A 56,887-nucleotide genomic window follows, 5' to 3' on the forward strand; every position below is an offset into this window, starting at 1 on the left:
GAAGTGCTCGGCGCGCTGGAGGCCGCGCACGCGGCGGGCATCCTGCACCGGGACGTGAAGCCGGACAACGTCCTGCTCGGACGGCACGACCGGGTCGTGCTCACCGACTTCGGCATCGCCCAGATCGAGGGCGAGACCAACCTCACCGACACCGGCGGCTTCGTCGGCTCGCCCGAGTACATCGCCCCCGAGCGGGTGCTGGGGCAGCGGCCCGGACCGGCCTCCGACCTGTGGTCGCTCGGTGTCGTCCTGTACGCGGCGACGGAGGGCGTCTCGCCGTTCCGCCGCAGCAACACCCCGGCCACGCTGCAGTCCGTCCTCAACGCCACCCCGGCCGCCCCCGCCTCCGCGCAGGGCCCCCTCGCCGAGGTCATCACCGGCCTCCTCCAGAAGGACCCGGCCCACCGCCCGAACGCCGCCCAGACGCGTGCGCTGCTGGAGAAGGCGGCGAACCCGCCGGCGCCGGCGCCGACACAGGTGGTGCAGCTCGGCGGCACCGGCGGCGGCGACCAGGGCTGGGGGATCCGCCTCGGGGTCAAGGCGCTCACCGCGATCGGCGCCTGCGTCGTCGCGGCGGCCGTGGCGGCGTACCTCGTGCTCGCCGACCCCTTCGCCGGGTCCTCGCCCGACGGCTGGAAGGCGCAGGACCTCGGCACGAAGGTCGGCAGCACCCTCAGCATGCCGCCGGGCTTCAAGAAGCTCCCGGACGAGAGCGGTTCGGACGGGACCATCGTGCGGTACGCCGACCCCAGCGGGGCCGTGCGGATCACCGTCGACCGGGACATCAAGAAGGACGACAAGGGCGGCGAGATCCCGGGCAGCGCGAGCGAGAAGGCGTTCGCCGACTGGGAGACGCTCAAGGACGGCGAGTACACCTGGGACATGGCGAGCGACCCGGCGCCCTCCGGGAAGCCGAAGGAGACCCGCTGGAAGGAGCGGGAGGCCGCCGAGAACACCATCAAGTACACGTCCACGGGCACCGTCCCGCTCAAGCGCGAGGCAAGGGTGCTGTACTACCGCGCGGACAACGGCGACATGCACCGGCTGTGGATCGACTATCCGGGCGAGGGCTACTTCACCGAGGACAGCCGCGACATCGCGCAGACGGCGATCGACAACTGGAAGATCCACAACCCCTGATCCCCGCCGCCGGAACCGCCGTCCGGCCCCCGCGTCGACAAGCGCCCGCCGCGCGCGATAGGCATGGGGCATGAGTGACGGCGGCGAACACCAGCGCGGCGGACGCCTGGTCGGCGGGCGCTACCGGCTGATCGAGCGGATCGGCTCCGGTGGCATGGGTACCGTCTGGCGGGCCCACGACGAACTCGTCGACCGCGAAGTCGCCGTGAAGGAGCCCCGGCTGCCCGGCGAACCGGAGGACGAGGCCCATCAGCGGGCCGCGCACCGGCTCTCCCGGGAGGCACGGGCCGCCGCCCGGGTGGACCACCCCTGCGCCGTCTCCATCCACGACGTCGTCGTGGAGGAGGACGGGCTGCCGTGGATCGTCATGGAGCTGGTGCGCGGCGAGTCGCTGCACGAGGTGCTCAAGCGGGGCCCGATGGACCCCGCCGACGCCGCCCGCACCGGCCGCGCCGTGCTCGGCGCCCTGCGCGCCGCGCACTCCGTCGGCATCGTGCACCGGGACGTGAAGCCCGCCAACGTCCTGCTCGGACCGCACGGCCGGGTCGTGCTCACCGACTTCGGCATCGCCCACATCCAGGGCGAGGAATCCCTCACCGCCACCGGGGAGTTCGTCGGCTCGCTGGAGTTCGTCGCCCCCGAGCGCATGTCGGGCCGTACCGCGGGCCCCGCCTCCGACCTGTGGTCCCTCGGCGTGCTGCTCTACGCCGCCGTGGAGGGCTGGTCCCCGTTCCGCCGTACGTCGGTGGAGTCCACGCTCGCCGCGATCCTCTCCGTGGACCCGCCCGAGCCCCGGCGCGCCGGCGCCCTCGGCCCGCTCCTGATCCGCCTGCTGGCCAAGGACCCCGCCGACCGCCCCGACGCCGCCGAGACCGCGGCGGCGCTTCAGGCCGCGGCCCCCGAGAAGCCGTACGAACCCGAGTCGCCGTACGAACCCGAGTCGCCGGACGCCCACGAGCCGCCGGACGCCCCCGGGCAGCAGGACGCCTCCCAGCTGCCCGAGTTCGGCGAGGACATCCGCACGATGCGGCTGGCGCCGGACCCGCAGACCGCCGCCGGGCCGGCACCCCTACCCGACACACCGTCACCCCCGGCCCCGCGCCGCCCCCTGCACCGCCGCCCCCTCCCGCTGGCCCTCCTCGGTGCTCTGCTGGTCGGCGCCTGCTGGCTCGCGGTCGCCTTCCTCACCGGACCGGACAGTGGCGCGGCCACCCGGGACGACGCGACGAAACCGAGCCGTAGCGCCGAACCCGGCCCCACCCCCTCGGACGACCACTGGGTCACCCGTACCGAGAAGCCCATGAGCGCCACCCTCGGCCTCCCCGCCGAGTACCAGGAGTTCGCGCGCTCCGGCACCGCCGGGATACAGCCCCGCACGGTCGAGTACGCCGACCCGGACGGGCCCGTCCAGCTCCGCCTCACCCAGTGGGACCGGGCGCCCGGCACCCCCCTGAGCCAGGCGAAGCAGCACGCGGAGACCTGGAAGTTCTTCGGGAACGCGAGGACGCGGTACACCGAGACCACCTTCCACGGTTGGGAGGCCGTCCAGGCGGACAGCACCTACGGCGACCCGGAGCTGCGCAAGCGGGTCATGGAGCTGTTCGTCCGCACCGACGACAACCGCCTGTACGAGCTGCTCGTGGAGATGCCCGAGGGCGGCGCGGAGGAGAAGCTGGGCACGGAGGTTTTCCAGACCGCCCAGGACCGGCTCACCATTGCCACAACGCCCTGATCAGCGCGTTTGCTGCCAGTGGTCGCTGGCAGCATGTGAGCACTCGGTGAATGCCCGTTACCGACGGGTACACAAAGCTTCCCCCGCGGCATACCCTGCGCGTCATGACGGACTCGCAGGCTCCGGCACAGACCGGTACGAATCCCCTCGCCCCCGCCCCGGAGGGCGCCCGCACCGCCGCCGACGTGGTCACCCCCGAACTGGTCGCCCAGCTGACCCGGGGCGTGGTCGGTTCGGGCCGGACCGCCAACCACACGCCGTTCACCGGTGAGAAGCTGGCGGACCTGCCGGAGTCCACGCCCGAGGACGTGGAGAAGGCGTTCGCCGCCGCCCGCGCCGCCCAGGCCGTCTGGGCGCAGACGTCGGTGCGCGAGCGCGCCGCCGTCCTGCTGCGCTTCCACGACCTGGTGCTGGCCCGCCAGGCCGAGGTGCTGGACCTCATCCAGCTGGAGACCGGCAAGGCCCGCCTGCACGCGCACGAGGAGGTGCAGGCCGTCGCCGTCGCCGCCCGGCACTACGGCCGCCGCGCCGCCGCCTACCTCAGGCCGAAGCGGCACTCCGGCGCCATGCCCACCCTCACCAAGGTGACCGAACTGCGCCACCCGCGCGGAGTCGTCGGCCAGATCGCCCCCTGGAACTACCCGCTGGAACTGTCCGTCGGCGACGCCCTGCCCGCCTTCGTCGCGGGCAACGCCGTGGTGATGAAGCCGGACACCGAGACCTGCCTGACCGCCCTGTGGGCCCGTGACCTGCTGATCGAGGCCGGCCTTCCCGCCGACGTCTTCCAGGTCGTGCTCGGCGAGGGACCCGTCATAGGCCCCGAGGTCGTCCGCCACGCCGACTACGTCTCCTTCACCGGCTCCACCCGCACCGGCCGCGAGGTCGCGCAGAGCGCCGCCGCCCGTCTGGTCGGCGTCTCCCTCGAACTCGGCGGCAAGAACGCCATGCTGGTCCTCGCCGACGCCGACATCGAGAAGGCCGCCGCCGGAGCGGTCCGCGCCTGCTTCTCCTCCGCGGGCCAGCTGTGCATCTCCATCGAGCGGCTCTACGTCCACGAGTCCATCGCCGACGCCTTCGTCGAGCGCTTCGCCGCCCGCACCAAGGCCATGCGGCTCGGCCGCTCCCTCGCCTACGGCGCGGACATGGGCTCCCTGGTCGGCGAGCGCCAGCTGGAGACCGTCAAGCGGCATGTGGAGGAGGCCGTCGCCAAGGGCGCCAAGCTAGTCGCCGGCGGCGTCGCCCGCCCCGACATCGGCCCGTACTTCTTCGAACCGACCATCCTGGACGGCGTCGAGGCCCCCATGGCGGTCTGCACCGAGGAGACCTTCGGCCCCGTCGTCTCCATCTACCGCTTCAGCAGCGAGGACGAGGCGATCGAGCACGCCAACGCCACTCCCTACGGCCTCAACTCCTCGGTCTGGACGAAGGACGGCCGCCGCGGCCGCGCCGTCGCCGCCCGGCTGCGCACCGGCACCGTCAACGTCAACGAGGGCTACGCGCCCGCCTACGGCAGCGTCCAGTCCCCGATGGGCGGCATGAAGGACTCCGGCCTCGGCCGCCGCCACGGCTCCGAGGGCATCCTCAAGTACACCGAGGCGCAGACCGTCGCCCACCAGCGCCTGCTGCCGATGGCCCCCTCGCTCGGCATGGACGACGAGAAGTACGCCCAGTTCATGAGCCGCAGCCTGCGGCTGATGAAGGCCTTCCGGTTCCGTTAGACCGCCGCCCGGGAACCACGCCCGCCGCACGGCTTGCGCAAAGGAGACAACGCACGTGCCCAAGGACGCTTACGACTACGACGTCATCGTCGTCGGCTCCGGCTTCGGCGGCTCGGTGACCGCCCTGCGCCTGACCGAGAAGGGCTACACCGTGGGCGTCCTGGAGGCAGGCCGCCGCTTCACCCGCGACACCCTTCCGAAGAGCTCCTGGGACCTGAGGAACTACCTCTGGGCGCCGAAGCTCGGCCTGTTCGGCATCCAGCGCATCCATCTGCTGGGCAACGTCATGGTGCTGGCCGGCGCGGGCGTGGGCGGCGGCTCCCTCAACTACGCCAACACCCTCTACGTACCGCCGAAGCCGTTCTTCGAGGACCCGCAGTGGAAGGACATCACCGACTGGCAGGAGGAGTTGAAGCCGTACTACGACCAGGCCCAGCGGATGCTCGGCGTACGGCTCAACCCGACCATGACCCCCTCCGACGTCCATCTGAAGGACGCCGCCCAGAAGATGGGCGTCGGGGACACCTTCCACATGGCGCCGGTCGGGGTCTTCTTCGGCGACGGCGAGGACGCCGACGGCTCCCGGCGCGCGACCCCCGGCGAGCAGGTCGAGGACCCGTACTTCGGCGGCGCGGGCCCCGCCCGCCGGGCCTGCACCGAGTGCGGCGAGTGCATGACGGGCTGCCGCCACGGCGCGAAGAACACCCTCAACGAGAACTACCTCTACCTCGCCGAGAAGGCGGGCGCGGTCGTGCACCCCATGACCACGGTGGTGGCGGTCACGGAGGACTCGCAGGGCGGGTACGCCGTCACCACCCTGCCCACGGACCGGAAGAAGAAGGGCAAGGGCCGCGTCTTCAAGGCCCGCCGGGTCGTCCTCGCCGCGGGCACCTACGGCACCCAGACCCTGCTGCACCGCATGAAGGCCACCGGCAACCTGCCCCACCTCTCGCCGAAGCTGGGCGAGCTGACCCGCACCAACTCCGAGGCCCTGGTGGGCGCCCAGACCGACAACCGGCGCTACCGCAAGGCGACCGGCGAGAAGAAGGTCGACTTCACCCGCGGCGTCGCCATCACCTCCTCCGTCCATCCGGACGCCAACACCCATATCGAACCGGTCCGTTACGGCAAGGGCTCCAACTCCATGGGCAGCCTGACCATCCTCCAGGTGCCCTACACCGACGGCGGCCCGCGGCTCGGTGCCTGGCTCGGCAACGCCGTCCGGCACCCGCTGCTGGTGCTGCGCTCCCTGTCCAACCGCCGCTGGTCGGAACGGACCATCATCGGCCTGGTGATGCAGTCGCTGGACAACTCCCTGACGACGCACCTGAAGCAGGGCGGCATCGGCAAGGGCATGCTCACCGCGCGCCAGGGCCACGGCGCCCCCAACCCGACCCAGATCAAGGCCGCCACCGAGGGCGCGAAGGCCCTGGCCGCGTCCATCAACGGGTTCGCGGGCTCCAACATCGGCGAACTGATGGGCACCCCGCTCACCGCGCACTTCCTCGGCGGCTGCCCGATCGGCGCCTCCCCGCAGACCGGCGTGATCGACCCGTACCACCGGCTCTACGGCCACCCGGGCATCTCGGTGGTCGACGGCGCCGCGGTCTCGGCGAACCTGGGCGTGAACCCGTCGCTGACCATCACGGCGCAGGCCGAGCGGGCGATGTCGTACTGGCCCAACAAGGGCGAGGAGGACCCGCGTCCCGCGCAGAACCGGCCGTACGAGCGGCTGCAGCCGGTGGAGCCGAAGTCGCCCGCGGTCCCGGCGGAGGCGTTCGGCGCGCTGCGGCTGCCGTTCCTGGGGATGCCGGCGGTGCCGCCGAAGAAGTAGACCCCTGTTCGACACAGAGAGAAGGACCTGCGCCCCCCTCCGAGCGCAGGTCCTTCTCTTGTCCGGAGTGCCCCGCGGCCTTACGCCGCGGCGCCCGCCTTGCGGCGCCTCATCGCGAACAGCACGCCGGTGCCCGCGAGGATCGCGACGCCGCCGACGGTCGCGAGGACCGGCAGGCCGGAGTCCGCGCCGGTCTCGGCGAGTTCACCGTCGACGTCGACCTCGTCGACCTCGGTGATCTCGTCCTTGCCGCCGGTCTGCGGCTTGGAGTCGTTCGGCTTGCCCGGCTTCGAACCGGCGGGCAGCACCTCGAAGAAGTAGATGCCGAAGTTCTCGTCCTCGGAGGTCCAGCAGCCGTCCTCGGTGAAGTACTCGGCCAGGCCGACGGCGATGCCGACCGCGCTCGGGACCTCACGGTCGACCTTCACCCGCAGGTCGTAGGAGATCGCCTGGCCGCCTTCGAGGGCGAAGGCGTTGAGCGAGCTGCCCTCACCGAACTCGGTGGCGAGGTCGACCCAGGTGCCGCCGCTGCGGACCTGCACGGTGACCAGGTCGCTGTAGTCCTCCTCCAGCTCCCAGTCCAGTGCGGCGACGCCGACGACGGGCACGATGTTCTCGATCGTCTCGTCACCGGAGTTGCTGACGTTGAACGTGAAGTCCGTCCAGCCGCTGCCCGCGACGATGCTCTCGGGCAGACCGGTGAGCGAGCTGTGCAGCACGTCGCTGATGTCCCAGATCGGCGCGCCGTCCTCGTCGATGAGGCACCCCTCGCCCTCCTCCTCGTCCTCGGCCGGGGTGCTCTCGCTCGGCGCCGGGGAGGACTCGGTGGCGGCGGGGCTGGACTCGGCAGGCGCCGGAGCGGTCTCCTCGGTGGACGGAGCCGTCGTGGTCGGCGCCGCCTCGGTCTCCTCGGGGGCCGGACCGGTCGTCTCGGTCGCCTCCGGGGTGGTCTCCTCGGTCTCGGGGGAGCTCTCCTCCGAGGCGGGCGTGCTCTCCACCGCGCTCGGCGCCGCCGAGGTCCCGTCCGTGGCGAACGCGGCCGGGGCGGACATCAGCGCGACCGGCGCGAGGGCGGCTGTCGCGGCGGCGACGGCCAGGGCACGGCGAAGCTTCATGCAGACCTCGGAAAGTCGAAGGTGAGACCTCCGCGTTGGGGGCGCGGGTGTGGCCCTTGGTACGCACGGTTTGATCCACGACCTGGGGGAATGGTTGCGTCCGTACTCACGGAATCTTTATGTGAGCCGTCTCACCTGCGGCGGAGCGCCGGAAAGTGAATGGGCGGACACGGCGAAGGGCCCCGCGGGACGGAGCCGCGGGGCCCTTCTTTCGTCAGCACCGACGTCAGGGCAGCGCCGGTGCCTGGGAGCGGCGCCGGGGGGTTGCGCCGCATGTGGTCGAAGAGGTTCGGACCCCCGGGACACGGGGTCTTCCTCGCATCGTGCTGGAACGCCGGGGCCTTCGCAACCTTTCGGTCCAGCCTTGGAGTTGTCCTGTCGGGAGCGGCCTGATCGCTTCCCGCCGGCCGGCCCCGGGCGTCCCCGGAGCCGACTCTTGGGTGACCGGGCTGCTGTCCCCTGCCGTCCGGTCACAGGACTGGAACGAGGTCCCACGACGCACGCACGTACGTCTCATCGCTCCAGTGAGCCACGCGTGGTTCTTTCGGGCCCGCCCCTGGCTGGCGCGGACAACAGCACCAACGAGGCGTCCGCCGTCACGGTCACGCGCCGTACGGGTGAGGGCGGCCTCGAACTCAGATGCGACCGCGGCACAGTTCGAGCAGCGTCATGGCGAGCGCGGTGCCGGGCTTGCCCAGCGCCTGCCGGTAGTGGTCGAGGATCTCCATCTCGCGGGAGAGGTTCACCCGGCGGCCTCCGGAGGAGATCCGGGCCTCCTGGATCACCGCGGAGACGGCCATCCGTTCCTGGATCAGACCGATGATCCGGTCGTCGAGGGAGTCGATGCGCTCACGGGCGCCGGTGATCACACCGGCGGCCTCGTCGGTACGGGCACCGGTCCTCTCGGTGGCGGTCTGCTCCGTCTTCTCCGTGGCGGTGGCGGTCAGCTCGGCCTTCTCCGTGGCGGTGGCGGTCATGAGGGGCTCCTCGGGGTCGGTGGTGGCGGGGCCCCGGATCGACACGGCCCGGAAACGGCAGGCGCCCCGGGCCTTGTCGGCCCGGGGCGCCTGGGAAGTCGCTTGTCAGTTGCTCAAGCAGCACGACCATGGCAGCCGGCGGGCCGGATGCCATAGGTAAACAGGAAGGTCGTCTGCGTGAGCATGCGGTCAGTATGCCGCGCCCCGCCACGGGCGCCCAACCGGGTTCGCATCCTGAGACGCGAGGGGCCGTTCGCCGCCCCGTTAGAATCGGTGCCACAGCCCTTGTCAAGCCGCCGGAAGGCAACCCGTGTCACCAGCGACCCACGCCGCCCCCGACACCGTCCTGGTCGTCGACTTCGGCGCGCAGTACGCCCAGCTCATCGCCCGTCGCGTCCGCGAGGCACGGGTCTACAGCGAGATCGTGCCGAGCACCATGCCGGTCGAGGAGATGCTCGCCAAGAACCCGGCGGCGATCATCCTCTCCGGCGGCCCCTCGTCCGTGTACGAGGAGGGCGCCCCGCGGATCGACCGCGCGCTCTTCGAGGCCGGCGTCCCCGTCTTCGGCATGTGCTACGGCTTCCAGCTGATGGCGCAGAGCCTCGGCGGCACCGTCGACAACACCGGCGCCCGCGAGTACGGCCGCACCGACCTGCACGTCTCCAAGTCGTCCTCCACCCTCTTCGAGGGCACCCCGGACGAGCAGCACGTGTGGATGTCGCACGGTGACGCCTGCTCCGCCGCCCCCGAGGGCTTCACCGTCACCGCGTCCACGGACGTCGTCCCGGTCGCCGCCTTCGAGAACGACGAGAAGAAGCTCTACGGCGTCCAGTACCACCCGGAGGTCATGCACTCCACGCACGGCCAGCAGGTGCTGGAGCACTTCCTGTACCGCGGCGCCGGGCTCACCCCGTCGTGGACCACGGGCAATGTCATCGACGAGCAGGTCGCGGCCATCCGCGAGCAGGTCGGCGACAAGCGCGCCATCTGCGGTCTGTCCGGCGGCGTCGACTCCGCGGTGGCCGCCGCGCTCGTCCAGAAGGCCATCGGCTCCCAGCTCACCTGCGTCTACGTCGACCACGGCTTGATGCGCAAGGGCGAGACCGAGCAGGTCGAGAAGGACTTCGTGGCCGCGACCGGCGTGCAGCTGAAGGTCGTGGACGCCGAGGAGCGCTTCCTCACCGCCCTGAAGGGGGTCTCCGACCCCGAGGAGAAGCGGAAGATCATCGGCCGCGAGTTCATCCGGGTCTTCGAGCAGGCACAGGCCGAGATCATCGCGGACGAGGGTCCGGCGGTGGAGTTCCTGGTGCAGGGCACGCTCTACCCGGACGTCGTGGAGTCCGGCGGCGGTACCGGCACCGCCAACATCAAGTCCCACCACAACGTGGGCGGCCTCCCCGAGGACCTTGAGTTCAAGCTCATCGAGCCGCTGCGCAAGCTGTTCAAGGACGAGGTCCGGATGGTCGGCCAGGAACTGGGCCTGCCCGAGGAGATCGTCCAGCGCCAGCCCTTCCCGGGCCCGGGCCTCGGTATCCGGATCGTCGGCGAGGTCACCAAGGAGCGCCTGGACCTGCTGCGCGAGGCCGACGCCATCGCCCGCGAGGAGCTGACCGCGGCCGGCCTGGACCGCGACATCTGGCAGTGCCCGGTGGTCCTGCTCGCCGACGTCCGCTCGGTGGGCGTCCAGGGCGACGGCCGCACCTACGGCCACCCGATCGTGCTGCGCCCGGTCTCCTCCGAGGACGCCATGACGGCCGACTGGTCGCGTCTGCCGTACGAGGTCCTCGCGAAGATCTCCACCCGGATCACCAACGAGGTGCGGGACGTCAACCGCGTCGTCCTGGACGTCACCTCGAAGCCGCCGGGGACCATCGAGTGGGAGTAGGGGCTCCTACGGCCCTCAGGTGCGCTTGATGACGCGCACCGACTCGCCGGGCTTCCAGATCTGCAGGACGAGGTACTTCTCGTCCTCGACGTAGGTCCGTACGACCTCCGTCAGCTCGGCACGGAAGAGGTGGAACGGCTCCGGCTGTTCCGCCTCTTCCGCTTTTTGCGGTTCCTCTGCACCGTACGCGGCCTTCACGGCCGGGTCCTCGACCTCGATCGCCCGGCCGCTGATCCGTACGTCGCCGCCGCCCATGCCGGTGCCTTCCCCCGGGTTCGCCATGAGCGAGAAACGGGGGTCGCGGCGCAGGTCGAGCGCCTTCAGGGAGTCCGCCATCATCCCGAGCCACAGCTCACCGTTCTTGAAGGTGGCCTCCAGGCCGGTGGTGCGCGGCGAGCCGTCCTTGCGGAGCGTGGCGAGGACATGGTGGGTGTAGGCGCCGAACCGCTCCTCCACGGTGCGCGCGAACCCCGGTTCCGCCGCGGCGAAAGCCGCCCAGTTCAGTGTCATACGGCCAGTCTGGCGCCGATACCCGACATCTTCTGTCCGGATTGCTCCGGGGCGGTGGGCCGGGTGTCCGCCGGTGCTCAGACCTCGTGCGGGACGGGCCGTACGAACCGGTCCAGGCCCTCCTGGTCCCGCACCAGGTAGACGTGCAGTGCCTTTTCCTTGCCCTCGACCCGGGCGTCGGCGTACCGGAAGCCGTACGCCTCCGCGAGGTACGCCAGCGACGCCACCGTCCGCACCTTCCCGAACGGAAGATGCAGCTCGACGACGTCCTGGGACGAGACCTGCCGCATGACCGCGGTGATGTGCTGCTCGGCGAGGCTCATGAGAGCTCCTGAGGTGCGGATGGCCGGAAAACGGCGCTGAACTTCCCATTCCGGCTGTCAGACCGGCAAGCCGTGGTGAAGGTGGTGCACCCTGTTTCTGTTGCGTACGTCATGTTTGCGCAATGCCCTGTTGCGGTAGAGCCGACCGACGGTAGCTTCCGCCCGTACGATCACCGAGTGCCGGAGGACTCGATGCACGGGACGACCGGGCCCACCCCGCCCCCCGCCCTCCCGACGGACCGGTTGCGGTTCGCCATGCCTCCCAGGCACGACTCCGTCGAGGACGAACGCCGGCACCGCAAGGAACGGCTCGCGGGCGCCCTGCGCGTCTTCGCCCGCCTCGGCTTCGAGGACGGCGTCTCGGGACACATCACCGCGCGCGACCCCGAGTACAGCGACTGCTTCTGGGTGAACCCCTTCGGCATGCCCTTCCGGCACGTCACCGTCAGCGACCTGGTGCTGGCCAACTCCGAGGGGCAGGTCGTCGAGGGCCGCTACCACGTCAACCAGGCCGCCTTCACCGTCCACGCCCAGGTCCACGCCGCCCGTCCCGACGTCGTCGCCGTCGCCCACTGCCACTCCGTGCACGGCCGCGCCCTCGCCGCCCTCGGCGAACTGCTCGACCCGATCACCCAGGAGAGCTGCGCCTTCTACGAGGACCTCGCCCTCTACAACGCCTACAGCGGTGTCGCCGTCGACGCCGAGGAGGGCCGCCGGATCGCCGCCGCCCTCGGCTCCTGCAAGGCGCTGGTGCTGCGCAACCACGGGCTGCTGACCGTGGGGGACTCGGTGGACGCGGCGGCCTGGTGGTTCCTGTCCCTGGAACGCTCCTGCCAGGTCCAGCTCGCCGCGAAGGCGGCGGGCCGTCCCGTCCTCATCGACCACAAGGCCGCGGTCGCCACCCGCGAGCAGCTCGGCGGGGACCTGGTGGCGTGGATCAACTACCAGCCGATGTGGCAGGACATCAGCCGCAGCGAGCCTGACCTGCTCAGCTAGGTTCACCGAGGCCGAGGCTTCAGAAGCCGCGCAGCACCGCCGCCTTCGTCATCGCGAACTCCTCGTCCGTGAGCACCCCGTCGCGGTGCAGCTCGCCCAACTCCCGCAGCCTGCGCAGCAGCACGTCATGGTGGTCGGACGGCGGCGGCACGGGCGCGGTGAGCCGGCCGGCCGGTTCGGTGTATCCCACGCCGGTACGGGTGGAGGGGTGCGGCAACCTGGCGGTCACCGCGGTCGCGACCAGCGCGGTGAGCAGATCCCGGCGCGCGCTGCCCCACAGGTCCAGGGCGTACGGGTCCTTCTCCGGCGGGAGCTTGGACAGCGCCGTCTCCCGGGTCACGAACCGCAGGAAGCCGTCCTCGTAACCCGAGTTGGGCAGCCACTCCACCTGTACGACATCCGCGATGCTGATGATCCGCGGCCCGGTCGCCCGCTTGACCCGGTCGGAGGTGTCGGCCCAGTCGATACGGATCTGGATGCCGTCGAAGGAGACCGTGCCGTCGGAGGAGCGCACCGACACCGGCACCGGGGGACCGGGCAGCAGATAGGCCTTGGTGGGTTCGGCGGGGATCTGGTCCAGCAGCAGCGAGCGGCGGATCTCCTCAGCCACGTACTCGGCGACCCCGGCCCGGTCGACGTCCACCGTCAGCCGGTACGGGTCCGCGGGCTCGGGCAGCCGTCCGCCGGTCGCCTGGAGCAGCGGGTCGGCGCCCTCGCGCAGCCGCATCCGCAACCGCCCCCGCTTGCGCTCGGGTTCGAAGACGACCCCGGCCACGGCCTCCAGAGGGACGGCGATCTCCCCGTACGTCTGCCGGAACAGCGGCACCGAGCGGTGCAGGCCCGGTGTGATCCTGATCGTGGTGCCGTCGAAGGCCCAGGTCCCGTCGCGCTGGATGATCTCGGCCATGGACCGATTCTCCCAGCCGGGTCAACACGGCGGTTCGGACATCACTCCTCGCGGCCCTCCCACGAAGCGGACCTGCCGGGCGGGGGCGGGGTGGCGTAGGGCACAATTCGCTCGCGTCGCAGTGGAGTTGTGGCGTGACGGAGCATGGGGAGAGGCGGGCGTCGGTCGTGGCGGTGCAGGACGCGAGACAGCGCGCGGAGGTGGGTGCGCACGACGGCGGCTGCACCTGCGGGGACTGTCCGCACGGGGTGCGGGAGGGACATCGGCGGGCGGTCGCCGAATTCCTGTCGAAGCGGGACGAGTTCGCCGCCGGTCAGGGACTGCCCGCCGCCGTGGCCCACTCGGCCTCCGCCTCCCGCCAGTGGGTGTCGGAGGAACTGACCCAGTCCGCGGTCCTCGTCGCCGAACGCCGCCGCGCCGAGGGCGAGGCCTGGCTGGCCCGCCTCTGGCGCCGCAGCGTGTACACCCTGTGGGGCCTGGTCGTCCTGCTCCTGCTGGTGCAGGCGCTGACCGCGATCGGCCCGGGCTGGACCACCGCCCGCACGGCCGGACTGCTCGCCGCCGTGGTGACCGCGGGCGCGCTGACCGCCGCGTCCTACCTCCACCGCGCCCGCGGCGGCGCGCTGGCGCCGGTCATCGGCGAGGACAACCGGCTGTCCACCTCGCGCGCGGTGGCCGCGGCCTGGGTGCTCTTCGTGGCCTACGCCGTGCTGTTCCTGGCCGGCCGCCTCGCCGCCGCCTCCGACCCCGGCGAACGCGACGACCTGATCGCCGGCCTCGAACTGGCCCGCGGCGCCGGGGTGGTGACCGTCCTGGCCGTGGTGTGCGCGGTCGCGGTCCTCGTCCGCCGGGTGGTGGGCGTGCGGGTGCTGGGCCAGCGCCTGCAGAAGGTACGGGCCGACCGCCCCCGCGCCGCCGACCTCCTCACCGACGACGCGGGCCGGGGCACCTTCGCGGACATCCAGTACGTCGTGATCGGCGCGGTGGCCCTGCTGTTCGCCGCGGTACGCCTGGGCCGCCGCCCCGACCAGCTCCCGGACCTGCCCTGGGGCCTGGCCCTGGTCGTCCTGATCTCCGCCGCGACCTACGTGGCCGGGAAGTACGCCGAGGGCGGGCGCCCGGTGATCCTCTCCGTGGTCCGCTCCCGGGAGGCCGGCGACCTCGACGGCCCGATCCGTACCGGCGACGACATCGAGATCCGCGGCGCCGGTTTCGTGCCCCCGGGTGCCGGCACCGCCGACCGTCTCGCCCGCATGGTCGTCCGCATCGGCCCGGTCAACGTCCACGTCCCCCTCGTCCCGGTCCGGGGCGGCTTCAGCAACCCCACCGACACGGTCCTGACGGTCCCCGTCCCCGCGGACGTGGAACCTGGCCGGGTAGAGGTCCAGGTGGTCACGGCCGCGGGCGTCGAGACGGGGCGGTACGCCATCGACGTGACGGACTGACCCGGCGCCGGTCGGGAACGACGCGGAACGGAGCCGCGGGGGCGTGATGCGGGACGGAGCCGCGGGGGCGTGATGCGGGACGGACCCGCGGGGGCGTGATGCGGACGGGGCGGGCGTCGTGCCGCGGGTGCCGCGGCGCCGCAGCGGAGGCGCTCTCCGGAAAGCCCCTCCGGCAGGGGCGAAAAACCGTCATCACGGAGAAAATGGTCTGGTCAGGATTGAGCGGTCCCCAGCCGGTATACGTATCCCTCTTCGAGGGGCACGTCCCGACGGGCGAGAGGCGGCACCGATGACCCACGGCTTCCGTACGGACACGCACGACCCCTATCTCGACGGCGGCGGCCGGAACTGGCGCGACCTCGCCACCCAGTACGCCCTCCTTCCCCTCCGGATCTTCCTGGGCGTCACCTTCATCTACGCCTCCCTCGACAAACTCACCGACAGTGCCTTCCTGAAGGACTCCGGCTCCGGCTCCATCGGCGACATGATGCGCGCGGTGCGGGACTCCTCCGCCATCCCCTCCATGGTCGACATGGCCCTCGACAACCCCGTGGCCTTCGGCTACGCCATCGCCTTCGGCGAGCTGGCCGTCGGTATCGGCACCCTCCTCGGCGTCTTCGCCCGCCTCGCCGCCCTCGGCGGCGCCCTGATCTCCCTCAGCCTCTGGCTCACGGTGAGCTGGGCAGCGGAGCCGTACTACTACGGCAACGACCTCGCCTACCTGATGGCGTGGCTGCCCCTGGTCCTGGCCGGTGCCCCCTATCTCTCCGTGGACGCGATGCTCCGGGAGCGCAAGAGGGAACGGTCGGTGTTCCAACGGTCGGGGTACGAGACGTAACAGCGGACCAGGGGGACCGGGGAGGGCGGACCCACCCCGGCTCGGAGCGGCGCGCCCCGGCGGGCAGGGTCGCCCCGGCCCGAACGGGGGCCCGCGCCCGTCCCACCTCAGCGCGGAGCGCCCCGGACGGGGCCGGTGTCTCCGGGCCCGCCCTCCCTCAGAGCGGTGCCCTCCGGCCGGCCCCCGCCTCGGGGCGGGAGCCGTTCCGTCTGCGTATCCCGCGGAACAGCAGCCCCGTCGCCCCCGCCAGGAACAGGCCGCCCACCACCACAGGGACGGCCACGAACCACGGTGTCTCCCACGCCCCGCCCGCGTCACCGGCGAACAGCACGCCCGCGAGGGTCAGGAAGGTGCCCGCGACCAGCCGACCGGGCTGGAACTCATGACGCAGCACGGCTCACCTCCGCCTGTCCCAGGCCCACATTGAGGTCGAGTTCGATGGTGCCCGCGGCCTTGGAACCCTTGACCGGCTTCAGGGTGACCTCCTTGTTCTGGCCCGGTGCCACATCCACGTCCTCCTTGTCCTCCCCGGGCAGCTGGATGTCCCCGATGCCCACGTTGATGTTCGCCTCGACGGTCACCTCCGGCGGCACGATCACCTTCAGCTGCCCGACGCCCACGTCGGCCCTGGTGGTCACCGTCTTGCCCTTGGCCACATCCAGCCCGCTCAGGTCCAGGGTGCCGACGCCGGTGCCCAGGTCGTAGCGCGGCTCGACCTCCGCCACGGTGGCCGGCTCCCAGGCGGTGCGTATCCACTTCGTGCCGATGTCCTTGGGCAGTGCCGCCGACGCGGCCAGCATCCCCGCCGTGAGCACCGCCAGGAAGACCGACCCGGCGCCGGTACGCCCGAGGAACGAGCTGGCCGCGATCCCGACGCCGAACACGATCAGCGCCGCGGCCAGGCCCGTCTGGAGGCTGGTGCCGAGCGGTTCGTGCTCCCAGGTCAGGCCGGTGCCCAGGCCACCGGCGAGCAGAGCCAGCAGGAATATCCACCCGCCGATCCAGCGCGGGCCGCGCGGTCGGGGCGGGCCGGGGCGGCGGAACGCCGGGTCCGCCGGCCGGTGCCCGTACCCCGGGCCCAGGCTGACGTCGACCGCCGCCGCTATCTCCCGGTCCCGGGAGTCGTGGGGCCCCCACAGATAGCCGGTGCCGCCGTCGTGCGTGCCGTCCTTGACGATGGGGTCGCGCCACCAGGAGGGGTAGGCCGCGGGCACCGGCGGCGCCTTGGCCTCCGGCGGGGCGTCGGCGACGGCCTGCGCGGCGAGCGGATCGGGGTCGGCGCCGCCGCGCTGCCGCGACCAGTACCCGGCGCCCGCCAGGAGCAGGGAGAGTATGACGGCGAAGGACAGCACCCCGCCGTTCGTCATCATGGTCAGGAACACCCCGCAGCCGACCAGCGCGAACAGCACCGCCGCCAGCGCCTGGCCGTCCACCCGGCCGGTCAGCAGCTTGCGGACCTCGTTCTCCTCCTCGTCCTCGTAGGGCACGAGGAGCCAGGCGAAGCCGTAGAAGATCAGACCGAGGCCGCCGGTCGCGGAGAGGACCGCGAGGGTGATCCGGAAGATCACCGGGTCCATGTCGCACTGGCGTCCCAGCCCCGAGCACACCCCGGCGAGCATCTTGTGCCGCCGGTCCCGGTGCCACCGGTCGGGGAGCTGGATGCCCCCTCCCTCTTCCTGCGCGGGCCCGTGCGCGCGCGAGCCCCCGTCCGCACCGGGAGCCGGGTCCGCGGCGGGTGCGGCGTCCCGCGGCCCGGTGCCCCCGCTGGGGCGCGGGCCGGAGCCGGGTCCCGGACCCGTCGCGGCGTGCTCGTGATCAGTCATGCGTCCATGGTGACGGCCGGGGCGCCCCGGCGGCAGTGGGAACGACCCTGGCCGGACCCTGATATCGCCCCTGACCCGACGCCCGGGAGGGCTCCGCGCCGGCGGCGGTTCGAAGATCGGGGGAGTCTCGGGGGTGAACCCTGATGCTCCGCTGCGCCGACCGTGTGACCATCGAAGGCATGTCGGAAGCCGCAGCAGCGCCCCTCGCAGAACCGCGGCCGCCGCGCAAGCTCTACCGCAGCAGCGACGGACGCTGGCTCGGGGGCGTGGCGCGGGGGCTGGCCGGACACCTCGGGCTGCCCGTGGTCTGGGTGCGGCTGGTCTTCGTCGGACTGTTCATGGCGGACGGCCTGGGCGCCCTGCTGTACGCGGCGTTCTGGTTCTTCGTACCGCTCGGCGTGGGTGGCGTCGGCGGGCAGAAGCCGCCCTCCCTCGTCACCACCGAGACCTCGGCGGACGGCCGCCGCAGACTCGTCGCCCGCAGACCGGACCGCGGCCAGATCGTCGCCCTGCTCCTCATGGTCGTGGTGGCCATGATCTTCGTGGGCAGCGTCGACTTCGGCAGCGGCGCCCAGGCCTACCTCTGGCCCGCCGTGCTCGTGGCCGCCGGTGTCGCCCTGGTCTGGCGGCAGGCGGACAACGCCCGCCGGGCCCGCTGGATGGAGGTCGGCCGCAGACGGCGCACGCTCAATCTGCTGCGCGCGGCCGGCGGTGTGCTGCTGGTGACCGCGGGCGTCACCGGCATCTTCGTGCTCCAGGGCTCCGCCGCCCACCTCGGCTCCGTCCTCCAGGCCGCCCTGGCCGTCCTCGTGGGGATAACACTCCTCGCCGGGCCGTACCTCGTCCGTATGACCCAGGACCTCTCCGAGGAGCGCCTGATGCGCATCCGCGCCCAGGAGCGGGCCGAGGTCGCCGCCCATGTCCACGACTCCGTGCTGCACACCCTGACCCTGATCCAGCGCAACGCGGAGAACGCGAGCGAGGTGCGTCGCCTCGCCCGCGCCCAGGAGCGCGATCTGCGCACCTGGCTGTACAAGCCCGAGGGCACCGGCAAGGACGAGGAGGACGAGCCGGCCACGCTCGCCGACGCGGTCCGGCGCAACGCCGCCGAGGTGGAGGACAAGCACGGCGTCCCCATCGAGGTCGTCGTGGTCGGCGACTGCCCGCTCGACGAGAGGACCGGCGCCCAGATGCAGGCGGCGCGCGAAGCGATGGTGAACGCCGCCAAGTACGGTGGCGAGGGCGGCGCCGTGCAGGTCTACGCCGAGGTCGAGGGGAGGACGGTCTTCGTGTCCGTCCGGGACCGCGGCCCCGGTTTCGATCTCGACTCGATACCCGCCGACCGCATGGGCGTCAGAGAATCGATCATCGGCCGCATGGAGCGCAACGGCGGCACGGCGCGGCTGCGCGCGGTGCCCGACGGCGGCACGGAGGTCGAACTGGAGATGGAGAGGGCGGAGAAGACGTCATGAGCGACGAGGCGAACGGTACGGCGGAGGCCACCGGCAGCGCGGGGGAGCGCCGGGTGCGTGTGGTCCTCGTCGACGACCACCGCATGTTCCGCACGGGAGTCCAGGCCGAGATCGGGCAGACCGAGCAGACCGGTGTCGAGGTCGTCGGGGAGGCCGCGGACGTCGACCAGGCGGTCACGGTCATCACCGCGACCCGGCCCGAGGTGGTCCTGCTCGATGTGCATCTGCCGGGCGGCGGCGGGGTCGAAGTGCTGCGCCGCTGCGCGCCGTTGATGGCCGACACCGAGCGGCCCGTGCGCTTCCTCGCCCTGTCCGTGTCGGACGCCGCGGAGGATGTGATCGGGGTGATCCGCGGGGGCGCGCGGGGCTATGTCACCAAGACGATCACCGGGACCGACCTGGTCGACTCCATCTTCCGGGTCCAGGAGGGCGACGCGGTCTTCTCGCCCCGCCTGGCCGGCTTCGTGCTGGACGCGTTCGCCTCCACCGACGCCCCTCCGGTCGACGAGGACCTGGACCGGCTCACCCAGCGCGAGCGCGAGGTGCTGCGGCTGATCGCCCGGGGCTACGCCTACAAGGAGATCGCCAAGCAGCTGTTCATCTCGGTGAAGACGGTCGAGTCCCATGTCTCGGCGGTGCTGCGCAAGCTCCAGCTGTCCAACCGGCACGAGCTGACGCGATGGGCGACGGCGCGACGGCTGGTGTGACTCCGGGGCTCACACGACCCGCGTCGCCCCCGCGAACGGCATCTCGGTGATCGGTGCCACGCGGACCGGGGCGGACGGGTTCGGGGCGTGGATCATCTGGCCGTTGCCGACGTAGATGCCGACGTGGCTGATCCCGGAGTAGAAGAACACCAGGTCGCCCGGGAGGAGTTCGGAGCGGGAGACGCGGCGTCCGGCGCCGATCTGGGCGTAGGTCGTGCGGGGCAGGGAGACACCGGCCGCGCGGTAGGCGGCCTGGGTGAGTCCCGAGCAGTCGAAGGCGTTGGGGCCGGTCGCGCCCCAGACGTAGGGGCTGCCGAGCTTCTGGTAGGCGTAGGCGACGGCCTGCGCGGCACGGGAGTTGGGGGCGTCGGCGGTGGCCGAGCCGGGTGCGGTCGCGGAGCCGGGGGCCGTGAGGCCCGCACGCTCACCCGGGCCGGAGCGGGTGGCCCGCTCCCCGGTGCCGTCGTCGAGTTGAGCCCGCTCCTCGGCGCTCAGGCGCGACAGCAGCCGGTTGGCCTCGCTCAGCTTCCCGGTGATGGTCTTCTTGTGCCGCTGCAGCTCGGCCTGGCGTGACTTCAAAGCGCTCAGTTCGATCTGCGCGGCCCCGCGCAGCTTGCCGATCTCGCGGAGCTGTTTGCGCACGTCCGCGACGGACGCCGCCTGTCGGGTGCCGACCCGGTCGATGAACTCGGCGCCGTCCAGGTACCGCTCGGGGTCCTCGGAGAGCGCGAGCTGGACGGCCGGGTCGAGGCCACCCTCGCGGTAGTGCGCCGCCGCCATCGAACCGAGCGCGTCACGTGCCGAGTTGAGCTCGTCCGTCCTGCGTGCGGCCTGGTCGCGCAGCGACCTCAGCCGGGACTCGGCGGCCTCGGCCTTCTCCTTGGCGCCGTTGTACTTCTCGGTGGCGGTCTCCGCTTCCTGGTACAGCCGGTCCACCTTCGCCTTCACCTGCGCCGGTGTCAGGTCGGGCTCGGCGTACCCGGTCCCGTCGAAGCCGGTCGCGGTCGCCGCGCCCGCCAGGGCCACCGTGGCGGCCGTACGGGCGGTGGTGCCGCCGGCCGAGCGCTGCCGGGGCTTGCGATGTGCTGCCACGTGGACTGCACGTCCTTTCGCACGACTCCTTCGGCCGCCTGCTTGACGCGTCCGGCGACGGCCCGCACAGGGGGAGCAGGCCGCCGCCGGACCTTCTCGGCGGTGGTGTCCGACTGCCGCCCCTGGCCCGGGCGGCGGTGGGGAGCCGGTCACCTGGTGGAGGACGCTAGGCCCGTGTGTGTCGGGTTGGTAACGCGTTGTGCGGAAATGCCGTCAGCGGATCGCGGGGCGACCGTATGTGACCGTGATCCGCGAACGGGCCGGGCGCCTTCGCGCTGCGCGCTGACCGAAGTCGGGGTTTCCGGGGCGGGTGGGGGAGCCGGGGTGCTATGGAGCGCATATATGCGAGCTCCGTCGGGCGGTGCGGAGGCCGGGCCGGTGCCGGGCGCCCGGAGCGCCCTGATTAGGCTCCGGCCTCATGGACGTACTCATCCACCTGTTCGTCGGCCTGCACATCATCGGCATCGCCTCGCTGCTGGGCGGCTTCCTCACCCAGATGAAGGCGATGGGCCAGGGCACCGCCCGGTTCGTCCCGGCGATGCTGCACGGCGCGCTGACCATGCTGGTGACCGGCGTGGTCCTGGTCGGGCTCAACCAGGCCGAGGACTACACCGTGAACAACGTCAAGATCGGCGTGAAGCTGGCGCTGCTGATCGTGATCCTCGGTCTGGTCTATGTGAAGCGGGACGAGGAGAAGGTGGACAACAAGCTGTTCGGCCTGGTGGGGCTGCTCACCACAGCGAACGTCTTCATCGCCGTGATGTGGACGTGAGCTCCGGGGACTCGGTCCCGGCGAGGGCCGGCTCCTGCCGCAGCGCGCCGTAGGAGACGGCCAGCCAGGCCGCGACCGCGATCCACAGCAGCACCTCGCCCGGGGCCTCCAGCCAGGACACCTCGACGGCGGAGGCCACGGACAGGACCCCGGCCGCGGTCATGCCGAGCGGGAACACGGTCGCCCAGCGCCGTACGTCGTAGTCGAGGCGCGGCCGGACGATCTCGGCCGCGGCGAGGACGGCGTACCAGGCGAGGTCGAGGACCAGCAGGAAGACGGTGACCCGGCGCAGGACGTAGTCGGCGTCGTCGTTCCACAGGTACAGCGCCGGGCTGTCGGCGGCGATCAGTTTGGACCCGGCGAGCGCGGAGATGGCGAGCGCGCCGCCCGCGATCCAGTGGTCCCCGGCGCCCTCCAGCACCTGGCGCGGATCGAAGTGGAACAGGGCGAGCACGTAAAGGGCGAGCCCCAGCCAGAACAGCACCAGGCCCGCGTGCGCGAGCCAGGCCGCCGACTCCTCGGCGGCGAGTGTGGCGCCGAGGACGGCGAGGCCCTGGGTCGCCACGGCGCCGAGGAACACCGCGCCGGGCATGCCCCGGTGCCAGTGCCTCAGCACGATCCACAGCAGGACCGGCCACAGCAGCGCGGAGAGCGCCAGCAGGGCCCCGGCCAGGCCCGTCCATCCGAGCTGGGCGAACCGGGTGCCGAGGACACTCGTCGCCGCCACGGCGGTGAGCGCGGCGGGCGTACCGGCGTCCTCCCGCCAGCGCACGGGCTGCCGCAGCAGCCGCAAAACGAAATCCGCGGCCAGACCCACCCATGCCACGCAGGCCAGGACGAGGGCGATGCGGGACAGGACCTCGTAGCCGGTCAGGTGCAGGCCGACCGAGATGATGCCGGTCGCCATCACCGCGGCACCGGCCGCCGGAGGACGCCGCGCCCACCAGGCGCGAAGCGAGCGAGGGTCAGTGCGGGCGGGCATGCGCCGATGCTAAGGACCGGGACGCGTCCCGCCCGCGGGCCACGCGCGCGTAACGCCGAAATGGCCCCCACGCGCGCGTGCCGCCAGGCGCGGGGCCGGGCGCGGCGGGCTCGTCAGGCCGGGCGCACCACGCTGTGGATGGAGCTCTCGCCGTCGTAGTAGATGGACTCCTCGCGGACGTACGCGCCGGGCTTGGGGGCGTGGATCATCATGCCGTTGCCGATGTAGATGCCGACGTGGCTGATGTCGTCGTAGAAGAAGACCAGGTCCCCGGGCTGGGCGTTGGCCAGGGAGACCGTGGTGCCGGCGTTGACCTGGTCCCAGGTGGTGCGGGGCAGGGAGATGCCCGCGGCGTTCCAGGCGCCCTGGGTGAGGCCGGAGCAGTCGTAGGAGTCCGGGCCGGTCGCGCCCCACACGTACGGCTTGCCGACCTGCGCGCGGGCGAAGGCGAGCGCCTTCTCGGCCTTGGACGCGTAGGAGGAGTCCGCCGGCGCCTCGGACCCGGTGCTCGTGCCCGTCTCCGTCGACGACGAGCCGGTCTCCTGCTGCCCGGCCTCCGCCGCGGCCGCCTCCTTGCGGCGCTCCTCCGCCGCCTGCTGCTCGGCCAGCTCGGCCGCCTTGCGCGCGGCCTCCTCCTGCTTCTCGCGCTCGATCTCCGCGAGCCGCGCCTTCTCCTCGGCGGTCAGCTCCGAGAGCAGCTCGCGCGCGTCGGCGAGCTTCCTCTGGACCGTCGCCTTCGCGGTCTTCAGGTCGGACTGCGACTCCTGGAGCGTCTGGAGGCTCTCGGTGGCCTCCTTGCGCTTCTTCGTCGTCTCCGACTGCTGCGTGATGTAGTCGTCGACGGCTTCCTTCTGACGGCCGGTCATCCGGTCCATCAGCTGGGTCTGGTCGAAGTAGTCCTTGGGCGAGTCCGCCAGCAGGAAGGTCGCCGTTTCCGGGGCGGAGGCGCCGGTACGGTACTGCGCCGCGGCGAAGGAACCGAGTTCCTCCCGCGCGTCGTTGAGCTTCTGGGTGCGCTTGGCGACGTCGTCCAGCAGCGTGTCGACCTGCTTGCGCTGCTTGGCCGTCTTCTCCTTGACCGCGTTGTACTTGTCGGTCGCCGTCTCCGCCTGGCGGTAGAGGTCGTCTACCTTCTTCTCGACCTCTTCCATGCTCGGCTTGTCGTCCGTGCTCGGGCTGGCGTTGGCCGTCTGGGACAACAGGGCCACGGAGGTCAGCGCGGCCGTGGCGAGGGCGGGGGTCCGTATGCCTGCTACGCGCGTACCCGCGGGACGCGACTTGCGGTGCGACGCCAAGGGAGGCGACTCCTTCCATGTTCCGCCTACCGAGTTAGCTGTCGGGTTCGGGCGGGTGTTTCGGAAGGGTTGCCCTACGGCCGTCTCCCATCAGGGAGTTGGGCCGATTCACCCCAAGGGTTTCGGTGTGGGTCCCCGGCTCCGGCTGCCATGGGCGGGCAGCGTGGACTCGGCGGAGGCCGCGCGGCCCGGCGTCGTTCGCCGGTGGGGGTCGTACGGCCTGTCCGGAACGGTAGCCAACTCGCGTGGCGCCTGTGAAGGTTGATGGGTGATATGCCCGATACATTTTCGTGACCTTCGGTCAGAAGATTGCGGGGAGTGATTGATCCGGGGTGATTGGCGCATGGTTGCTCCCATTCGGCCTGGTGAGCGAAGTGAGTCACCTTCGGGCGGTTCGGGCTATCGCATATTTGTTCGATCTACCGGGTGATCCCGGCCACCCGCCGCCGATGTTCCAAGGGCGGCAGCCGGGTGTCAGTGGGGAGCCCTAGACTCGGAGAGCGATGAGCAGCCTCTTTGACGACAGCTTCCTGGCGGACCTCCAGGCCCCTCGCGGGCACGAGGAGGAGCCCCCGCCACCGCCCGAGGACGATCACACTCCGGAGTCGGTTCCGGACGATCTGTTCGGCGGGAAGTTCGACGTGCCACCGGACCGGGACGCCTACTACCGCGACGGCGCCCCCCGCCCCGCCCTCGACGCGGCGGCCCTCGTCGAGGGGCTGAACGAGAACCAGCGCGCGGCCGTCGTGCACTCCGGCTCCCCCCTGCTCATCGTGGCCGGCGCCGGCTCCGGCAAGACCCGTGTGCTCACGCACCGCATCGCCTATCTGCTCGCCGAGCGGAATGTGCACCCGGGCCAGATCCTCGCGATCACCTTCACCAACAAGGCCGCGGGCGAGATGAAGGAGCGTGTCGAGCAGCTCGTCGGCCCCCGCGCGAACGCGATGTGGGTGATGACCTTCCACAGCGCCTGCGTGCGGATCCTGCGCCGGGAGAGCAAGAAGCTCGGCTTCACCTCGTCCTTCTCGATCTACGACGCCGCCGACTCCAAGCGCCTGATGGCCCTGGTCTGCCGCGATCTGGACCTCGACCCCAAGCGCTTCCCGCCGAAGTCGTTCAGCGCGAAGATCTCCAACCTCAAGAACGAGCTGATCGACGAGGAGGACTTCGCCGCCCAGGCCGCCGACGGCTTCGAGAAGACCCTCGCCCAGGCCTACGCCCTCTACCAGTCGCGGCTGCGCGAGGCCAACGCCCTCGACTTCGACGACCTGATCATGACGACGGTCAATCTGCTGCGCGCCTTCCCGGACGTCGCCGAGCACTACCGCCGCCGCTTCCGGCACGTCCTGGTCGACGAGTACCAGGACACCAACCACGCCCAGTACGCCCTGGTGCGCGAGCTGGTCGGCTCCACCGAGCACCCCGTGGACGTGCCGCCCGAGGCCGAGCTCCCGCCCGCCGAGCTGTGCGTCGTCGGTGACGCCGACCAGTCGATCTACGCCTTCCGCGGGGCGACCATCCGCAACATCCTCCAGTTCGAGGAGGACTACCCGGACGCCACGACGATCCTGCTGGAGCAGAACTACCGCTCCACCCAGACGATCCTGTCCGCCGCCAACGCCGTCATCGAGCGCAACGAGTCCCGCCGCCCCAAGAACCTGTGGACCAACGCGGGCGCGGGCGCGCGCATCACCGGCTACGTCGCCGACACCGAGCACGACGAGGCGCAGTTCGTCGCCGACGAGATAGACCGCCTCACCGACGCGGGCGAGGCCAAGGCCGGGGACGTCGCCGTCTTCTACCGGACGAACGCCCAGTCCCGTGTCTTCGAAGAGGTCTTCATCCGCGTCGGCCTGCCCTACAAGGTCGTCGGCGGCGTCCGCTTCTACGAGCGCAAGGAGGTCCGGGACGTCCTGGCCTACCTGCGGGTGCTGGCCAACCCCGAGGACGCGGTCCCGCTGCGGCGCATCCTCAACGTCCCCAAGCGCGGCATCGGCGAGCGCGCCGAGGCGATGATCGACGCGCTCTCCCAGCGCGAAAGGATCAGCTTCCCACAGGCCCTGAAGCGCGTGGACGAGGCGTACGGAATGGCCGCGCGCTCCACCAACGCCGTGAAGCGGTTCAACGCGCTCATGGAGGAGCTGCGTACCGTCGTGGAGTCCGGCGCCGGACCCGCGACCGTCCTGGAGGCCGTTCTCGAACGCACCGGATACCTGGCCGAGTTGCAGGCGTCCACCGACCCGCAGGACGAGACCCGCATCGAGAACCTCCAGGAACTCGCCGCCGTGGCCCTGGAGTTCGAGCAGGAGAACGAGGAAACCCCGGGCGGACTCGCCGACTTCCTGGAGCGGGTCGCGCTGGTCGCCGACTCCGACCAGATCCCCGACGAGGACGAGGACGGCTCCGGCGTCATCACCCTGATGACCCTGCACACCGCCAAGGGCCTGGAGTTCCCGGTCGTCTTCCTGACCGGCATGGAGGACGGCGTCTTCCCGCACATGCGCGCCCTCGGCCAGACCAAGGAACTGGAGGAGGAGCGGCGCCTGGCCTACGTAGGCATCACGCGCGCCCGGGAGCGGCTGTACCTGACCCGCTCCTCGATGCGCAGCGCCTGGGGCCAGCCGTCGTACAACCCGCCCTCCCGCTTCCTGGAGGAGATCCCGGCGCAGCACGTGGACTGGAAGCGCACGGGCGCGTCGTCGCCGGTGTCCTCCGGACCCGCGTCCGGCGTGGCCGCCTCGCTGTCGTCGTCCCGGTCCCGCTCGGCGGCGTCCGGCGCCTCCGGCTTCGCCACCCGCCGCACGTCCGAGAAGCCGGTCGTGGCACTCGCGGTCGGCGACCGGGTCACGCACGACCAGTTCGGGCTCGGCACGGTGATGGCGGTCAAGGGCAGCGGCGCCAACGCCGAGGCGACGATCGACTTCGGCGACGCCAAGCCCAAGCGGCTGCTGCTGCGGTACGCGCCAGTGGAGAAGCTGTAGTCGGCGGAGAGCGGGGCTGGGCCTAGGAGGGGTCCAGCCCGTGGCTGCGGAACCAGGCGAGCGGGTCGATGGCCGAGCCGCCGCCCGGACGGACCTCGAAGTGCAGGTGCGGGCCGGTGGAGTTGCCCGAGTTGCCGGAGAACGCGATGGTGTCGCCGGCCTTCACCGTCGTACCGGAGGCGACCTGGTACGTGGAGAGGTGGCAGTACCACGTCTCCGTGCCGTCCATCGCGGTCACGATCATCATGTTGCCGTAGGCGCTGTTCCACTGGGTGCGCACGGTGCCGTCGGTCGCGGCCATCACCGGGGTCCCGTAGGAGACCGGGAAGTCGATGCCGGTGTGCACGGACATCCAGTTGATGCCGGCCTGCCCGTAGTAGGCGCTCAGTCCGTGCTGGGCGACCGGGAGGGCGAACTTCGGGCGCAGCCGCTCCTTGCGGGCCGCCTCCTCCGCCGCCTTCTTCCGCTCGGCCTCCTGCTGGGCCTTGAGGTCGATGCGCTCCTGCGTCCGGCTGGCCCGGTCGGCGAAGTCGTCGGCCCCGGCGGAGAGGATCTGCAGCTGGGTGTCGAGCTTGTCGTTGGCGGCGGACGGTTTGACGGCCCCGGTGTCGGCGGCGGTCGTGTTGGTGTCCTTCTCGTCGCCGCCGGTCAGGGTGCCCACGGAGGCGGCGGCGATACCGGCCACGCCCATCACACAGGCCGAGGGCACGGCGACGGTCAGCAGTGCGGAGCGGCGGGCGGGGGCGCGGCGGCGGGAGCGGCTCGCGTTGCGGGCGGCGACACGGGAGCCGGGCGCGGGGGCGGGCTCCTCCTGGTCGTCGAGGAGGTCGGTGACGGCGGGGAGTTCGCCGGTGGCGGTCAACTCGCCCTCGGCGGAGGTCGTTTCGCCGTGCGGGTCCTCGTCGTAGGACTCGCCGTACGGCGTCGGGTCGTCCGCCGCGACCTGCTCGAACGTCGCGGTCTCCGGCTGGGAGAACGATTCGGCCCGGTGCTCGTAGTCGTCCGCCCCGGCCGTGGTGCCGTTGGAGTTCCACTGCGTGGCGTCGTAGGCGCCGGTGTCGAAGGCCTGCGTGCCCCATTCCCAGTGCTGGGTGGCGTCGGCGGGCTGCTGGGGCTGGTTCCAGGCGCCCGCGTCCCACTGGCCGCTGTCCTCGGAAGGCGCGGACTGCGGTGGTACGGAGGACAGTTGCTGGTACTCGGCCGACCAGGCCGTGGTCTCGTAGACCCCGCTGTCGTAGGTGGCGTGGTGCTGGGCCGCGTACGCGTCGTAGTTCGGGGTGTGGTGGCCGGTCGTGGCCCACTGACCCGAGTCGTGCGCGCCGGTGGCGCCGTCGCCCGGCATCGCGCCGAAGAGGGGGTCGGCCTCGAAGGTGCCGGTGGCCTGGGTGGTGTGCTGAAAACCCGTGGCGTCGTAGGTCGCGTACGTGGTGAAGTCGCCGTACGCGGCTTCCTGGGTGCCGTACGACGCGTAGTGCGCCGAGGCGGCGTCGGAAGCCGGAGCCGGGGAGGTCGCGGTCCCCGACGGGTGACGGTCGTTCACCAACTTCTCTTTCGCCTCGACAACAGGGGCTGCCAGAGCAGTGCGGCGACTGTACCCGGCGGTACGCGGGCACGACAATCTTCGGCAGGTTTCGTGCTTCCGGGAAACGGGCATTCGGCCGTGTTTCGGGGGACTGCGGACGCGACTTTGGCCTTGTGTTCGAAGAGTGTTCGAGGATTGGGTGGGGCTGGAGTCTCCCTCGGGCCGCCCTCGGGCCGCCCTCAGGCCACCGTCAGGCCGCCCGCACGGGCCGCCGCGGCCTCCGTCGGCTCGTCGTCGAGTGCCCGCCGTATCCCGGCCGCCACCGCCGGGTGCACCGGCAGGGCGAGATGCCCCACCCCGCTGACCCGGACGTTCTGCGCGAGCAGATCGGGGTGATCGACGCAGGCGGTCTCCAGCGGGTCCATCAGATGGTCGAGGTCGCTCCAGAAGCTGACGAAACGGGTCCGGCAGCCCGGTGCGGGCGCGGCCAGTTCCTCCAGCACCGCCGACCCCGGGCGCATCTGCCGCACGATCGGGTGCGCGTTGGCCAGCGGCACCACCGTGGTGCCGGAGTGCGGGGTGCCGAGCGTGACCAGCGTGCGGACCCGGGCGTCCCCGCCCAGGCACTGGACGTAGTACCGGGCGATCAGTCCGCCGAGGCTGTGCCCGACGACATCGACCCGCTCGCTGCCGGTGCGCTCGCAGATCTCTTCGATGTGCCGGCCGAGCAGATCGGCCGCCGTGCGGATGTCGCAGGTCAGCGGTGAGTAGTTGAGCGACTCGATCCGGTGCCTGCCGTGCTGGGCGAGGCTGCGGCGCAGCAGCACGAAGACCGAGCGGTTGTCGATGAAGCCGTGCAGCAGGACGACCGGCGGCTTGCCCTCCGTCGGCAGGTGGGGCGTGTCCGGCGTGTCCTTCGGCAGCGCCCGCCTGCGCTCCTGGGTGAGCCCGGAGGGATAGAGGAGGAGGTGTCCGGCGAGGATCGCGATCTCCAGGGCGGTGGCCTTCAGCAGCGCCACGGACAGTCCCGCCAGCCGGTTCGGCAGCAGCCGCTGACAGAGAGGGAGAAAGGGCAGCACTGCCTTGGTGACCTTCATGGCCGACCTCCTGTCGGCACACCGAGGACGCCACTGTCCCCCGTATGCCCTCATGAGCCGCGCCGAAGTAGGTGGTCCCGGTGCCGCACAGGCTCCGGACGCCGCGCGGCGAACGTGTCCCACCGTGTGATTTCCCCCTCGCTCTCCACCGCGAAACTGCCGGTTGCGGGATGCTGGCGATAACGTTCGTTCACTTCCCCGGTCGGTGTGGCGCGGGGCATCCGTGCCACGGCGGGTACGGCGTGTACGGCGCGAGTGAGATGTGCGGTACTTGTCGGTACGGATGGAAGTAGTCGCTTCATGGAGGCAGTGATGGGTGTGGCAGCCGGTCCGATCCGCGTGGTGGTGGCCAAGCCGGGGCTCGACGGCCACGATCGGGGTGCGAAGGTGATCGCGCGGGCGCTGCGCGACGCCGGTATGGAGGTCATCTACACCGGGCTCCACCAGACGCCCGAGCAGATCGTCGACACCGCGATCCAAGAGGACGCCGACGCGATCGGCCTGTCCATCCTCTCCGGCGCGCACAACACGCTCTTCGCGGCGGTGATCGACCTGCTCAAGGAGCGCGACGCGGAGGACATCCTGGTCTTCGGCGGCGGCATCATCCCGGAGGCGGACATCGCGCCGCTGAAGGAGAAGGGTGTCGCGGAGATCTTCACCCCGGGCGCGACGACGCAGTCGATCGTGGACTGGGTCCGCGCGAACGTGCGTCAGCCGAGCGTCTCCGGCTGAGCCGGTCCCCCGCGGGGGGGCGGATGCGGGGCCTGGGGGAATCCCCCCAGGGCTCCGGCTCCCGTCCCGCTCCGGCTCTTGTCCCGCTGGGCCGCCATCCCGCTCCGGCTGCCGTTGCGCTATGGCTCCGGCCGTGCGCCCGGCTCCCGCTCCGGCTCCGGCTCCAGCTCCGCGAGCATCGCCGCCCGCAGCCGCAAGGTCGTCACCAGCCGCTGGAACGCCTCCGCCCAGTGCCCGCCGGCCCCCGGTGAGGCGTCCTCCGGCTCGTCCGGCACCGCCAGCAGCCCGTCCAGGCGGTTGGCCTCGGCCGGGTCCAGACAGCGCTCGGCCAGCCCCATCACCCCGCTGAAGCTCCACGGATAGCTCCCCGCGTCCCGCGCGATGTTCAGCGCGTCGACCACCGCCCGCCCGAGCGGCGGCGCCCACGGCACGGCGCACACCCCGAGCAGCTGGAACGCCTCGGACAGTCCGTGCGCCGCGATGAACCCGGCCACCCACTCGGCCCGTTCCTCCGCCCCCAGCGTGCCCAGCAGCTTCGCCCGCTCGGCCAGCGACACCGCACCCGGACCGCCCGCCTCGGGCGCCGAGGGCACCCCGAGCAGCGCCCGCGCCCACACCGGGTCCCGCTGCCGTACGGCCGCCCGGCACCACGCGGCGTGCAGCTCCGCCTGCCAGTCGTCCGCCACCGGGAGCGCCACTATCTCCGCGGGCGTACGGCCGCCCAGCCGCCCCGGCCAGCAGCCGAGCGGCGCCGCCTCCACCACCTGGCCCAGCCACCACGACCGCTGTCCGCGGCCCGCCGGGGCCTTGGCCACCACTCCGTCGCGCTCCATGTCCGGACCGCACTCGTGCGGTGCCTCGACCGTGAGCGTCGGGGTGTCGCCCGTGCGGTCCACGGCCACGCACGCCCCCGCGCGCACCGCCATGCGCCCGGCCAGCGCCGACCCCGGCAGCGCCGACAGCAGCTCCGCCGCCGTGGCCCGCACATTGCGGCTGCGGTCGGCCAGCGCCTGCTCCAGGAACGGCTCGTCCGCCGCGCCGAGGTTGGTGCGCAGCGAGTCCAGGAACATCAGCCGGTCCTCGGCCCGCTCCGTCGCCCACGTCGATGCGAGCAGTTCCCGCGCGACGGCCGGTTCCCGCGCGCGCAGCGCGGCGAGCAGGGCGACCCGCTCGGCGAACAGGCCCTCCTGCCACAGCCGTTGGACCCGCTCGGGCTCCTCGGGTCCCGGCAGCGCGGAGTCCGCGCCCGGCGCCGCGCGCAGGGCGAACCGCCAGTCCGGGTTCAGCCGGGCCAGCCACACCGCGCGGGCGCCCGCGAACCGCAGCGCGGCGGGCCGCAGGTCCGTGCGGCCCCGGGCCGCGTCCAGCAGGGCGGGCAGCAGATGCGGCGGCGGGGCGTAGCCGCGGGCGTTGGCCGCGGTGAGCCACTGGGGCAGCAGCTCCGTGAGGTCCGGCGACGTGCCCCGGCGCCCGCCGCCCGCGCCCGCCGTGCGGTCGGCCAGCAGCAGGGCGAGCCTGCGGGCCGCCGCCGGGGGCAGCGCCGGACGCGTGTCCTCGGCGGCCGGTTCGGGCCGCTCGGCCGCCCGCGCCGGACGCAGCCCCGCCCGGCGCCGTACGGTCTCCACAGCCGCCGCGTCCAGCAGCGCGACCGGGGCCTCGCGGGCCGGGTCGGTGCCGGGCGGGGTACGGCGGTCGGTGCCGAGCAGGGCGCTGGTGACGAGCTCTTCCCAGGCGGCGGTCATACAGGTCGTCCCTTCCGGGGGGATACCAGGATGTCTTTCGGGGGCGCGGCGGCGTTCAGCACAGCGGCACCGCCTCCCCGTCTCTCCGCGGCCAGGCCGCGAGCGGCGTGAAGCCGCGGTGGCCGCACTCGCCGAAGACCGTGACCGGGGCGCCGCCCGAGAGGGCGACCAGCTTCCACAGGCCGGGGCGGGAGCGGGCGGTGGGGGTGAGCGGGAGAGCGGTGTCCGCGTCGGCGTCCGCGAGCTGCCAGGAGTCGCCGTCCGGGGTCGGTATCACCCGCTCCAGGGTCACCGGCACCGAGTCCAGCCACGGGTCGTCCCGCAGCGCCTCGCCGTAGCGGGCGGTGGCCTCGGCCGTCGTGGTCCCCGGCGGCCGGACCGATCTGGGAACCGGCGCGCCGAACCGCTCGCCGAGTGCAGCCCGCGGCTGTCCGGCGCCCGGATAGAAGGTCAGTTCCGATTCCAGGGTCAGTCCGACCGGCAGCGCCAGTTCCGGGGCGCGGCCCGCGGCACCGTAGGACAGGAGCAGGGCGGTGCGGGCCGACTCGGTGCCGTGGAGCCAGATGCGACGGGTCGTCAGCCGGGAGTCCGCCGTGTCGTACTGGGCGAGGACCAGCCAGCGGTCGCGGACCGCCGGGCCCTGCGGTGAGGCGGGCAGGCCGATCCGGGAGCGGACCGTCGCCGCCAGGTCCTCGGGCAGTCGGTCGCGGTTCAGCCAGCCCTGGTCGAGGAGGTGGAGCAGCGCGCACTCCTCCAGCAGCCGCACCGGCCAGCCCGGCCCGGACGCCGGGATCGCACCCAACTCCCTTACCCGGGCCGCGAGTCCGGCGGCCTGGGCGTCGACCATGCGGGCCGCCGTCTCCTCCCACAGCCCGTACCCCGCCTGCTCGGCGCCCGCCAGTCCGCCGCGCAGCAGATCGGCGAGCCGCTGCTCCAGCTCCGTCGCCCCCGCGGTGACCTTCTCGGCCCTGCGCTCCGCCCGCCGCCGCGCCGCCTCCGGATCAGCGGTACGAGAAGGAGAACCGCCCTCCGTCCGCTTCTCCTCGGCCCGCTTGCGCCGCCCCGCTATCCACTCCTCGGCCCAGTCCGGCGGCGACCCGGACGGCACCGCCGCCCCGTCGCCCGCCCACAGCAACAGCAGCCCGAGCGCGTGCTTGCACGGGAACTTCCGGCTCGGACAACTGCACTTGTACGCCGGCCCCGCCCCGTCCGCGAGGTCGATCACCGTCTGATACGGCCTGCTGCCGCTGCCCTTGCACAGCCCCCACACCGTCCCCTCGTCGGAACTGCCCGCCTCGGACCACGGTCCGGCCGCGCCGAGTTTGCTGCCCGCTTTGCGTGACGCGGCGTCAGGCGCCAGTGCCAGCACCTGTTCCGCGCTCCAGCGCACCCCCTGCTGAGTCATGCCATCGAAGGTAGATCCCCCCACTGACAATCGGCCCGGCGAGCGCGTATTCGCAGGTCAGGGCTGATTGTCAGTGGTGTGGTGCACGGTTGGTGGCAGATCCGAACCGGCCGAGCTGGAGGGGGCTTCGCCATGACCACGTCCGTGGCACCGACGACCGGGACCACCGCACCGAGCACACCGACCGAGGCGTTGCGACCGCACGCCGAGGACGCCTTCGCGGCCGAACTGTCCGCGCTCGCCGCGCAGGACGACCGCCCGCGCCCGGCCCGCTGGAAGCTGTCGCCGTGGGCGGTGGCGACCTACCTGCTCGGCGGGACCCTGCCGGACGGAACCGTGATCACCCCGAAGTACGTGGGCCCGCGCCGCATCGTCGAGGTCGCCGTCACCACGCTCGCCACCGACCGTGCCCTGCTCCTGCTCGGCGTGCCCGGCACCGCCAAGACCTGGGTCTCCGAGCACCTGGCCGCCGCCGTCAGCGGCGACTCGACCCTGCTGGTGCAGGGCACCGCGGGCACCCCGGAGGAGGCCATCCGCTACGGCTGGAACTACGCGCAGCTCCTCGCGCACGGCCCGAGCCGGGACGCGCTGGTCCCGAGCCCCGTCATGCGGGCCATGGCGGAGGGCATGACGGCCCGGGTGGAGGAGCTGACCCGTATCCCGGCCGATGTGCAGGACACGCTGATCACGATCCTGTCCGAGAAGACCCTGCCCATTCCGGAGCTGGGCCAGGAGGTGCAGGCCGTGCGCGGCTTCAACCTCATCGCCACCGCCAACGACCGCGACCGCGGCGTCAACGACCTCTCCAGCGCCCTGCGTCGCCGCTTCAACACGGTCGTGCTGCCGCTGCCGGAGAGCGTGGACGCCGAGGTCGACATCGTCTCCCGGCGCGTCGACCAGATCGGCCGCTCGCTGGACCTGCCGGCCGCGCCGGACGGCATCGACGAGATCCGCCGGGTCGTCACCGTCTTCCGTGAACTGCGCGACGGGGTCACCTCCGACGGCCGTACGAAGGTCAAGTCGCCCAGCGGCACGCTCTCCACGGCCGAGGCGATCTCCGTCGTCACCAACGGCCTCGCGCTCGCCGCCCACTTCGGCGACGGCGTGCTGCGGCCCGGCGATGTCGCCGCGGGCATCCTCGGCGCCGTCGTCCGCGATCCGGCGGCCGACCGGGTCGTCTGGCAGGAGTACCTGGAGGCCGTGGTCCGCGAGCGCGACGGCTGGACCGACTTCTACCGCGCCTGCCGCGAGGTGAGCGCGTGACCGGGCGCCAGGGGGACACGGGGGACGGAGGCAGGCGTGACGACGGAAGCTGACCGCACCGCGCCCCTGCTGCTCGGCGTACGGCACCATGGGCCCGGGTCGGCACGGGCCGTGCGGGCGGCGCTGGACGCGGCCAAGCCGAGCGCGGTGCTGATCGAGGGACCGCCCGAGGCCGACGCGCTGATCCCGCTGGCGGCCGAGGAGGACATGCGCCCGCCGGTCGCCCTGCTCGCCCACGCCGTGGACGAGCCCGGCCGCTCGGCGTTCTGGCCGCTCGCCGAGTTCTCCCCGGAGTGGGTGGCGATCCGCTGGGCGCTGGAACAGGGCGTACCGGCCCGCTTCATCGACCTCCCGGCCACGCACACGCTGGCGTGGGAGAAGGAGAACGAGGAGGAGCAGAGCGACCAGGTCCGTATCGACCCGCTCGCCGTGCTCGCCGACGCCGCCGGGTACGACGACGCCGAGCGCTGGTGGGAGGACGTCGTCGAGCACCGCGGAACCGGTGCCGACCCGCTCGCGCCGTTCGCCGTGCTGGCGGAGGCCATGACGGCGCTGCGGGAGGTGTACGGCAGCGGCGGACACGACCGGGACCTCGTGCGCGAGGCGTACATGCGGCTGCGGATCCGGGCCGCGCGCAAGGAGTTCGGCGACGCGGTGGCCGTGGTGTGCGGGGCCTGGCACGTGCCCGCGCTCACCGAGAGGACCACCGTCGCCGCCGACCGGGCCCGGCTCAAGGGCCTGCCCAAGGTCAAGGCGGACATGACCTGGGTGCCCTGGACCCACCGCAGGCTCGCGCGGGCCAGCGGCTACGGCGCGGGCATCGACTCACCGGGCTGGTACGGGCATCTGTTCCGCGCGCCGGACCGGCCGGTGGAGCGGTGGCTGACCAAGGTGGCGGGGCTGCTGCGGGCGGAGGACCGGATCGTGTCCTCCGCCCATGTCATCGAGGCGGTCCGGCTGGCCGAGACGCTCGCGGCGATGCGCGGGCGCCCCCTGCCCGGCCTCGGCGAGACGACGGACGCCGTGCGCGCCGTGATGTGCGACGGCTCGGACGTCCCGCTGGCGCTCGTGCACGACCGGCTGGTCGTGGGCGACGTCCTCGGCGAGGTGCCGCCGGGCGCGCCCGCCGTGCCGCTGCACCGGGACCTCGACCGCATCCAGCGCCGGCTGCGGCTCAAGCCGGAGGCGCTGGAGCGGGAGTTGGGGCTGGACCTGCGCAAGGAGACCGACGCCGCGCGCAGCAGGCTGCTGCACCGGCTGAGGCTGCTGGGCGTGCCGTGGGGCGAGCCGGTCGCCTCGCGCGGGAGCACCGGCACCTTCCGGGAGACCTGGCGGCTGCGCTGGGAGCCGGAGCTGTCCGTGCGGATCGCCGAGGCCGGGGTGTGGGGGACGACCGTGCTCGCCGCCGCGACCGCCAAGTCCGAGGCGGACGCCGTGTCCGCGCCGGGCCTGGCCGACGTCACCGCGCTCGCCGAGCGGTGTCTGCTGGCCGAACTGCGGGACGCGCTGCCCACGGTGATGAAGGTGCTCGCCGACCGGGCCGCGCTCGACACCGACGTCGGCCATCTCGCCCAGGCCCTGCCCGCCCTGGTCCGCTCCCTGCGCTACGGCGACGTACGCGGCACCGACACCGGGGCACTCGCCGAGGTCGCCGCGGGCCTCGCCGAGCGGATCTTCGTCGGTCTGCCCCCGGCGTGCGCGAACCTGGACGCGGACGCCGCCGAGGAGATACGGCGCCATGTGGACGCCGTGCACGGCGCGGTGGGCCTGCTCGGCGACGCCCCCGCCCCGGGCCACGGGGATCTGCGCGCCCGCTGGCAGGGTGTGCTCAAGGTGCTGTCCGTGCGGGACACCGTGCCCGGTGTGATCCGCGGGCGGGCCGTACGACTCCTGCTGGACGAGGGCGAGCTGGCGCAGGAAGAGGCGGCCCGGCTGATGGGGCTGGTGCTGTCGCCGGGGACGCCGCCCGGGGACGCCGCGGCCTGGATCGAGGGCTTCGTCGGCGGCGGCTCCGGCGGCGGGATGCTCCTCGTGCACGACGAGCGGCTGCTCGGCCTGGTCGACGCCTGGCTCACCGGCGTACCGGCGGACGCCTTCACGGACGTACTGCCGCTGCTGCGGCGGACGTTCTCGGCGTACGAACCGGGCGTGCGCAGGACGCTCGGCGAGCTGGTGCGGCGGGGGCCGGGGCAGCAGGGCGCAGCGGCGGCGACCGGTTCCGGCGTACCGGGGTTCGCGGCCGAGCCGGACCTGGCGCGGGCGGATGCCGTACTGCCGGTGGTGCGGCTGCTGTTGGGGCTGGATTCGGAGAACGGCGAGTTGACGGGGGTGGCGCGATGACCGGCGAGGCACTGATGGAGCCGGGGGAGCGGGCAGCGGCGGCCGGTGGCGCCGGACGCGGCACGGGAGCGCGGGACGGGAACCGGCCCGCTGTGCGGGTGGTCCCGCTGTGGGAGCGGGTCGGGGGAGGGGCACGCCGATGACGACCGAGATGACGGCGCACACCGGCGACCCGGCGCAGGAGCGGCTGCGGCGCTGGCGGCTGGTGCTCGGCGGGGCGGCGGCCGACGGCACCGGATACCAGTTGTCCGGGCAGGACGCCGGGATGGACGGGGCGCTCACCGCGCTCTACGGCAAGGGGGACAAACCGCAGACGGGGAGGGACCGTTCCGCGGGGCTCGGGGCCTCGGCGCCGTCCGTGGCGCGCTGGCTCGGCGACATCCGCACCTACTTCCCCTCCTCTGTCGTCCAGGTCATGCAGCGCGACGCCATCGACCGGCTCGGACTGTCCACGCTGCTCCTGGAACCGGAGATGCTGGAGGCGGTGGAGGCCGATGTGCATCTCGTCGGGACCCTGCTCTCCCTCAACAAGGCGATGCCGGAGACCACGAAGGAGACGGCGCGGGCCGTGGTCCGCAAGGTCGTCGAGGACCTGGAGAAGCGGCTCGCCACCCGCACCCGGGCCACGCTGACCGGGGCCCTCGACCGCAGCGCGCGCGTCAGCCGGCCGCGCCACCACGACATCGACTGGAACCGCACCATCGCCGCCAACCTCAAGAACTACCTGCCGGAGTACCGGACGGTGGTGCCCGAGCGGCTGATCGGATACGGGCGGGCCTCCCAGTCGGTGAAGAAGGACGTGGTGCTCTGCATCGACCAGTCGGGCTCGATGGCCGCGTCCGTCGTGTACGCGTCGGTGTTCGGGGCGGTGCTCGCCTCCATGCGGTCGATCTCCACGAGACTGGTCGTCTTCGACACCGCCGTCGTCGATCTGACCGACCAGCTCGACGACCCGGTGGACGTGCTGTTCGGCACGCAGCTCGGCGGCGGTACGGACATCAACCGGGCGCTGGCGTACTGCCAGTCGCAGATCACCCGGCCCGCCGACACGGTCGTGGTGCTCATCAGCGACCTCTACGAGGGCGGTATCCGCGACGAGATGCTCAAGCGGGTGGCGGCGATGAAGGCGTCCGGCGTGCAGTTCGTGGCGCTGCTCGCGCTCTCCGACGAGGGGGCGCCGGCCTACGACAGGGAGCACGCGGCGGCGCTGGCCGCGCTGGGCGCACCGGCGTTCGCCTGTACGCCGGACCTGTTCCCGGAGGTGATGGCGGCGGCGATCGAGAAGCGGCCGATCCCGGTGCCGGAGGCCGTGTAGGAAGCCGGCGCAAGAAGCTGGGGAGTTGGCAAAAGGGACATCAGTACCCATCGGTAACACGGGGCTTGCGCGCCGGAGGGAGCCGCGTGCAAGGATCGACGCCGCCCGTTCCGTCGTACGGGAGGACCCGCGTCCCTTGACCGTCCCAGCAGCCCTGTCCGGTGCCGCCGTTCGGCGTGCGCTGTATCTGACGCTGCTGGTGGGCGGGCTGTTCGCACTCGGGCTGCTCACGGGCCAGCGGGCCCAGGCGGCGGAGGACGGACCGAAGGGACCGACAGGGCTTGCAGGGCTGACGGCGCCGACGGCTGAGGTGCGCGTGTCGGTCGGGCGGGTGGCCGAGGACGTAGGAGAGGTACTGCCGCTGCCTCCGGAAGGGCAGCGGCTCGTCGAGAGTGTCGTGCGGCCGGTCGACGAGGTCGTCCGGGCGGTGACCGAGGAACTGGACGAGGCCCGGGAACAGCTTCCGCCGCCACCCTCCGTGACGCCGCTGCCCGAATCACCCGAGGCGCCGGAGCTGCCCGCGCTCCCCGCCCTCCCGGAGCTTTTGGACCTCCCCGCCGGGCCCGCGGGCACGCTCCCCGCGCCCGGCGCCACGGAGCCGGCGCCGAAGCCGCAGACCCCGGCGCGGGACGAGCCGGGCGCCGCCTCCCGCGCCAAGGGCACGCGGACCGAGCGGCCCGCACCGCGATCCGGCCCGCCGTACGACGTCACCGTGCCGCAGGCCTCGGCGCACCTCCCCAAGCCCGCTGCCCCGCCTCCCGCCCTCGCCCCCACCCCCGCCCCGCACCCGCCCACCGACGCGCCGGACAGCCCCCCGGACCACCAGGCGACGGTCGACCACAGCACCCCCAGGCACGCCGACACCACGGCCGTCACCGCCGACCACCGGGCCCCACTGCGCCCGGCGCCCGGCACCGCCGCACGCGCCGAGGCGGACGGGCCCCGGGACGCGTACCGGGACATCCCCGTATCCCCCGCCTAGGCGGACACCCGCCGAGGTCGCCAACCCCGGCCCGGAATGTCCGTGATACCCCGATGTCCCGAAGGGTCTGACGCCCGGATGACCAAGAACATCCGCCGCTCCACCGCCGCGCACCGCTGCACCGCCGCGCACCGCTGCACCCCCACACGCCCCACCGCCACCACGCGCCTCTCCATCCCCGCACCACGCCTCCCCACCTCCACCCTCACCCCCTGACCCCAGGCTCCGCGGGCTGACCGGCACCCGGACGGCCGAAGCCGTCGGAGTGTCCGGGGGCCGGGTCCGCGGAAGGGCCGGGCGGTTCTCATTGGGGTGGGAATCGCCCGGCCGGAGCCCTTGGGAGGCACCGATTCGTGCCCCCTCGGGCGGTACCACGGGCCTCACCGGGTCGGACCCCAGCCCGGTGAGGCCCCTCACCTCCGGCACCCCGTGCCAGTGAGCGCGGCATCATGTGACAGGTATCACCGCTCAGGTGTGACTCCCGATTTAGAAGCCCTCCGCAAGCGGGGATAACCTGCGAGACGGACATGCCGCGCGCTCGGACACCGTGTGCGCCTCCCTTGTGACAGAGCGGACGTCACGTTGCCCTTCGCGGCACGCCCACGCATCCAACGAACCGCGAGATCACTGATAGGGACGGAAGCGCGTGGACCTGTTCGAGTACCAGGCGAGGGACCTCTTCGCCAAGCACGATGTACCGGTGCTGGCCGGTGAAGTCATCGACACGCCTGAGGCGGCCCGCGCAGCCACTGAGCGCCTCGGTGGCAAGTCCGTCGTCAAGGCCCAGGTGAAGGTCGGCGGCCGCGGCAAGGCCGGTGGCGTGAAGCTCGCCGCCACGGTCGACGAGGCCGTCGAGCATGCGACGAACATCCTCGGCATGGACATCAAGGGCCACACGGTCCACAAGGTCATGATCGCCGAGACCGCTCCGGAGATCGTCGAGGAGTACTACGTCTCCTTCCTCCTCGACCGTGCGAACCGCACCTTCCTCTCCATCGCCTCCGTCGAGGGCGGCATGGAGATCGAGGAGGTCGCGGCCACCCGTCCGGAGGCCGTCGCCAAGACCGCGATCGACCCGATCGACGGCGTGACCGAGGAGAAGGCCCGCGAGATCGTCGAGGCCGCCAAGTTCCCGGCCGAGGTCGCGGACAAGGTCGTCAACGTCCTGGTCAAGCTCTGGGACACCTTCATCAAGTCGGACGCCCTCCTCGTCGAGGTCAACCCGCTCGCGAAGGTCGCCTCCGGCGAGGTCATCGCCCTCGACGGCAAGGTGTCGCTCGACGACAACGCCGAGTTCCGCCACCCCGAGTACGAGGAGCTCCACGACAAGGCCGCGGCCAACCCGCTGGAGGCCGCCGCCAAGGAGAAGAACCTCAACTACGTCAAGCTCGACGGCGAGGTCGGCATCATCGGCAACGGCGCCGGTCTCGTGATGAGCACCCTGGACGTCGTCGCGTACGCCGGTGAGAACCACGGCAACGTCAAGCCGGCCAACTTCCTGGACATCGGTGGCGGCGCCTCCGCCCAGGTCATGGCCAACGGTCTGGAGATCATCCTGGGCGACCCGGACGTCAAGTCCGTCTTCGTCAACGTCTTCGGTGGCATCACCGCCTGTGACGAGGTCGCCAGCGGCATCGTCCAGGCCCTGAAGCTGCTGGAGGACCGCGGCGAGCAGGTCACCAAGCCGCTGGTCGTCCGCCTCGACGGCAACAACGCCGAGCTCGGCCGACAGATCCTCACCGACGCCAACCACCCGCTGGTGCAGCGCGTCGACACCATGGACGGCGCGGCCGACAAGGCCGCCGAGCTGGCCCACGCCGCCAAGTAAGCACTCAGGACGAGGACACAACACACCATGGCTATCTGGCTCAACAAGGACAGCAAGGTCATCGTCCAGGGCATGACCGGCGCCACGGGCATGAAGCACACCAAGCTCATGCTCGGTGACGGCACCAACGTCGTGGGCGGCGTGAACCCGCGCAAGGCGGGTCAGACCGTGGACTTCGACGGCACCGAGGTACCCGTCTTCGGCACCGTCAAGGAGGCCATCGAGAAGACCGGCGCCAACGTCTCCGTCATCTTCGTGCCGGAGAAGTTCACCAAGGACGCGGTCGTCGAGGCCATTGACGCCGAGATCCCGCTGGCCGTCGTGATCACCGAGGGCATCGCCGTGCACGACACGGCCGCCTTCTGGTCGTACGCCGGCAAGAAGGGCAACAAGACCCGCATCATCGGCCCGAACTGCCCCGGCATCATCACCCCGGGCCAGTCGAACGTCGGCATCATCCCGGGCGACATCACCAAGCCGGGCCGTATCGGCCTGGTCTCGAAGTCCGGCACGCTGACGTACCAGATGATGTACGAGCTGCGGGACATCGGCTTCTCCACGGCCGTCGGCATCGGCGGTGACCCGATCATCGGCACCACCCACATCGACGCCCTGGCCGCCTTCCAGGACGACCCCGACACCGACCTGATCGTGATGATCGGTGAGATCGGCGGCGACGCCGAGGAGCGGGCCGCGGCCTTCATCAAGGAGAACGTGACCAAGCCGGTCGTCGGCTACGTCGCGGGCTTCACCGCCCCCGAGGGCAAGACCATGGGCCACGCGGGCGCCATCGTCTCCGGTTCGTCCGGCACCGCCCAGGCGAAGAAGGAGGCCCTGGAGGCCGCCGGCGTCAAGGTCGGCAAGACGCCGACCGAGACGGCGAAGCTGGCGCGGGAGATCCTCTCCGCCTGAGCCTCCCGGCACCTTCCAGCCGCCTTTCCGGCACGCTGACGACGGGCCCGTCCCCCTGGTGGGGACGGGCCCGTCGCGTTGTCCGGCCGTACTCGGTCAGTCCGCCCGCGGGACCAGGCGCTGCGGGCCGCTCACGGTCTCCCCGCGCAGCTTCTCCCGCAGCTCGCGCTCCTTCTCCGACAGCGGGCCCGGGGCCATCTTCGGCGGGACACCCTGCACCGTGGCGCCCGGCGGCACCGGGGGCTCGTACCGGGTCGGCGCCGTGCGCAGGGTGAGCGCGGTGGTGCCGATCAGCGCGACCGTGAAGGCGATGGCGGCGCGGGTCCAGAAGCTGGCACGGCGCTCGCTGCCGGTGCGCACCGTGGGCGGCCTGGCGGCGCGCAGCCGCTCCGCGGAGGCCACCTCGGCGAGCCGCCGGTGCAGCGTGGCGGGGTCCGCCAGTTCCGGCAGCCGCTCGGCGACCGCCTCGCGCGCGTGCAGCAGCCGGTTGGCCGCCGCGGGTGTGCTCGCCTCCGTCTCCGCCGCGGTGTCCGGCAGATCGAGGCCGACTCCGTCGTAGAGCACCAGGGTGCGGCGGTACGGCGGCGGCAGGGTGAGCAGTACGTCCATCAGGGCCCGGTCGGAGGGGTCCGCGGGCGGGGGTTCGGGGTGCCGGTAGCGGGGGCGGAACCGGTGCCAGGGGGAGAGTGCGTACTCGTACGCCGTCGCCCGCACCCAGCCCGCCGGGTCCCGGTCGCGGGCCACCTCCGGCCAGCGCTGCCAGGCCACTTGGAAGGCCCGTTCCACCGACTCCCGAGCCAGCTCCCGGCGTCCGGTGAGCAGATAGGCCTGCCGGACGAGCGCTGGGGCGCAGAACGCGTACAGCGCGTCGAAGGCCTGAGCGGGCGTCAGTCCGGCGGTGGGGAGCGTTCTTGGGTGAGGAGGGGGTGCGACAGGGGCGTGCTCGGGCAGGTCCGTTCGTACCGGCGTGAGCGTCTCGGCCGTGTCGACGAGGTCCTGCTGAGGGGCGCTCAGTTCGCCCAGCAGCTTCGCGTACGCCTCCCGCTTCCGGCCGCGCGGTGTCGTACGGCCGGTCTCCCACGCCCGCACCGTCTCCCGGGTGACGCCGATCCGTGCCGCGACCTGAGCCTGCGTCAACGAAGCGGCCTCGCGCAGGCGTCGGCGTTCCTTGGGGGGTGGAAGAGGGCTGGCAGGGCTCCGTGTCACAGGACGCCCCTCCGTACGAAAAGGTACATAAACGTATATTGAGCGACACAGCGGAGGTTCGCCTGTTACGACGGGAAAGCGCGTGTCGTTGGGAGCATGGCGGGCGTGATCCAGATGACCGCTCGCCGATCGCCGTTGTCGTCCCTGCTCACCCGGTTGCGCGACCGGTCGCCCGGACTGGCCACCGCCCTCCTGGGCGGCGTGCTGGCCGCCGGGCTCGGGCTCGGGGCGTTCGCCGTCCTGGTGATGGTGCTGTGGATCAGCTCGCCGTATCCGGACAGCGGGCCGGACGGCGCCCTGCACGTGGCCGCGGCGCTGTGGCTGCTGGCCCACGGGGTGGAACTGGTCCGCGTCGACACCCTGTCCGGCGTGCCCGCGCCGGTCGGCGTCACCCCGCTGCTGCTGGTCGTGCTGCCGGTGTGGCTGGTGCACCGGGCGGCGCGGGACGCGATGGACGGGGAGGCGGTGTCCGGCCGTACCGCGTGGGCGGGCGTGGTGACCGGCTACCTGTGCGTGGGCGCGGGCGCCGCCGGGTACGCCGCCGGGGGTGTGCTGCGGCCGGACTGGGTGTGGGCCGGGGTGTGCGTACCGCTGGTCGCGGTGGGGGCGGCCGGGGCGGGGGTGTGGACCTCGTACGGGCGTCCGCGCGACGCGGTGGACGAGGTACTGCTCCTCATGCCCGGCGGGGTGCGGCGGCTGTTCCTCGGGGACGGGCCCCGGGCCCGGCTGGACGCGGCGGCGCGGGGCGCGGGGGCGGGCGTCGCGGTGCTGTTCGGGGGTGGGGCGCTGCTGCTGGCGGTGTCGCTGGTGTGGCACGGGGGTGCGGCGCGGGCGTCGTTCCTGCGGCTGACGGAGGGGGCGTCGGGGCAGTTCGCGGTGCTGCTGCTGTGTCTGGTGCTGTTGCCGAACGCTGCTGTGTGGGCCGCGTCCTACGCCCTCGGGCCCGGCTTTCTGCTGGGGGCAGGGCATGTCGTCGGGCCGCTGTCCTCCTCGCCCGTCGCGTTGCTGCCGCCGTTTCCGCTGCTGTCGGCGGTGCCGGCGGAGGGGGAAGGGGCGCCCTTGAACTGGGCGGCGGGTGCGGTGCCGGTGGCGGCCGGGGCGGTGGTGGGGTGGTTCGTGGGGCGGGCCGGGCGCGGGGGTGATTGGTCACGGTGGCGGACCGCGGGCGTGGCGCTGGTGGCGTGTGTGCTGTGGGCCGGGGTGATGGCGGGGCTGGGCGCGGTGGCGGGTGGGCCGCTGGGGGTGGGGGCGCTCGCCTCGTTCGGGCCGGTGTGGTGGCAGGTGGGGCTGGCTGTGCTGGCGTGGGGGGTGGGGGTGGCGGTGCCGGTGGCTGTGGTGGGGCGGATTTGGGGGAGCCGGGGGGCGCGGGACGGCGGTGCGCCGAGGATCGCCGGGCCCCGGGTGGGAGAGGGGCGATGGTTCTTCGTACGGCGGGAGAAGGCGGCGCCGGTGGTGGCGGGGGCGGAGGGGGCGGAGGGGGCGGTGGAGGTCGGGGAGGGGTACGACTTGCTGCCCGCTGAGCCGGTGCCCTGGGAGGCGGACGATGCGGCTCGGGAGGCTCGGTGGGCCGCGTTGAGGGAGGCAGCGGGGCGGGAGGACGAGGAGTCGGCGCCTCCGGGGGCGCCGTGAGGGTGTTTTCGCCCCCGCCTCCCCTACCCGTCCCGTCCCCGGGGGCTGCCGCCCCCGGACCCCCGCTGTCGGCCCTGAACGGGCCTCGTCCTCAAACGCCGGACGGGCTGAATCGCTCCGCCGGACGGGCTGGGACGCGACCGTCGCACGGCTGGAGCGCTCAGCCGTCGTTCCCCAGTACCCCTCGCAGCTGCTCCGGCAGCAGGTCGTCGCAGGACTTCTTCGCCTCGTTCGTCAGGGCGTCGTTCTTGCATGTGTAGTAGTCGCTGTACACCAGCTTCGCGCCGAAGCCCGCTGCCACCAGGGCCAGCGCAAGGGAGGCCGTGACCAGGCCCGTTACCGCCGCCGTCGTCTGGGGGCGGCCCGAGGTCGCGGGGGCCGGGGAGTCGGGGTCGGGGGTGCGGGGCTTGGCGCGCAGGGCGCTGATGCTCCAGTGCAGGGCCAGCGCGCCGAGCAGCAGGGCGACGTACGGCCAGCTGAACAGGGCGAAGAAGAAGGCCCACATACCGCACAGCAGGGCGTAGCGCGCCCGGCGCTGGGCCGGGTCCGTGGGGTCCCAGCGCATGCCCGAACCGGGGCCGCCGCTGTTGCCCTGGCCGCCCTCGGGGCGGGGGCGCTCGCCGAAGCCGCCGGGGGAGCGGCCGGGCTGGCGGTCGCTCCACTGGTGGCCCCACGGCGAGCTCTGTCCGTCCCCTCCGGAGGCGTCGGAGTCGCCGTCGCCCGATGCCGGGCGGCGCGGCTGCCAGGGACGGTCCGGGGTGCCCTCCGGCGGCGGGGCGAAGGGGTTGTCGTCCTTCGGCTGGTCGCCGCGCTCGTCGCCGTTCGTCCCGCCCGAGGGGGCGTCCGGGGGCGAGGAGGGCCGCTCGCGCAGCAGCACGCCGTGGCGCTCCCCTCCCTGCACTGGCTGCGGGGGGAGCGGGAGGAGTCGCAGGCTGCGGTCCGGCATCAAGTGAGCGTCTTCCCCTTGGTGAGTACGGCTGACATGGCAGGTGGCACCAGGTCCGTCACCCTGTGAACGCACCGCTCACGAACGGCGTTCCCGACCCGGCTCCTCCCAGACGCTACCTTCCGGCCACGCCCCCGTCCCGCGGGGGCTGTCCGGTGTGCCGGTATCGTTGCTGACGGTCGGCCGCTTCGTAGGCTTCCCCGTATCCGGGAACCCGAAGCATTCGTACGAACGTACAGAGCGGCGTACGGGCCCGGCCACCGTACCGACGTACCCCCGAGAAAGGGCCCCGCCGTGGCTGCCAAGCGCCTCGTCGTGCTGGTCTCCGGATCCGGCACCAACCTCCAGGCGCTGCTCGACGCCATCAGCGACACCGGTACCGAGGCCTACGGCGCCGAGATCGTGGCCGTCGGCGCCGACCGTGACGGCATCGAGGGCCTGGCTCGCGCCGAGCGCGCCGGCATCCCGACCTTCGTACGAAAGGTCAAGGACTTCGAGACGCGCGAGGAGTGGGACGCCGCGCTCGCCGAGGCCGTTGCCGCCCACGAGCCCGACCTCGTGGTCTCCGCGGGGTTCATGAAGATCGTCGGCAAGGAATTCCTCGCCCGCTTCGGCGGCCGGTTCGTCAACACGCACCCCGCTCTGCTGCCCAGTTTTCCCGGCGCCCACGGCGTCCGTGACGCACTCGCGTACGGCGCCAAGGTCACCGGCTGCACCGTCCACTTCGTCGACGACGGCGTCGACACCGGACCGATCATCGCCCAGGGCGTGGTCGAGGTCCGCACCGAGGACGACGAGAGCGCTCTGCACGAGCGCATCAAGGAAGTCGAGCGCAGGCTGCTCGTCGAGGTCGTGGGGCGCCTCGCCCGCAACGGCTATCGCATTGAGGGACGAAAGGTAGTTATCCAGTGACCGCCGAGAGCAACAAGCGGCCGATTCGCCGGGCGCTCGTCAGCGTCTACGACAAGACCGGTCTTGAGGACCTCGCGCGTGGCCTGCACGAGGCGGGCGTCTCGCTCGTCTCCACCGGCTCCACCGCGTCCCGGATCGCCGCCGCCGGTGTGCCCGTCACCAAGGTCGAGGAGCTGACCGGCTTCCCCGAGTGCCTGGACGGCCGGGTCAAGACGCTGCACCCGCGCGTGCACGCCGGCATCCTCGCCGACCTGCGCCTGGAGGACCACCAGCGGCAGCTGGCGGAGCTGGGCGTGGAGCCGTTCGACCTGGTCGTCGTGAACCTCTACCCGTTCCGCGAGACCGTCGCCTCCGGTGCCTCGCCCGACGAGTGCGTGGAGCAGATCGACATCGGCGGCCCCTCGATGGTCCGCGCCGCCGCCAAGAACCACCCCTCCGTGGCGGTCGTCACCAGCCCCGCGCGCTACGGCGACGTCCTCGCCGCGGTCAAGGACGGCGGCTTCGACCTGGCCACCCGCAAGCGGCTCGCGGCCGAGGCGTTCCAGCACACGGCGGCCTACGACGTGGCGGTGGCGAGCTGGTTCGCCTCCTCCTACGCCCCGGTCGACGACTCGCAGTTCCCCGATTTCCTGGGCGCCACCTGGGAGCGCGAGAACACCCTGCGCTACGGCGAGAACCCGCACCAGCCGGCCGCCCTGTACGTCTCCGGCACCGGCGGGCTCGCCGAGGCCGAGCAGCTGCACGGCAAGGAGATGTCGTACAACAACTACACGGACACGGACGCCGCCCGCCGTGCCGCGTACGACCACGCCGAGCCGGCCGTCGCGATCATCAAGCACGCCAACCCCTGCGGTATCGCGATCGGCGCGGACGTCGCCGAGGCGCACCGCAAGGCGCACGCCTGCGACCCGCTGTCCGCGTTCGGCGGTGTGATCGCCGTCAACCGCCCGGTGTCCAAGGAGATGGCCGAGCAGGTCGCGGAGGTCTTCACCGAGGTCATCGTGGCGCCGGACTACGAGGACGGCGCCCTCGAAGTCCTCACCAAGAAGAAGAACATCCGCGTGCTGCGCTGCCCCGACGCCCCGTCCAACCCGGTCGAGGTCAAGGCGATCGACGGCGGTGCCCTCCTTCAGGTGACCGACCGGCTCCAGGCCGACGGCGACGACCCGGCGAACTGGACCCTGGCCACGGGTGAGGCCCTCTCGGAGGCCGAACTCGCCGAGCTGGCCTTCGCTTGGAAGGCCTGCCGCGCGGTGAAGTCCAACGCCATCCTGCTCGCCAAGGACGGTGCCTCCGTCGGCGTCGGCATGGGCCAGGTCAACCGCGTCGACTCCGCCAAGCTGGCCGTCGAGCGCGCGGGCGCCGAGCGTGCCCAGGGCTCCTACGCCGCCTCCGACGCCTTCTTCCCCTTCCCCGACGGCCTGGAGATCCTCACCGCGGCCGGCGTCAAGGCGGTCGTCCAGCCCGGCGGCTCGGTCCGCGACGAACTCGTCGTCGAGGCCGCCAAGAAGGCGGGCGTGACGATGTACTTCACGGGGACGCGGCACTTCTTCCACTGAACCCGAGCACGCGCCTGAACGACTCGGGGCGGCCCCGTCAGGGGGCCGCCCCGAGTCGCGTTGCGGTGGCTTCGGCCGCTCAGTAGTTCGGCCGGTTGAACCAGATGCTGCCGTTGCTGTTCGAGCTGTAGACGATGATCAGGACGCCGAGGACCAGGCTGATCAGGGCGAAGAAGTTGCCGCCGAGCAGGCTGAGAACGCTGAAGAGAGTCACCAGCGAGGCGTAGATGATCGCCGAGACGCGGACGCCGCCGCGGCCCGTGGCGAACCGCAGACCGTTGAGGAAGGCCCACAGCCCGAAGAGCAGCACGACCGCGCCGAAGAAGATCACGATGCCCGCGCCGATGTCGGCGATGGTCTCCGCGTCCTGCGAGGAGATGGTGCTGTCCGATTCGAGGAGCTCCTCGAAGTACTCGGCGAACCAGGCGCTGGCCGCGATCATCGCCACGCCGCCCAGGGCCTGGAAACCGGCCAGGACGAAGAGCATGACGCGGGCCGCGCGGACCGTGCCCGGCATCTGGACGGGGACGGCGGGGTAGCCGCCGTAGGGCTGGCCGGGCGGCGGGGCGACGGGGTAGCCGTAACCGGGCTGCTGCGGCTGGCCGTAGCCGGGCTGGCCCTGCGGAGGGCCGTAGGGATTGTTCGGGTCGCCGAAGCTCATGGCGATGTTCCTCCGTGTGTACCGATGTGGGGACGACGAGCGGCACGGTACGGAGGAAGGTTCTACAGATGCGGTTCGTCCCCCCGGTACTGCCCGCGGCACTGTCCTGCCATCGTTCTTCAGCGGCCGGTTCGTTGTCCAGCCGCAGTGTGCGTGTGTTGTGCAAGTGCAATATCGCCGATCATGGGCGCGCGCGGTGTGACCGAGCCCCCGTGGACCGGATTGGAACCGGGACCCCGTCATCGGCGAGGATGGGGCCATGACCGCCCAGATTCTCGATGGCAAGGCCACCGCAGCCGCGATCAAGTCCGATCTGACCGCCCGCGTGGCGGCGCTGAAGGAGAAGGGCGTCACGCCCGGACTCGGCACGATCCTCGTCGGAGACGACCCCGGCAGCCAGAAGTACGTCGCCGGCAAGCACCGCGACTGCGCCGAGGTCGGCATCGCCTCCATTCAGCGCGAACTGCCCGCCACCGCCACCCAGGAGGAGATCGAGGCGGTCGTGCGGGAGCTGAACGAGGACCCCGCCTGCACCGGCTACATCGTCCAACTGCCGCTCCCCAAGGGCATCGACGAGAACCGCATCCTGGAACTGATGGACCCGGCCAAGGACGCCGACGGTCTGCACCCGATGAACCTCGGCCGCCTCGTCCTCAACGAGCCCGCCCCGCTGCCCTGCACCCCCAACGGCGTCCTCACCCTGCTGCGCCGCTACGGCGTGGAGATCAAGGGCGCCGAGGTCGTGGTCGTCGGCCGCGGTGTGACCATCGGCCGCCCGATGCCGCTGCTGCTGACCCGGCGCAGCGAGAACGCCACCGTGACCCAGTGCCACACCGGCACCAAGGACCTCTCCGCCCACCTGAAGCGGGCCGACATCATCATCGCGGCGGCCGGTTCCGCCCACCTGATCCGCGCCGAGGACGTCAAGCCGGGCGCCGCCGTCCTCGACGTCGGTGTCTCCCGCAGTGCCGAGGGCAAGATCGTCGGCGATGTCCACCCGGACGTGCGCGAGGTGGCCGGCTGGATCTCCCCGAACCCCGGCGGTGTCGGCCCGATGACCCGGGCCCAGCTGCTGGTCAACGTGGTCGAGGCGGCGGAGCGCAGTGTCGGCTGACAGCGACCGGGACGACATCGAGGTGGCGGACGCGGTCAGCGCGCCCGACGCCGAGGGCAGGCCGCGCCGTACGACCCGCCGGTTCCCGCTGTTCACCCGGGACACCGCGCGGCCCGAGGGCGGCGGCCGGGCGGCCCCCGGCGACGCCCCGGCGCCCGCCCGTCAGTGGCCCATCCTGCTGGTGGCCGCGCTGGTCGGCACCGGCCTGCTGGTGACCGCCCTGGACGCCTTCCGCGCCGGCACCCTGCTGGTCGGCGCCGGCCTGCTGGTCGGCGCCCTGCTGCGCTGGCTGCTGCCCGGCGTCGGCATGCTCGCGGTCCGCTCCCGCTTCACCGATATCGTCACCTACGGCTTCATGGGCACGGTGATCGTCCTGCTGGCGCTGATGGTGCAGCCCAATCCGCTGCTGGAGATCCCGTTCCTGAAGGACACGTTGCACTTCACGGTCAGCAACTAGCGCCCCGGCGTTCCTGTGCGCGACGGCGGTCCGTCCCCTCCCCCGAGTCAGGACGGGCCGCCGCCGCGCATTTACCTTCCCCCGCCGGGAAGTTGCTGTTCAACGGCTGTCAGGGCGCTGTGTCACAGCGGTGACCGTTCCGCCACGGTGTCCGGGAGCTGCCACAGCGCCGGGCCGAACGGAACCGGCCACGGGTCCGCTGTCGTCACTCGAACGGGGCGGGAGAGGTGACGCGCCGTGGAGGTGAACGATGGGCGGCTGGCAGCCCTTGCCGGACGATCTGCCGCCGGAGGTGCGGCACTTCGTGACGCAGTTACGGCTCCTGAAGGACCGCACGGGCCTCAGCCTGGTCGCGCTGGGCGCGCGCACCGCGTACAGCAAGTCCTCCTGGCAGCGCTATCTGAACGCGGTCCAGCCGCCGCCCCGGCAGGCCGTGGAGGCCCTGTGCCGGGTGGCGGCGGAACCGCGGGAGGACGCCGACCGGTTCGTGGTGCGGTGGGAGCTGGCGGTGCAGGCCTGGCCCCGCCCGGCGCCGCCCAAGGGCGTCCCGGATCCGGCCGGCGGCGCCGACGGCTACGAGGACGACCCGACCCTGCCCTGGTGGGACACGCCTCCCGAGGAGCCGTCGCGGCGGCTGCTGCGGGTCGCGGTGGGGCTGGCGGTGGCGCTGGTTCTGGGTGTGGTGATCGGGGCCTTCGCCTTGGGGTGAGAAATCGATACCTGATCGAGGCCGTGGCCACCGGCCGGGAAAGCCGTGTGTTCGTGTGCTGTCGGTGACAGGATATGTGCGCTCTGTGTGGCGATGTGTTGACAAGTTTGCGGATTTCGACGGAAGTCGTTCAACAGTCGGGCTAGCGTGGCCAATCGGGACGGTCCGGGACGTCTCGAACAGCTGTCTGTGGCGTGATCCGGGGGGAGTGCGGCCGCGGGGGCGCGGGCGGTGGGACACTGGACCGCGGCCCGGTGGGCGTGCGACGGTGCACGCTCACGGCCCCCATGCTCCCGTGCGCCCCCACCCCGGGAACTGAGATCCTGACTGGGCGCATCCCTGTGGGTAGCCACACCGGGGACTCGGCAGCGGGCACGCGCGCGGGGGAAGAGACAGCACGACCGGGGGGAAGAGGGGGGTAGCAATGCCTCGTTGGCGGGACTTGCCGGATGAACTGGATCCGCAGGTCAGGGAGTTCGCTAGCCAGTTGCGTCGGCTCGTGGACCGCAGCGGTCTGAGCATCGCGGCGGTGGCCGACCGCACCGGCTACAGCAAGACGTCCTGGGAGCGGTATCTGAACGGCCGGCTGCTGGCGCCCAAGGGTGCCATCGTCGCGCTCTCCGAGGTCACCGGTACCAACCCGGTCCACCTCACGACGATGTGGGAGCTGGCCGAGCGGGCCTGGAGCCGCTCCGAGATGCGGCACGACATGACGATGGAGGCCATCCGGATCTCCCAGGCGCGGGCCGCGCTCGGGGAGTTCGGCGCGCCTCCGGCCAAGGCCAAGAGCGGCCGGGGGACCCGCAGGAGCGGCAGCGCGACGGCGACGCCGGGTGTGGCGGGTCCGGCCGGTGTCGCTCCCACGGTGCCGCCGGTGAACCCGGTGCGCGACGCCGCGGAGGAGGAGGCGGCCGCGTCGTCCTCCTCGGCTTCCTCGTCCGGGTCGGACGGCGTCAACTCCTGGGGCCTGGCGGGCTACCGGGGTCCGTCCCCGTCGGGCGGCGGCACGGTCGGGACGGGCGGTACGGGCCCGGCGGCGCCCCCCGCCGCCTCGTACGCGGGACCGCCGCAGGGGCACGGCCGCTCCGGCCCGCCCGCGGGGTCCGGCAACGGCAAGCGGCGGCTGACGATGTTCCTGGCCGGCCTGGTGGGCGTGCTGGTCGTCGTGGCCGGCGTGTTCTGGCTGATGAACCCGGGCGACGGGAAGAAGAACGAGGGCGCCACTCCCACCCCGACCCCCACGGCGACCAAGGAGACCGACCTCCCGCCGGGCGTCGAGTGCAGTGGGGCCTCCTGCACCGGCAAGGACGCGGAGGCCATGGGCTGCAGCGGCGACCTGGTCACCACGGCGCAGACCGCCAAGGTGGGCACCGCGGTCGTCGAGGTCCGCTACAGCGAGGTCTGCGGCGCGGCCTGGGGCCGGGTCACCCAGGGCGCTCAGGGCGACAAGGTCACGGTGAAGGCGGGCAAGAACGAGGAGAGCGGTGCCATCACCGCCGCGAACGACACCATCGCCTACACCCCGATGGTCGCGGTGAAGGACGCGGGCGACGCGACGGCCTGCGTGACCCTGGCGGCCGGGCAGGAGGGCTGCACCCAGTAGCCCCACGAAGTTCCGGGGCCGCGCGCATACTCGGCTCCATCGGGGGCACGCGACCGTTACCCCCACGGGAGTCCGGCGCACCGGCACCCCCACCGGCGGCCGTCCCAGGTCCTCCTCTCCCGGACCGGACGGCCGCCTTCCGTGTTCTCCGGGGCGCCCTTTCGTGTTCTCCGGGGTGCCGTTCGTTCTCCGGGGTGCCCTTTCGTTCTCCGGGGTGCCCTTTCGGGCGGCTGTGGGCCGGGCCACACCGCCCCGGACGTCGGGGATCACGCGGGCGCGATAGCCTGACCACTGATTCTCTTGATACCAAGAGATCGATCATCTGTACGTCCGTACCGGGGCAGTGCCGCCCCACCGCCAGCTGTCATACGGAGAACGCCATGACCCGCACTCCCGTGAACGTCACCGTCACCGGCGCGGCCGGCCAGATCGGTTACGCCCTGCTCTTCCGCATCGCCTCCGGCCAGCTGCTCGGCGCGGACGTGCCGGTCAAGCTGCGCCTGCTGGAGATCACCCCGGCGCTGAAGGCCGCCGAGGGCACGGCCATGGAGCTGGACGACTGCGCGTTCCCGCTGCTTCAGGGCATCGACATCAGCGACGACCCGAACGTCGCCTTCGACGGCGCCAACGTCGCCCTCCTCGTCGGCGCCCGCCCGCGCACCAAGGGCATGGAGCGCGGTGACCTCCTGGAGGCCAACGGCGGCATCTTCAAGCCGCAGGGCAAGGCCATCAACGACCACGCCGCGGACGACATCAAGGTCCTCGTCGTCGGCAACCCGGCCAACACCAACGCCCTGATCGCGCAGGCCGCCGCGCCGGACGTACCGGCCGAGCGCTTCACCGCGATGACCCGCCTGGACCACAACCGCGCGCTGACCCAGCTCGCGAAGAAGACGGGCTCGACGGTCTCCGACATCAAGCGCCTGACCATCTGGGGCAACCACTCCGCCACCCAGTACCCCGACATCTTCCACGCCACCATCGCCGGCAAGAACGCCGCCGAGGTCGTCAACGACGAGAAGTGGCTGGCCGAGGACTTCATCCCGACCGTCGCCAAGCGCGGCGCGGCCATCATCGAGGCCCGCGGCGCCTCCTCGGCCGCGTCCGCCGCCAACGCCGCCATCGACCACGTCTATTCCTGGGTCAACGGCACCGCCGAGGGCGACTGGGTCTCCATGGGCATCCCGTCGGACGGCTCCTACGGCGTCCCGGAGGGCCTGATCTCCTCCTTCCCGGTCACCTGCAAGGACGGCAAGTACGAGATCGTCCAGGGCCTGGAGATCAACGACTTCTCCCGCAGCCGTATCGACGCCTCCGTCGCCGAGTTGGCGGAGGAGCGCGAGGCGGTCCGCTCCCTCGGTCTCATCTGAGTCGGCCCTTCCCGAGCAACCCGCAGGCCCCGCACCGGTTTCCGCCGGTACGGGGCCTGCGGCCCGTTCCGGGCCCGGCCCTCCGGGGCCCGCTACAGGCTGCCCAACTCCTCCTGAAGCCGGTCCACATCGACCGTGTCGTCCGCCGAGGGTGTCCGGGACGGCACGGGTTCGTCGTAGTCGGAGAAGGTCAGCCGCACGTTCGTGTCTGTGCCGCGCTGGGTGGCCTCCACCAGGCGGTGCGGGGTGTCGGACGTGACGTAGAGCGTGGTGCGCGCGCCGTCCACCTCGCCGGTCAGCGGGATGACGTCCTCGCCGTCGCGGGTGGTCTCCTCGCCCTTCGTGAGCGAGAGGGACCCGGGGGAGTCGGTGCCGGAGTCGACGTCCCGCTGGAAGTTCTTCAGGTCGCAGGTGTCGGCCATGCCCTTGAGCAGGGCGTCGTCCGTGGAGCCGTGGATCCAGCGGTTCTTGAACAGTTCGGCCGCCGCATCGCCCTCGCCGCCCGGCACCTGCGCCTTCCAGAACGCGGTGTCCGGCTTCAGCCACACCTCGTCGCCCTGCTTGACGATCTCCACGGCGCCGCCGTCCGCGCCCATCTCCAGCGTCCCGACGCAGTTCCCGGACCGGTCCAGGGCCAGGTCCATCGCCGTCGGCTCGGTCCGGCTCGTCTCCTTGTCCGCGCTGCGGTCGGTCAGCGTCAGATGGACCGACTCCGCGTCGAGGAGATTGTCCTCCGCCTCCTCGGCCAGCTCCTGCGCGGTGGGATCGTCGGCCGCTGCCGCCATTGGGGCCAGCAGAAGCGTCGCGCCCATCGCGGCCGAGATCAGCGTCCTGACGGCCATGGCGTCACCTCCGTGCCGCGCACCGGTGCGTGCCGGGTGCGCGACGTCGCGCATCACCCACTCAGCGTACGTTTTGCCCTATTTGCCCGCATGTTCAGTGACGCCGCCCACTTTCGCCCCCCAATTGCGCATGTATTGCGGGAGCCCCGGGCAGGCGCCGGCGGTCCCCGAAGGTGACACCCCGTGTGACTCAGGGGCACCGCACAGGAACGGAAGGCAATACCGATCATGGCAAGGCAGCACGAACGACGGACGATCCACGTCGACGGCGAGTGGCGGGAAGCCGTCTCCGGCGCGACCCGCGCCATCATCGACCCGGCGGACGCCCGGCCCTTCGCCGTGGTCGCCGAGGGCGACGAGAAGGACACCGACCTCGCGGTCGAGGCCGCCCGGCGCGCCTTCCGCGAGGGCGACTGGCCGCGCACCCCGGTCGCCGAGCGCGCCGCCCTGCTGCGCCGCGTCGCCGACCTCCTGGTCCGCGACCGCGAGGAACTCGGCCTGCTGGAGAGCCGCGACGCCGGCAAGACGCTGGAGGAGGGCCGGATCGACATCGACTGTGTCGCCGACGCCTTCCGCTACTTCGCCGACCTCGTCGCCGCCGAGGCGCCGGGCCGGGTCGTGGACGCGGGCTCGCCCGACATCCACAGCGTGGTCGTGCACGAGCCGGTCGGCGTCTGCGCCCTGATCACCCCCTGGAACTACCCGCTCCTCCAGGCCAGTTGGAAGATCGCGCCCGCCCTCGCCGCCGGGAACACCTTCGTCGTCAAGCCGAGCGAGATCACCCCGCTGACCACGATCGCGCTGATCGACCTGCTCACCGAGGCGGGCGTCCCGGCCGGTGTCGCCAACATCGTCACCGGGCCCGGCCACACCGTCGGCGCCCGCCTCGCCGAACACCCCGACGTCGACCTGGTCTCCTTCACCGGAGGCCTGGTCAGCGGCGTCAAGGTCGCCCAGGCCGCGGCGGTTTCGGTGAAGAAGGTCGCCCTGGAGCTCGGCGGCAAGAACCCCAACGTCGTCTTCGCCGACGCCTGCGCCACCGCCGAGGGCTTCGACACGGCCGTCGACCAGGCCCTCAACGCGGCCTTCATCCACAGCGGCCAGGTCTGCTCGGCGGGCTCCCGGCTCATCGTCGAGGAGTCCGTCCGCGAGCCCTTCGTCGCCGAACTCGCCCGCCGCGCCGGGAGGATCCGCCTCGGCCGGGGCACCGACGACGGCGTCGAGTGCGGCCCGCTCGTCTCCGAGCAGCAGCGCGCCAAGGTCGAGTCCTACGTCGCCTCCGCGCTCGCCGAGGGTGCCGAACTGCGCACCGGCGGCAAGCGCCCGGAGCACCTGGGGGAGGGCTACTTCTACGAGCCGACCGTCCTCGACCGCTGCCACCGGGAGATGAAGGTCGTCCGCGAGGAGGTCTTCGGACCCGTGCTGACCGTGGAGACCTTCCGCACGGAGGACGAGGCCGTCGCCCTCGCCAACGACACCGAGTACGGCCTCGCGGGCGCCGTGTGGACCGCGGACGCGGGCCGCGCCCGCCGGGTGGCCGGACGGCTTCGCCACGGCACCGTCTGGATCAACGACTTCCACCCCTACCTCCCGCAGGCGGAGTGGGGCGGCTTCGGCAAGAGCGGCGTCGGCCGCGAGCTGGGCCCCGCCGGTCTCGCCGAGTACCGCGAGAGCAAGCACGTCTACCAGAACCTCGCGCCCAAGCCCGTCCGCTGGTTCGCCGGCTGAACCGCCCGCCCCGACCGACCTTCCTGGAGCAACCCCCCATGCCCGAGAACACCCATGTCTACGACTACGTCGTCATCGGCGGCGGCACCGCAGGGTCCGTCATAGCCTCCCGGCTCACCGAGAACCCGGACGTCACCGTCGCCGTCATCGAGGGCGGCCCCAGCGACGCCGGCCGCGACGACGTCCTCACCCTGCGCCGCTGGATGGGCCTGCTCGGCGGCGAACTGGACTACGACTACCCCACCACCGAACAGCCGCGCGGCAACTCCCACATCCGGCACAGCCGCGCCCGCGTCCTCGGCGGCTGCTCCTCCCACAACACCCTGATCGCCTTCAAGCCGCTGCCCTCCGACTGGGACGAGTGGGAGGAGGCGGGCGCCAAGGGGTGGGGCGCGGTGCCCATGGAGGCGTACTACGCCCGGCTGCTGAACAACATCGTCCCGGTCGACGAGAAGGACCGGAACGCCAT

At 72.3% G+C, this 56,887-nt stretch carries 48 protein-coding genes and 1 riboswitch (2 of these 49 cut by a window edge); of the genes, 30 read left to right on the forward strand and 18 right to left on the reverse strand.

Features of this window, described 5'->3' with window-relative positions; genetic code table 11:
• From ACZ7L7_RS09845 to ACZ7L7_RS09860, 4 genes are all read left to right on the forward strand, one after another.
• On the forward strand, window positions 1–1,140 hold the 3' portion of the coding sequence (locus ACZ7L7_RS09845; protein WP_472075472.1) for a serine/threonine-protein kinase. 507 nt of this gene lie to the left of the window's left edge; 1,140 of the gene's 1,647 nt are visible here — the last part of the coding sequence; the start codon falls outside the window, past its left edge; the stop codon is at window positions 1,138–1,140.
• Window positions 1,141–1,210: 70 nt separating this feature from the next.
• Window positions 1,211–2,872, forward strand: coding sequence for a serine/threonine-protein kinase (locus ACZ7L7_RS09850; RefSeq protein ID WP_472075474.1), 1,662 nt, complete (start codon window positions 1,211–1,213; stop codon window positions 2,870–2,872).
• Between the two features lie 104 nt (window positions 2,873–2,976).
• A complete protein-coding gene (locus ACZ7L7_RS09855) occupies window positions 2,977–4,590 on the forward strand; it encodes a succinic semialdehyde dehydrogenase (protein ID WP_472075476.1) in 1,614 nt (537 codons plus the stop codon).
• A 55-nt stretch (window positions 4,591–4,645) separates the two neighbouring features.
• The gene (locus tag ACZ7L7_RS09860; RefSeq protein WP_471428589.1) at window positions 4,646–6,424 is read left to right on the forward strand and encodes a GMC oxidoreductase; all 1,779 of its coding nucleotides are present in this window, start codon (window positions 4,646–4,648) and stop codon (window positions 6,422–6,424) included.
• A gap of 80 nt (window positions 6,425–6,504) precedes the next feature.
• Here ACZ7L7_RS09860 and ACZ7L7_RS09865 read toward each other — a convergent pair whose 3' ends face one another.
• Window positions 6,505–7,539, reverse strand: coding sequence for an LPXTG cell wall anchor domain-containing protein (locus ACZ7L7_RS09865; protein ID WP_285510563.1), 1,035 nt, complete (start codon window positions 7,537–7,539; stop codon window positions 6,505–6,507).
• 635 nt (window positions 7,540–8,174) lie between these two features.
• Window positions 8,175–8,516, reverse strand: coding sequence for a chorismate mutase (locus tag ACZ7L7_RS09870; RefSeq protein ID WP_453606486.1), 342 nt, complete (start codon window positions 8,514–8,516; stop codon window positions 8,175–8,177).
• Between the two features lie 310 nt (window positions 8,517–8,826).
• On the opposite strand from ACZ7L7_RS09870, the gene guaA reads away from it, so the two are divergent.
• On the forward strand, window positions 8,827–10,401 hold the full coding sequence (gene guaA, locus ACZ7L7_RS09875) for a glutamine-hydrolyzing GMP synthase (RefSeq protein WP_285510561.1): 1,575 nt from the start codon (window positions 8,827–8,829) through the stop codon (window positions 10,399–10,401).
• Window positions 10,402–10,416: 15 nt separating this feature from the next.
• Here guaA and ACZ7L7_RS09880 read toward each other — a convergent pair whose 3' ends face one another.
• Window positions 10,417–10,911: a pyridoxamine 5'-phosphate oxidase family protein gene (locus ACZ7L7_RS09880; RefSeq protein WP_472075479.1), complete on the reverse strand. Its 495-nt coding sequence runs from the start codon at window positions 10,909–10,911 to the stop codon at window positions 10,417–10,419.
• A 77-nt stretch (window positions 10,912–10,988) separates the two neighbouring features.
• On the reverse strand, window positions 10,989–11,234 hold the full coding sequence (locus tag ACZ7L7_RS09885; RefSeq protein ID WP_472075481.1) for a hypothetical protein: 246 nt from the start codon (window positions 11,232–11,234) through the stop codon (window positions 10,989–10,991).
• A 192-nt stretch (window positions 11,235–11,426) separates the two neighbouring features.
• Between ACZ7L7_RS09885 and ACZ7L7_RS09890 the strand changes: the two genes are divergently transcribed.
• Window positions 11,427–12,230 carry a class II aldolase/adducin family protein gene (locus ACZ7L7_RS09890; protein WP_285510737.1) on the forward strand — a complete coding sequence of 268 codons (804 nt, stop codon included), beginning with the start codon at window positions 11,427–11,429 and terminating at the stop codon, window positions 12,228–12,230.
• Between the two features lie 19 nt (window positions 12,231–12,249).
• Here ACZ7L7_RS09890 and ACZ7L7_RS09895 read toward each other — a convergent pair whose 3' ends face one another.
• On the reverse strand, window positions 12,250–13,137 hold the full coding sequence (locus tag ACZ7L7_RS09895) for a DUF4429 domain-containing protein (protein ID WP_285510558.1): 888 nt from the start codon (window positions 13,135–13,137) through the stop codon (window positions 12,250–12,252).
• 167 nt (window positions 13,138–13,304) lie between these two features.
• Between ACZ7L7_RS09895 and ACZ7L7_RS09900 the strand changes: the two genes are divergently transcribed.
• Window positions 13,305–14,582, forward strand: a complete 1,278-nt coding sequence (locus tag ACZ7L7_RS09900; RefSeq protein WP_453606532.1) for a hypothetical protein — start codon at window positions 13,305–13,307, stop codon at window positions 14,580–14,582.
• A 289-nt stretch (window positions 14,583–14,871) separates the two neighbouring features.
• On the forward strand, window positions 14,872–15,420 hold the full coding sequence (locus ACZ7L7_RS09905) for a DoxX family protein (protein ID WP_285510557.1): 549 nt from the start codon (window positions 14,872–14,874) through the stop codon (window positions 15,418–15,420).
• Between the two features lie 157 nt (window positions 15,421–15,577).
• On the opposite strand, the gene ACZ7L7_RS09910 is transcribed toward ACZ7L7_RS09905, so the two are convergent.
• Both ACZ7L7_RS09910 and ACZ7L7_RS09915 read right to left on the reverse strand, forming a co-directional pair.
• Window positions 15,578–15,814, reverse strand: a complete 237-nt coding sequence (locus ACZ7L7_RS09910; protein ID WP_285510556.1) for a hypothetical protein — start codon at window positions 15,812–15,814, stop codon at window positions 15,578–15,580.
• Entirely contained in the window at window positions 15,801–17,243 is a 1,443-nt protein-coding gene (locus ACZ7L7_RS09915) for a PspC domain-containing protein (protein ID WP_453606493.1), read from the reverse strand. The genes ACZ7L7_RS09910 and ACZ7L7_RS09915 overlap by 14 nt, the downstream gene beginning before the upstream one ends.
• Before the next feature lie 179 nt (window positions 17,244–17,422).
• On the opposite strand from ACZ7L7_RS09915, the gene ACZ7L7_RS09920 reads away from it, so the two are divergent.
• Window positions 17,423–18,715, forward strand: coding sequence for an ATP-binding protein (locus ACZ7L7_RS09920; RefSeq protein WP_093723743.1), 1,293 nt, complete (start codon window positions 17,423–17,425; stop codon window positions 18,713–18,715).
• Window positions 18,712–19,422 carry a LuxR C-terminal-related transcriptional regulator gene (locus tag ACZ7L7_RS09925; RefSeq protein ID WP_093723723.1) on the forward strand — a complete coding sequence of 237 codons (711 nt, stop codon included), beginning with the start codon at window positions 18,712–18,714 and terminating at the stop codon, window positions 19,420–19,422. Before ACZ7L7_RS09920 ends, ACZ7L7_RS09925 begins: the two co-directional genes overlap by 4 nt.
• A 9-nt stretch (window positions 19,423–19,431) precedes the next feature.
• Here ACZ7L7_RS09925 and ACZ7L7_RS09930 read toward each other — a convergent pair whose 3' ends face one another.
• A complete protein-coding gene (locus tag ACZ7L7_RS09930) occupies window positions 19,432–20,514 on the reverse strand; it encodes a C40 family peptidase (RefSeq protein ID WP_453606495.1) in 1,083 nt (360 codons plus the stop codon).
• Between the two features lie 418 nt (window positions 20,515–20,932).
• Between ACZ7L7_RS09930 and ACZ7L7_RS09935 the strand changes: the two genes are divergently transcribed.
• The gene (locus tag ACZ7L7_RS09935) at window positions 20,933–21,286 is read left to right on the forward strand and encodes a hypothetical protein (protein WP_285510553.1); all 354 of its coding nucleotides are present in this window, start codon (window positions 20,933–20,935) and stop codon (window positions 21,284–21,286) included.
• Here ACZ7L7_RS09935 and ACZ7L7_RS09940 read toward each other — a convergent pair.
• Window positions 21,264–22,268, reverse strand: coding sequence for a tellurite resistance/C4-dicarboxylate transporter family protein (locus ACZ7L7_RS09940; RefSeq protein ID WP_472075484.1), 1,005 nt, complete (start codon window positions 22,266–22,268; stop codon window positions 21,264–21,266). The two genes, ACZ7L7_RS09935 and ACZ7L7_RS09940, sit on opposite strands and share 23 nt — an antisense overlap.
• A 113-nt stretch (window positions 22,269–22,381) precedes the next feature.
• Complete coding sequence (locus ACZ7L7_RS09945) at window positions 22,382–23,563, reverse strand: C40 family peptidase (protein WP_472075486.1); 1,182 nt, start codon at window positions 23,561–23,563, stop codon at window positions 22,382–22,384.
• 8 nt (window positions 23,564–23,571) lie between these two features.
• A riboswitch (cyclic di-AMP (ydaO/yuaA leader) is annotated at window positions 23,572–23,748 on the reverse strand.
• A gap of 318 nt (window positions 23,749–24,066) precedes the next feature.
• Here ACZ7L7_RS09945 and pcrA point away from each other — a divergent pair.
• A complete protein-coding gene (pcrA, locus tag ACZ7L7_RS09950; RefSeq protein ID WP_285510550.1) occupies window positions 24,067–26,544 on the forward strand; it encodes a DNA helicase PcrA in 2,478 nt (825 codons plus the stop codon).
• A gap of 22 nt (window positions 26,545–26,566) precedes the next feature.
• On the opposite strand, the gene ACZ7L7_RS09955 is transcribed toward pcrA, so the two are convergent.
• Complete coding sequence (locus ACZ7L7_RS09955; RefSeq protein WP_471428603.1) at window positions 26,567–28,198, reverse strand: M23 family metallopeptidase; 1,632 nt, start codon at window positions 28,196–28,198, stop codon at window positions 26,567–26,569.
• A gap of 107 nt (window positions 28,199–28,305) precedes the next feature.
• Complete coding sequence (locus ACZ7L7_RS09960) at window positions 28,306–29,163, reverse strand: esterase/lipase family protein (RefSeq protein WP_285510548.1); 858 nt, start codon at window positions 29,161–29,163, stop codon at window positions 28,306–28,308.
• 312 nt (window positions 29,164–29,475) lie between these two features.
• On the opposite strand from ACZ7L7_RS09960, the gene ACZ7L7_RS09965 reads away from it, so the two are divergent.
• Entirely contained in the window at window positions 29,476–29,895 is a 420-nt protein-coding gene (locus ACZ7L7_RS09965; protein ID WP_250743964.1) for a cobalamin B12-binding domain-containing protein, read from the forward strand.
• Window positions 29,896–30,014: 119 nt separating this feature from the next.
• Here ACZ7L7_RS09965 and ACZ7L7_RS09970 read toward each other — a convergent pair whose 3' ends face one another.
• Window positions 30,015–31,637, reverse strand: a complete 1,623-nt coding sequence (locus tag ACZ7L7_RS09970; RefSeq protein WP_472075489.1) for a DUF5691 domain-containing protein — start codon at window positions 31,635–31,637, stop codon at window positions 30,015–30,017.
• A 55-nt stretch (window positions 31,638–31,692) separates the two neighbouring features.
• A complete protein-coding gene (locus tag ACZ7L7_RS09975) occupies window positions 31,693–33,042 on the reverse strand; it encodes an SWIM zinc finger family protein (RefSeq protein WP_472075491.1) in 1,350 nt (449 codons plus the stop codon).
• Between the two features lie 132 nt (window positions 33,043–33,174).
• Here ACZ7L7_RS09975 and ACZ7L7_RS09980 point away from each other — a divergent pair, with 132 nt between their 5' ends.
• The 7 genes from ACZ7L7_RS09980 (at window position 33,175) to sucD (ending at window position 41,682) form a co-directional block, all read left to right on the forward strand.
• Window positions 33,175–34,305, forward strand: coding sequence for an ATP-binding protein (locus ACZ7L7_RS09980; protein ID WP_453606515.1), 1,131 nt, complete (start codon window positions 33,175–33,177; stop codon window positions 34,303–34,305).
• A gap of 36 nt (window positions 34,306–34,341) precedes the next feature.
• A complete protein-coding gene (locus ACZ7L7_RS09985; protein ID WP_472075493.1) occupies window positions 34,342–36,645 on the forward strand; it encodes a DUF5682 family protein in 2,304 nt (767 codons plus the stop codon).
• 151 nt (window positions 36,646–36,796) lie between these two features.
• A complete protein-coding gene (locus ACZ7L7_RS09990) occupies window positions 36,797–37,960 on the forward strand; it encodes a VWA domain-containing protein (protein WP_285510735.1) in 1,164 nt (387 codons plus the stop codon).
• A 136-nt stretch (window positions 37,961–38,096) separates the two neighbouring features.
• Window positions 38,097–38,942: a hypothetical protein gene (locus ACZ7L7_RS09995; RefSeq protein ID WP_471428611.1), complete on the forward strand. Its 846-nt coding sequence runs from the start codon at window positions 38,097–38,099 to the stop codon at window positions 38,940–38,942.
• 78 nt (window positions 38,943–39,020) lie between these two features.
• On the forward strand, window positions 39,021–39,158 hold the full coding sequence (locus ACZ7L7_RS10000; protein ID WP_472075495.1) for a hypothetical protein: 138 nt from the start codon (window positions 39,021–39,023) through the stop codon (window positions 39,156–39,158).
• Between the two features lie 430 nt (window positions 39,159–39,588).
• Window positions 39,589–40,770, forward strand: a complete 1,182-nt coding sequence (sucC, locus tag ACZ7L7_RS10005; protein ID WP_472075497.1) for an ADP-forming succinate--CoA ligase subunit beta — start codon at window positions 39,589–39,591, stop codon at window positions 40,768–40,770.
• A gap of 27 nt (window positions 40,771–40,797) precedes the next feature.
• Window positions 40,798–41,682 carry a succinate--CoA ligase subunit alpha gene (sucD, locus tag ACZ7L7_RS10010; RefSeq protein WP_053707835.1) on the forward strand — a complete coding sequence of 295 codons (885 nt, stop codon included), beginning with the start codon at window positions 40,798–40,800 and terminating at the stop codon, window positions 41,680–41,682.
• A gap of 96 nt (window positions 41,683–41,778) precedes the next feature.
• Here sucD and ACZ7L7_RS10015 read toward each other — a convergent pair whose 3' ends face one another.
• Complete coding sequence (locus ACZ7L7_RS10015) at window positions 41,779–42,888, reverse strand: helix-turn-helix domain-containing protein (RefSeq protein ID WP_285510540.1); 1,110 nt, start codon at window positions 42,886–42,888, stop codon at window positions 41,779–41,781.
• A gap of 96 nt (window positions 42,889–42,984) precedes the next feature.
• Between ACZ7L7_RS10015 and ACZ7L7_RS10020 the strand changes: the two genes are divergently transcribed.
• Complete coding sequence (locus tag ACZ7L7_RS10020; RefSeq protein ID WP_285510539.1) at window positions 42,985–44,517, forward strand: cell division protein PerM; 1,533 nt, start codon at window positions 42,985–42,987, stop codon at window positions 44,515–44,517.
• Between the two features lie 160 nt (window positions 44,518–44,677).
• Here the strand turns inward: ACZ7L7_RS10020 and ACZ7L7_RS10025 are convergent, their stop codons facing one another.
• Window positions 44,678–45,463 (reverse strand): hypothetical protein, encoded by a 786-nt coding sequence (locus tag ACZ7L7_RS10025; RefSeq protein ID WP_285510538.1) that lies wholly within the window; start codon window positions 45,461–45,463, stop codon window positions 44,678–44,680.
• 294 nt (window positions 45,464–45,757) lie between these two features.
• Here ACZ7L7_RS10025 and purN point away from each other — a divergent pair, with 294 nt between their 5' ends.
• Window positions 45,758–46,375: a phosphoribosylglycinamide formyltransferase gene (purN, locus tag ACZ7L7_RS10030; RefSeq protein ID WP_471428616.1), complete on the forward strand. Its 618-nt coding sequence runs from the start codon at window positions 45,758–45,760 to the stop codon at window positions 46,373–46,375.
• The gene (gene purH / locus ACZ7L7_RS10035; RefSeq protein ID WP_453601086.1) at window positions 46,372–47,934 is read left to right on the forward strand and encodes a bifunctional phosphoribosylaminoimidazolecarboxamide formyltransferase/IMP cyclohydrolase; all 1,563 of its coding nucleotides are present in this window, start codon (window positions 46,372–46,374) and stop codon (window positions 47,932–47,934) included. The genes purN and purH overlap by 4 nt, the downstream gene beginning before the upstream one ends.
• A 79-nt stretch (window positions 47,935–48,013) precedes the next feature.
• On the opposite strand, the gene ACZ7L7_RS10040 is transcribed toward purH, so the two are convergent.
• Complete coding sequence (locus ACZ7L7_RS10040; RefSeq protein ID WP_285510535.1) at window positions 48,014–48,595, reverse strand: hypothetical protein; 582 nt, start codon at window positions 48,593–48,595, stop codon at window positions 48,014–48,016.
• A 259-nt stretch (window positions 48,596–48,854) separates the two neighbouring features.
• Here ACZ7L7_RS10040 and ACZ7L7_RS10045 point away from each other — a divergent pair, with 259 nt between their 5' ends.
• The 5 genes from ACZ7L7_RS10045 to ACZ7L7_RS10065 all read left to right on the forward strand — a co-directional run bounded on the left by ACZ7L7_RS10045 (window position 48,855) and on the right by ACZ7L7_RS10065 (window position 53,848).
• A complete protein-coding gene (locus tag ACZ7L7_RS10045; protein ID WP_285510534.1) occupies window positions 48,855–49,709 on the forward strand; it encodes a bifunctional methylenetetrahydrofolate dehydrogenase/methenyltetrahydrofolate cyclohydrolase in 855 nt (284 codons plus the stop codon).
• The gene (locus tag ACZ7L7_RS10050) at window positions 49,699–50,166 is read left to right on the forward strand and encodes a DUF3017 domain-containing protein (RefSeq protein ID WP_285510533.1); all 468 of its coding nucleotides are present in this window, start codon (window positions 49,699–49,701) and stop codon (window positions 50,164–50,166) included. The genes ACZ7L7_RS10045 and ACZ7L7_RS10050 overlap by 11 nt, the downstream gene beginning before the upstream one ends.
• A gap of 250 nt (window positions 50,167–50,416) precedes the next feature.
• A complete protein-coding gene (locus tag ACZ7L7_RS10055; RefSeq protein WP_453601081.1) occupies window positions 50,417–50,875 on the forward strand; it encodes a helix-turn-helix domain-containing protein in 459 nt (152 codons plus the stop codon).
• 424 nt (window positions 50,876–51,299) lie between these two features.
• Window positions 51,300–52,478 (forward strand): XRE family transcriptional regulator, encoded by a 1,179-nt coding sequence (locus ACZ7L7_RS10060; RefSeq protein ID WP_453601078.1) that lies wholly within the window; start codon window positions 51,300–51,302, stop codon window positions 52,476–52,478.
• A 380-nt stretch (window positions 52,479–52,858) separates the two neighbouring features.
• Window positions 52,859–53,848 (forward strand): malate dehydrogenase, encoded by a 990-nt coding sequence (locus ACZ7L7_RS10065; RefSeq protein ID WP_285510530.1) that lies wholly within the window; start codon window positions 52,859–52,861, stop codon window positions 53,846–53,848.
• 92 nt (window positions 53,849–53,940) lie between these two features.
• Here the strand turns inward: ACZ7L7_RS10065 and ACZ7L7_RS10070 are convergent, their stop codons facing one another.
• A complete protein-coding gene (locus tag ACZ7L7_RS10070) occupies window positions 53,941–54,690 on the reverse strand; it encodes a LolA-like protein (RefSeq protein ID WP_285510529.1) in 750 nt (249 codons plus the stop codon).
• A 228-nt stretch (window positions 54,691–54,918) separates the two neighbouring features.
• Here ACZ7L7_RS10070 and ACZ7L7_RS10075 point away from each other — a divergent pair, with 228 nt between their 5' ends.
• Together ACZ7L7_RS10075 and ACZ7L7_RS10080 are read left to right on the forward strand one after the other, a co-directional pair.
• Window positions 54,919–56,418, forward strand: coding sequence for an aldehyde dehydrogenase family protein (locus ACZ7L7_RS10075; protein ID WP_453601073.1), 1,500 nt, complete (start codon window positions 54,919–54,921; stop codon window positions 56,416–56,418).
• Between the two features lie 38 nt (window positions 56,419–56,456).
• Window positions 56,457–56,887: the beginning of a GMC family oxidoreductase gene (locus ACZ7L7_RS10080; protein ID WP_285510527.1), read on the forward strand. 1,099 nt of this gene lie beyond the right edge of the window; 431 of the gene's 1,530 nt are visible here — the first part of the coding sequence; its start codon is at window positions 56,457–56,459; the stop codon falls past the right edge of the window.

The sequence above is a fragment of the Streptomyces sp. NPDC110618 genome, from assembly GCF_055657065.1.

Bases quoted from the DNA above. Each gene is read 5' to 3' on its own strand.
- ACZ7L7_RS09850 (WP_472075474.1), top strand. From the start codon at position 1,211: ATGAGTGACGGCGGCGAACACCAGCGCGGCGGACGCCTGGTCGGCGGG.
- ACZ7L7_RS09855 (WP_472075476.1), top strand. From the start codon at position 2,977: ATGACGGACTCGCAGGCTCCGGCACAGACCGGTACGAATCCCCTCGCC.
- ACZ7L7_RS09865 (WP_285510563.1), bottom strand. From the start codon at position 7,539: ATGAAGCTTCGCCGTGCCCTGGCCGTCGCCGCCGCGACAGCCGCCCTC.
- ACZ7L7_RS09870 (WP_453606486.1), bottom strand. From the start codon at position 8,516: ATGACCGCCACCGCCACGGAGAAGGCCGAGCTGACCGCCACCGCCACG.
- ACZ7L7_RS09880 (WP_472075479.1), bottom strand. From the start codon at position 10,911: ATGACACTGAACTGGGCGGCTTTCGCCGCGGCGGAACCGGGGTTCGCG.
- ACZ7L7_RS09885 (WP_472075481.1), bottom strand. From the start codon at position 11,234: ATGAGCCTCGCCGAGCAGCACATCACCGCGGTCATGCGGCAGGTCTCG.
- ACZ7L7_RS09890 (WP_285510737.1), top strand. From the start codon at position 11,427: ATGCACGGGACGACCGGGCCCACCCCGCCCCCCGCCCTCCCGACGGAC.
- ACZ7L7_RS09895 (WP_285510558.1), bottom strand. From the start codon at position 13,137: ATGGCCGAGATCATCCAGCGCGACGGGACCTGGGCCTTCGACGGCACC.
- ACZ7L7_RS09905 (WP_285510557.1), top strand. From the start codon at position 14,872: ATGACCCACGGCTTCCGTACGGACACGCACGACCCCTATCTCGACGGC.
- ACZ7L7_RS09915 (WP_453606493.1), bottom strand. From the start codon at position 17,243: ATGACTGATCACGAGCACGCCGCGACGGGTCCGGGACCCGGCTCCGGC.
- ACZ7L7_RS09920 (WP_093723743.1), top strand. From the start codon at position 17,423: ATGTCGGAAGCCGCAGCAGCGCCCCTCGCAGAACCGCGGCCGCCGCGC.
- ACZ7L7_RS09925 (WP_093723723.1), top strand. From the start codon at position 18,712: ATGAGCGACGAGGCGAACGGTACGGCGGAGGCCACCGGCAGCGCGGGG.
- ACZ7L7_RS09935 (WP_285510553.1), top strand. From the start codon at position 20,933: ATGGACGTACTCATCCACCTGTTCGTCGGCCTGCACATCATCGGCATC.
- ACZ7L7_RS09940 (WP_472075484.1), bottom strand. From the start codon at position 22,268: ATGCCCGCCCGCACTGACCCTCGCTCGCTTCGCGCCTGGTGGGCGCGG.
- pcrA (WP_285510550.1), top strand. From the start codon at position 24,067: ATGAGCAGCCTCTTTGACGACAGCTTCCTGGCGGACCTCCAGGCCCCT.
- ACZ7L7_RS09955 (WP_471428603.1), bottom strand. From the start codon at position 28,198: ATGCCCGTTTCCCGGAAGCACGAAACCTGCCGAAGATTGTCGTGCCCG.
- ACZ7L7_RS09960 (WP_285510548.1), bottom strand. From the start codon at position 29,163: ATGAAGGTCACCAAGGCAGTGCTGCCCTTTCTCCCTCTCTGTCAGCGG.
- ACZ7L7_RS09965 (WP_250743964.1), top strand. From the start codon at position 29,476: ATGGGTGTGGCAGCCGGTCCGATCCGCGTGGTGGTGGCCAAGCCGGGG.
- ACZ7L7_RS09970 (WP_472075489.1), bottom strand. From the start codon at position 31,637: ATGACCGCCGCCTGGGAAGAGCTCGTCACCAGCGCCCTGCTCGGCACC.
- ACZ7L7_RS09975 (WP_472075491.1), bottom strand. From the start codon at position 33,042: ATGACTCAGCAGGGGGTGCGCTGGAGCGCGGAACAGGTGCTGGCACTG.
- ACZ7L7_RS09980 (WP_453606515.1), top strand. From the start codon at position 33,175: ATGACCACGTCCGTGGCACCGACGACCGGGACCACCGCACCGAGCACA.
- ACZ7L7_RS09990 (WP_285510735.1), top strand. From the start codon at position 36,797: ATGACGGCGCACACCGGCGACCCGGCGCAGGAGCGGCTGCGGCGCTGG.
- ACZ7L7_RS10000 (WP_472075495.1), top strand. From the start codon at position 39,021: ATGACCAAGAACATCCGCCGCTCCACCGCCGCGCACCGCTGCACCGCC.
- sucD (WP_053707835.1), top strand. From the start codon at position 40,798: ATGGCTATCTGGCTCAACAAGGACAGCAAGGTCATCGTCCAGGGCATG.
- ACZ7L7_RS10020 (WP_285510539.1), top strand. From the start codon at position 42,985: ATGGCGGGCGTGATCCAGATGACCGCTCGCCGATCGCCGTTGTCGTCC.
- ACZ7L7_RS10025 (WP_285510538.1), bottom strand. From the start codon at position 45,463: ATGCCGGACCGCAGCCTGCGACTCCTCCCGCTCCCCCCGCAGCCAGTG.
- ACZ7L7_RS10040 (WP_285510535.1), bottom strand. From the start codon at position 48,595: ATGAGCTTCGGCGACCCGAACAATCCCTACGGCCCTCCGCAGGGCCAG.
- ACZ7L7_RS10045 (WP_285510534.1), top strand. From the start codon at position 48,855: ATGACCGCCCAGATTCTCGATGGCAAGGCCACCGCAGCCGCGATCAAG.
- ACZ7L7_RS10055 (WP_453601081.1), top strand. From the start codon at position 50,417: ATGGGCGGCTGGCAGCCCTTGCCGGACGATCTGCCGCCGGAGGTGCGG.
- ACZ7L7_RS10060 (WP_453601078.1), top strand. From the start codon at position 51,300: ATGCCTCGTTGGCGGGACTTGCCGGATGAACTGGATCCGCAGGTCAGG.
- ACZ7L7_RS10065 (WP_285510530.1), top strand. From the start codon at position 52,859: ATGACCCGCACTCCCGTGAACGTCACCGTCACCGGCGCGGCCGGCCAG.
- ACZ7L7_RS10070 (WP_285510529.1), bottom strand. From the start codon at position 54,690: ATGGCCGTCAGGACGCTGATCTCGGCCGCGATGGGCGCGACGCTTCTG.
- ACZ7L7_RS10075 (WP_453601073.1), top strand. From the start codon at position 54,919: ATGGCAAGGCAGCACGAACGACGGACGATCCACGTCGACGGCGAGTGG.